Annotated in this window: 35 protein-coding genes and 1 pseudogene; 25 read left to right on the forward strand and 11 right to left on the reverse strand. The window is 71.3% G+C overall.

Annotated elements, in window-relative coordinates; translation table 11 throughout:
• The 6 genes from infB to PV343_RS35745 form a co-directional block, all read left to right on the forward strand.
• Positions 1–2,194, forward strand: a 2,194-nt coding sequence (gene infB, locus PV343_RS35720; protein WP_319151196.1) for a translation initiation factor IF-2, incomplete at its 5' end; no start/stop codon positions are given.
• Positions 2,195–2,390: 196 nt separating this feature from the next.
• Complete coding sequence (locus PV343_RS35725) at positions 2,391–2,684, forward strand: DUF503 domain-containing protein (protein WP_020942564.1); 294 nt, start codon at positions 2,391–2,393, stop codon at positions 2,682–2,684.
• A 49-nt stretch (positions 2,685–2,733) separates the two neighbouring features.
• Complete coding sequence (gene rbfA, locus PV343_RS35730) at positions 2,734–3,204, forward strand: 30S ribosome-binding factor RbfA (protein ID WP_319151197.1); 471 nt, start codon at positions 2,734–2,736, stop codon at positions 3,202–3,204.
• Positions 3,201–4,106, forward strand: a complete 906-nt coding sequence (truB, locus tag PV343_RS35735) for a tRNA pseudouridine(55) synthase TruB (protein WP_319151198.1) — start codon at positions 3,201–3,203, stop codon at positions 4,104–4,106. Before rbfA ends, truB begins: the two co-directional genes overlap by 4 nt.
• Positions 4,107–4,378: 272 nt before the next feature.
• Positions 4,379–8,044: a trypsin-like peptidase domain-containing protein gene (locus tag PV343_RS35740; protein WP_319151199.1), complete on the forward strand. Its 3,666-nt coding sequence runs from the start codon at positions 4,379–4,381 to the stop codon at positions 8,042–8,044.
• Between the two features lie 140 nt (positions 8,045–8,184).
• On the forward strand, positions 8,185–9,132 hold the full coding sequence (locus tag PV343_RS35745) for a bifunctional riboflavin kinase/FAD synthetase (RefSeq protein WP_319151200.1): 948 nt from the start codon (positions 8,185–8,187) through the stop codon (positions 9,130–9,132).
• Between the two features lie 71 nt (positions 9,133–9,203).
• Here PV343_RS35745 and PV343_RS35750 read toward each other — a convergent pair whose 3' ends face one another.
• The 4 genes and pseudogenes from PV343_RS35750 to eccE form a co-directional block, all read right to left on the reverse strand.
• The gene (locus tag PV343_RS35750; protein WP_415923535.1) at positions 9,204–12,035 is read right to left on the reverse strand and encodes an AAA family ATPase; all 2,832 of its coding nucleotides are present in this window, start codon (positions 12,033–12,035) and stop codon (positions 9,204–9,206) included.
• A 705-nt stretch (positions 12,036–12,740) separates the two neighbouring features.
• Positions 12,741–12,821 (reverse strand): annotated as a pseudogene (locus tag PV343_RS40500) (SCO5717 family growth-regulating ATPase); the annotation flags it as partial.
• A 331-nt stretch (positions 12,822–13,152) separates the two neighbouring features.
• Complete coding sequence (locus tag PV343_RS35755; RefSeq protein WP_319151202.1) at positions 13,153–13,917, reverse strand: hypothetical protein; 765 nt, start codon at positions 13,915–13,917, stop codon at positions 13,153–13,155.
• Entirely contained in the window at positions 13,917–15,104 is a 1,188-nt protein-coding gene (eccE, locus tag PV343_RS35760; RefSeq protein WP_388240961.1) for a type VII secretion protein EccE, read from the reverse strand. The genes PV343_RS35755 and eccE overlap by 1 nt, the downstream gene beginning before the upstream one ends.
• A 389-nt stretch (positions 15,105–15,493) precedes the next feature.
• Here eccE and eccB point away from each other — a divergent pair, with 389 nt between their 5' ends.
• Positions 15,494–17,017: a type VII secretion protein EccB gene (gene eccB / locus PV343_RS35765; RefSeq protein ID WP_319151204.1), complete on the forward strand. Its 1,524-nt coding sequence runs from the start codon at positions 15,494–15,496 to the stop codon at positions 17,015–17,017.
• A gap of 24 nt (positions 17,018–17,041) precedes the next feature.
• Entirely contained in the window at positions 17,042–18,334 is a 1,293-nt protein-coding gene (gene mycP, locus PV343_RS35770; RefSeq protein ID WP_319151205.1) for a type VII secretion-associated serine protease mycosin, read from the forward strand.
• Between the two features lie 130 nt (positions 18,335–18,464).
• On the opposite strand, the gene PV343_RS35775 is transcribed toward mycP, so the two are convergent.
• From PV343_RS35775 to PV343_RS35785, 3 genes are all read right to left on the reverse strand, one after another.
• Entirely contained in the window at positions 18,465–19,007 is a 543-nt protein-coding gene (locus PV343_RS35775) for a hypothetical protein (RefSeq protein WP_319151206.1), read from the reverse strand.
• Positions 19,008–19,031: 24 nt separating this feature from the next.
• Positions 19,032–21,302 (reverse strand): hypothetical protein, encoded by a 2,271-nt coding sequence (locus tag PV343_RS35780; RefSeq protein WP_319151226.1) that lies wholly within the window; start codon positions 21,300–21,302, stop codon positions 19,032–19,034.
• 70 nt (positions 21,303–21,372) lie between these two features.
• Complete coding sequence (locus tag PV343_RS35785) at positions 21,373–21,879, reverse strand: hypothetical protein (protein ID WP_319151207.1); 507 nt, start codon at positions 21,877–21,879, stop codon at positions 21,373–21,375.
• A gap of 641 nt (positions 21,880–22,520) precedes the next feature.
• Between PV343_RS35785 and PV343_RS35790 the strand changes: the two genes are divergently transcribed.
• The 8 genes from PV343_RS35790 to PV343_RS35825 all read left to right on the forward strand — a co-directional run bounded on the left by PV343_RS35790 (position 22,521) and on the right by PV343_RS35825 (position 32,357).
• Positions 22,521–22,967 carry a hypothetical protein gene (locus PV343_RS35790; protein ID WP_319151208.1) on the forward strand — a complete coding sequence of 149 codons (447 nt, stop codon included), beginning with the start codon at positions 22,521–22,523 and terminating at the stop codon, positions 22,965–22,967.
• Between the two features lie 2 nt (positions 22,968–22,969).
• Positions 22,970–24,754: a hypothetical protein gene (locus PV343_RS35795; RefSeq protein ID WP_319151227.1), complete on the forward strand. Its 1,785-nt coding sequence runs from the start codon at positions 22,970–22,972 to the stop codon at positions 24,752–24,754.
• A gap of 78 nt (positions 24,755–24,832) precedes the next feature.
• Positions 24,833–26,089, forward strand: coding sequence for a S8 family serine peptidase (locus tag PV343_RS35800; RefSeq protein WP_415923536.1), 1,257 nt, complete (start codon positions 24,833–24,835; stop codon positions 26,087–26,089).
• 131 nt (positions 26,090–26,220) lie between these two features.
• Positions 26,221–26,562, forward strand: coding sequence for a WXG100 family type VII secretion target (locus PV343_RS35805; RefSeq protein ID WP_319151210.1), 342 nt, complete (start codon positions 26,221–26,223; stop codon positions 26,560–26,562).
• A gap of 76 nt (positions 26,563–26,638) precedes the next feature.
• Entirely contained in the window at positions 26,639–26,938 is a 300-nt protein-coding gene (locus tag PV343_RS35810; protein ID WP_319151211.1) for a WXG100 family type VII secretion target, read from the forward strand.
• Positions 26,939–27,119: 181 nt separating this feature from the next.
• On the forward strand, positions 27,120–28,028 hold the full coding sequence (locus PV343_RS35815) for a serine/threonine protein kinase (protein WP_388240975.1): 909 nt from the start codon (positions 27,120–27,122) through the stop codon (positions 28,026–28,028).
• 12 nt (positions 28,029–28,040) lie between these two features.
• Complete coding sequence (locus tag PV343_RS35820; protein ID WP_319151213.1) at positions 28,041–30,233, forward strand: protein kinase domain-containing protein; 2,193 nt, start codon at positions 28,041–28,043, stop codon at positions 30,231–30,233.
• A 15-nt stretch (positions 30,234–30,248) separates the two neighbouring features.
• Complete coding sequence (locus PV343_RS35825; RefSeq protein ID WP_319151214.1) at positions 30,249–32,357, forward strand: protein kinase domain-containing protein; 2,109 nt, start codon at positions 30,249–30,251, stop codon at positions 32,355–32,357.
• A 92-nt stretch (positions 32,358–32,449) separates the two neighbouring features.
• On the opposite strand, the gene eccCa is transcribed toward PV343_RS35825, so the two are convergent.
• Entirely contained in the window at positions 32,450–36,415 is a 3,966-nt protein-coding gene (gene eccCa / locus PV343_RS35830; protein WP_319151215.1) for a type VII secretion protein EccCa, read from the reverse strand.
• Positions 36,416–36,763: 348 nt separating this feature from the next.
• Between eccCa and eccD the strand changes: the two genes are divergently transcribed.
• Positions 36,764–38,272 (forward strand): type VII secretion integral membrane protein EccD, encoded by a 1,509-nt coding sequence (eccD, locus tag PV343_RS35835; protein ID WP_319151228.1) that lies wholly within the window; start codon positions 36,764–36,766, stop codon positions 38,270–38,272.
• An 84-nt stretch (positions 38,273–38,356) separates the two neighbouring features.
• Here the strand turns inward: eccD and PV343_RS35840 are convergent, their stop codons facing one another.
• Positions 38,357–38,635 (reverse strand): DUF397 domain-containing protein, encoded by a 279-nt coding sequence (locus PV343_RS35840; RefSeq protein WP_319151216.1) that lies wholly within the window; start codon positions 38,633–38,635, stop codon positions 38,357–38,359.
• Positions 38,636–38,969: 334 nt separating this feature from the next.
• Between PV343_RS35840 and rpsO the strand changes: the two genes are divergently transcribed.
• From rpsO to PV343_RS35865, 5 genes are all read left to right on the forward strand, one after another.
• Positions 38,970–39,257 (forward strand): 30S ribosomal protein S15, encoded by a 288-nt coding sequence (gene rpsO / locus PV343_RS35845; RefSeq protein ID WP_005479656.1) that lies wholly within the window; start codon positions 38,970–38,972, stop codon positions 39,255–39,257.
• A 312-nt stretch (positions 39,258–39,569) separates the two neighbouring features.
• Positions 39,570–41,792, forward strand: coding sequence for a polyribonucleotide nucleotidyltransferase (locus PV343_RS35850; protein WP_319151217.1), 2,223 nt, complete (start codon positions 39,570–39,572; stop codon positions 41,790–41,792).
• On the forward strand, positions 41,789–43,168 hold the full coding sequence (locus PV343_RS35855; RefSeq protein ID WP_319151218.1) for a M16 family metallopeptidase: 1,380 nt from the start codon (positions 41,789–41,791) through the stop codon (positions 43,166–43,168). Before PV343_RS35850 ends, PV343_RS35855 begins: the two co-directional genes overlap by 4 nt.
• A gap of 48 nt (positions 43,169–43,216) precedes the next feature.
• A complete protein-coding gene (dapB, locus tag PV343_RS35860; protein ID WP_319151219.1) occupies positions 43,217–43,969 on the forward strand; it encodes a 4-hydroxy-tetrahydrodipicolinate reductase in 753 nt (250 codons plus the stop codon).
• A gap of 25 nt (positions 43,970–43,994) precedes the next feature.
• Positions 43,995–44,447: a hypothetical protein gene (locus tag PV343_RS35865; RefSeq protein WP_319151220.1), complete on the forward strand. Its 453-nt coding sequence runs from the start codon at positions 43,995–43,997 to the stop codon at positions 44,445–44,447.
• Between the two features lie 140 nt (positions 44,448–44,587).
• Here the strand turns inward: PV343_RS35865 and PV343_RS35870 are convergent, their stop codons facing one another.
• Together PV343_RS35870 and PV343_RS35875 are read right to left on the reverse strand one after the other, a co-directional pair.
• Complete coding sequence (locus tag PV343_RS35870; RefSeq protein WP_319151221.1) at positions 44,588–45,142, reverse strand: hypothetical protein; 555 nt, start codon at positions 45,140–45,142, stop codon at positions 44,588–44,590.
• 90 nt (positions 45,143–45,232) lie between these two features.
• Positions 45,233–45,469 (reverse strand): hypothetical protein, encoded by a 237-nt coding sequence (locus tag PV343_RS35875; RefSeq protein ID WP_319151222.1) that lies wholly within the window; start codon positions 45,467–45,469, stop codon positions 45,233–45,235.
• A 155-nt stretch (positions 45,470–45,624) separates the two neighbouring features.
• Here PV343_RS35875 and thyX point away from each other — a divergent pair, with 155 nt between their 5' ends.
• The 3 genes from thyX to PV343_RS35890 all read left to right on the forward strand — a co-directional run bounded on the left by thyX (position 45,625) and on the right by PV343_RS35890 (position 49,318).
• Positions 45,625–46,368 (forward strand): FAD-dependent thymidylate synthase, encoded by a 744-nt coding sequence (thyX, locus tag PV343_RS35880; protein ID WP_319151223.1) that lies wholly within the window; start codon positions 45,625–45,627, stop codon positions 46,366–46,368.
• Between the two features lie 209 nt (positions 46,369–46,577).
• Positions 46,578–47,477, forward strand: coding sequence for a 4-hydroxy-tetrahydrodipicolinate synthase (gene dapA, locus PV343_RS35885; RefSeq protein WP_319151224.1), 900 nt, complete (start codon positions 46,578–46,580; stop codon positions 47,475–47,477).
• A gap of 155 nt (positions 47,478–47,632) precedes the next feature.
• Positions 47,633–49,318 carry a ribonuclease J gene (locus PV343_RS35890; protein WP_319151225.1) on the forward strand — a complete coding sequence of 562 codons (1,686 nt, stop codon included), beginning with the start codon at positions 47,633–47,635 and terminating at the stop codon, positions 49,316–49,318.
• Positions 49,319–49,626 lie beyond the last annotated feature (308 nt).

Genomic DNA, 49,626 nt, shown 5'->3' on the forward strand with positions numbered 1-49,626 from the left:
TCCCGCTGCCGGCCCGCGTCCCGGCCCCGGTGGCGGCGGTCGCGGTCCCGGCGGTGCCGGTCGTCCCGGTGGCGGCGGCGGTCGTCCCGGTGGCGGCGGCTTCGCCGGTCGTCCCGGTGGTGGCGGTGGCGGCGGCTTCGCCGGTCGTCCCGGCGGTCCCGGTGGCGGTGGCGGCGGCTTCGCCGGCCGTCCGGGTGGTCCCGGCGGTGGCGGCGGTGGCCGTCCCGGCTTCGGCGGCCGTCCCGGTGGTCCCGGTGGCCGCGGTGGCACGCAGGGCGCCTTCGGCCGTCCCGGTGGTCCCGCGCGTCGTGGCCGCAAGTCGAAGCGGCAGAGGCGCCAGGAGTACGAGGCCATGCAGGCCCCGAGCGTCGGCGGCGTGATGCTGCCGCGCGGCAACGGCGAGACCATCCGTCTCTCCCGCGGCGCGTCGCTCACGGACTTCGCGGAGAAGATCAACGCCAACCCGGCGTCGCTCGTCGCGGTCATGATGAACCTCGGCGAGATGGTCACGGCCACGCAGTCGGTCTCCGACGAGACCCTGCAGCTCCTCGCCGGCGAGATGAACTACACGGTTCAGATCGTCAGTCCCGAGGAGGAGGACCGCGAGCTGCTCGAGTCCTTCGACATCGAGTTCGGCGAGGACGAGGGCGACGAGGAGGACCTGGTGGTCCGCCCGCCGGTCGTCACCGTCATGGGTCACGTCGACCACGGTAAGACCCGACTGCTCGACGCCATCCGCAAGACGAACGTCATCGCGGGCGAGGCCGGCGGCATCACCCAGCACATCGGTGCCTACCAGGTCTCCACCGAGGTCAACGACGAAGAGCGCAAGATCACCTTCATCGACACCCCGGGTCACGAGGCGTTCACCGCCATGCGTGCCCGTGGTGCGAAGTCGACCGACATCGCGATCCTGGTCGTCGCGGCCAACGACGGCGTCATGCCGCAGACGGTCGAGGCGCTGAACCACGCCAAGGCGGCCGACGTGCCGATCGTGGTCGCGGTCAACAAGATCGACGTCGAGGGTGCCGACCCGACCAAGGTGCGCGGTCAGCTGACCGAGTACGGCCTGGTGGCCGAGGAGTACGGCGGCGACACGATGTTCGTCGACATCTCCGCCAAGCAGGGTCTGCACATCGACTCGCTGCTGGAGGCCGTGGTCCTCACGGCCGACGCCTCGCTCGACCTGCGGGCCAACCCGGCCCAGGACGCTCAGGGCATCTCGATCGAGTCCCGTCTCGACCGCGGCCGCGGTGCCGTGGCGACGGTCCTCGTCCAGCGAGGCACCCTGCGGGTCGGCGACACGATGGTGGTGGGCGACGCCTACGGCCGCGTGCGCGCCATGCTCGACGACAACGGCAACAACGTCGCCGAGGCCGGCCCGTCGACGCCGGTCCAGGTCCTGGGCCTGACCAACGTCCCGGGTGCGGGTGACAACTTCCTGGTGGTGGACGAGGACCGTACGGCCCGTCAGATCGCCGAGAAGCGTGCCGCCCGTGAGCGCAACGCCGCCTTCGCCAAGCGCACGCGCCGCGTGTCGCTGGAGGACCTGGACAAGGTCCTGAAGGCCGGCGAGGTCCAGCAGCTGAACCTGATCATCAAGGGTGACGCGTCCGGTTCGGTCGAGGCCCTCGAGTCCTCGCTGCTCCAGCTGGACGTCGGCGAAGAGGTCGACATCCGCGTCCTGCACCGCGGCGTCGGTGCGGTCACGGAGTCCGACATCGACCTGGCGATGGGCTCCGACGCCATCGTGATCGGCTTCAACGTCCGCGCGGCCGGCCGCGCGGCGCAGATGGCCGAGCGCGAAGGTGTGGACGTCCGGTACTACTCGGTCATCTACCAGGCGATCGAGGAGATCGAGGCGGCCCTCAAGGGCATGCTCAAGCCGGAGTACGAGGAGGTCGAGCTCGGCACGGCGGAGATCCGCGAGGTCTTCAAGTCGTCCAAGCTGGGCAACATCGCCGGTGTGCTCATCCGGTCCGGCGAGGTCAAGCGCAACACCAAGGCGCGCCTCATCCGCGACGGCAAGGTGGTCGCGGAGAACCTCAACATCGAGGGCCTGCGTCGCTTCAAGGACGACGTCACCGAGATCCGCGAAGGCTACGAGGGTGGTATCAACCTCGGCAACTTCAACGACATCAAGGTCGACGACGTCATCGCGACGTACGAGATGCGGGAGAAGCCGCGGGTGTAGCACCCACGGTGGCTGAAGCTGGCCGACGGGACTCCGGTCCCGTCGGCCAGCGTGCCGTTCCCGGGCCCGCCACGGCGGGTCCGGGCGCGGTAAAACCCCGTCGAGCCCGAGGCGGGAACGGGGTACCGTTCTTGATGTCCCCGGCCACACGGACCCGGGGCCATCGATCCCGGACCGGCGGGTGAACCGGTGACACATGTACGTGGGGACTCTGTCCTTCGACCTGCTCCTCGGCGACGTCCACTCGCTGAAGGAGAAGCGCTCCGTCGTCCGCCCGATCGTCGCCGAACTCCAGCGGAAGTACACCGTGAGCGCGGCGGAGGTGGACCATGTGGACCTCCACCGGCGGGCGATCATCGGCCTCGCCGTGGTCTCCGGCGACGCGACGCACCTCACCGACGTACTGGACCGGTGCGAGCGGCTGGTCGCCGGCCGCCCCGAAGTGGAACTGCTGTCCGTACGACGGCGCATCCACGGCGACGACGACTAGACCCAGAACACCTGAGAACGTAGAAGAAGAAAGAACGGGAGACGGACCAGTGGCCGACAACGCGCGGGCGAAAAGGCTGGCGGACCTCATCCGGGAGGTGGTGGCCCAGAAGCTGCAGCGCGGGATCAAGGACCCGCGGCTCGGCTCGCACGTCACCATCACGGACACCCGGGTCACGGGCGACCTGCGAGAGGCGACCGTCTTCTACACGGTCTACGGGGACGACGAGGAGCGGAAGGAAGCGGCCGCCGGCCTGGAGAGCGCCAAGGGCATCCTGCGCTCCGAGGTGGGCCGCGCCGCGGGCGTGAAGTTCACCCCGACCCTCACCTTCGTCGCGGACGCGCTCCCGGACACCGCCAAGACCATCGAGGACCTCCTCGACAAGGCGCGGCAGTCCGACGAGAAGGTCCGCGAGGCCTCCGCGGGCGCCGCGTACGCGGGTGGCGCCGACCCGTACCGCAAGCCGGCCGACGAAGAGGCCGCCGACACGACCGACACGGACGGCGACGCCGCGGAATGACGCAGAAGCACACCACGCCCGACGGCCTCGTCATCGTCGACAAGCCGTCGGGCTTCACTTCGCACGACGTGGTCGCCAAGATGCGCGGTATCGCACGCACGCGCCGCGTCGGCCACGCCGGCACCCTCGATCCGATGGCGACGGGCGTCCTCGTCCTCGGCGTCGAGCGCGCCACCAAGCTCCTCGGGCACCTCGCCCTCACGGAGAAGGAGTACCTGGGCACCATCCGCCTGGGCCAGAACACCGTCACCGACGACGCCGAGGGGGAAATCACCTCTTCCACCGACGCCTCCAAGGTGACCCGCGACGCCATCGACGCCGGCGTCGCCAAGCTGTCCGGCGACATCATGCAGGTGCCGTCCAAGGTCAGCGCCATCAAGATCGACGGCGTGCGGTCCTACAAGCGGGCCCGCGAGGGTGAGGACTTCGAGATCCCCGCCCGTCCGGTGACCGTCTCCTCCTTCGCCGTGTACGACGTCCGGGACGCCGTGGCCGAGGACGGGACCGCCGTGCTCGACCTGGTGGTCTCGGTGGTCTGCTCCTCCGGCACCTACATCCGGGCCCTCGCCCGTGACCTCGGCGCCGACCTGGGCGTGGGCGGCCATCTGACCGCGCTGCGCCGCACCCGCGTCGGGCCGTACAAGCTGGACGCCGCGAAGACGCTCGAACAGCTCCAGCAGGAGCTGACCGTGATGCCCGTCGCCGAGGCCGCCTCGGCCGCGTTCCCGCGCTGGGACGTCGACGCCAAGCGCTCCCGGCTGCTCCTCAACGGCGTGCGCCTGGAGATGCCCGAGGAGTACACGGGCGCCGGCCCCGTCGCCGTGTTCGGCCCCGAGAGCCGCCTCCTCGCCCTGGTCGAGGAGCACAAGGGCAAGGCGAAGAGCCTGGCCGTCTTCGGCTGACCCTGAGCACCCCGCCACGGGCACTGCCCGTGGAGCGGCGGCCACGGGGTACTGCCACTCGCCGCCGCTCCACGGTCCCCCCTCGGTTCCCCCACCCCTAGGGTTATCCAGCCGCTCCCGCGTATTCACCCGACCGGGCAGGCGCTCGGAGTGAAGCGGGGGAGCGGAAGGGGGCGCTTTCCCCTTGCGACCTGTCCCGCTGATCATCACGTGCCTACCGTCGAAGGTGAGGACACGTGGACAGGGGCGTGGCAGGGGCGGGGAGGTAGGCCATGGCGGGACCGAGCGGTGAGGCGAGCCGTACCGGTGCCCCCGGCGCGCCGGCCGACCGTACGGAAGCGCGCGCCTCCGGCGACTACGCGGACGCGGCAGGCGCAGCCGCCGACCGGGAGCACGCTGCGGGTGGCGTCGCCGACCGTGCGCACGAGGCGGCCGCCGGCGCCGACCGCGCGGGAGTGACCGCGCTCCCGGGCCGCGCCGAAAGCACCGGTCCCGCCGTCGCGCCGGCTCGCACGGACGTCCTCGTCCGGATCCACGACCTGGCCGGCCGGCCACGCGGCATCGGCTTCCTCGCCGACCACGACGGCACACTCCTCACCAGCCACGAGGCCGTCGACGGGCTCGCCCGGCTGGTGCTGCACGCGGGACCCGGCCGCACCTGCGTGGTCGGCGCCGACGCCGTCACCGCGCTGCCCGAGCAGGACCTGGCCCTGATCCGCACCGAGGGCCTGGACGTCGAGCCACTGCCCCTGACCACCCGTGAACACGTCGAGGCCGGCACCTACGTCCGCATCGCCGCGGGCTGCTGGCGCGAGGCGCGGGTGCTGGCCGCCACCCAGGTGACGTACACCGCGACCGACCGCTTCCACCTCATCGAGGACGCCCTGGAACTGGCCGTCGGCACGGCCGGCCAGGACGCCCTCCGGCTCGGCGGAGGGGCCGCCGGGGGACCGGTGCTGAACGCGGAGACCGGCACGGTGCTCGGTGTCCTCGGCACCGCCCTGCACTCCGCCCGCCGCGACTACGGTTTCGCGGTCCCGCTGCGGCCCGCCGAGGGCCCCCTGGCCGAGCTGCTCGTCCGCAACGCGGCCACCGTGCCCGCCTACGGCGCGGACCTCAACCTGGCCGGCGTCCTCGAACTGACCGCCACCTCGGTGGGCCAGGACGGCCCCACGGACAGCCACGCCCTCCACGCCGGCGGCACCGGCCCCGCACAGCCGGTACGCCCGGTCGAACGGGCCGACGTGGCAGGGGAGTTGTCCGCCTTCACGGTCGGCGACCGCCGCGTGCTCGGCCTCGTCGGCGCCCCCGGCAGCGGCCGTACGACGGAACTCGCGGCCCTCGCCGGCCGCCGCGGCCGGACCGAGCCGCCCCAGCCCACCCTGTGGCTGCGCGGCGCCGACCTGAAGGACACCGACGACTCGGTGGCCGACGCCGCCCGCCGCGCCCTGCGCCGCGCCGCCCGCATCGTCGCCGCCTCGCGCGGCACGCACCCCACCGACCTGGGCGACCTCACCCCCACGCGCCTGGCCCGCCTCGCCCGGCAGGCAGGCCGCCCGCTGCTGCTCCTGCTCGACGGCCCCGAGGAGATGCCGTCGGCCCTCGCCCAGCGGCTGCCCGCGTGGACCGGGGGGACGGCCGACTGGCTGCGGGCGACCGGGGCACGCCTTGTGGTGGCCTGCCGGGAGGAGCACTGGGAGCGGGCCGGCGCCGAGTTCCCGGCGGACCTGCTGCACGGGTCGCGGCACGGCGGGCACGCACTGCCGCCGTGCGTCCCGCTGTCCGGCCTCAGCGAGGACGAGGCCCGCCTGGCCCGCGCCCGCCACGGCATCCCCGACGGCGCGCTCACCGGCCGCGACGCCCGCCACCCGCTCACCCTGCGCCTGTTCTCCGAGGTCCGCGCCGCACTCCCCGACGCGGCCCCCGCCCGGCCCGTCGACCGGCACGAGGTCTTCGCCGCCCACCTCGACCTCGTGTGCCTGCGCGTCGCGGTCCGCCTCGCCGCCGGCAACGGCCTGCGCGGCACGGCAGTACGGCGGCTCGCGGCCCGGGTCGCCGGGCAGGTGCACGAGGCCGCGCGGCGCAGCCTCGGCCCCGGCCAGGGCCACCTGGACCGCGCCTCCTTCGAGGAGCTGTTCCCCTGGGGACCCGCCCCGGCCCGGCTCGGCGGCGGCTCCGGCTGGGCCTCCGCCGTCCTCACCGAAGGACTCCTGGTCCCCGCCGGCCCCGGCTACCGCTTCGCCCACGAGGAACTGGCCGACTGGATCCAGGGCACGCACCTCGACCTCGACGAGGCCCTGGACGCCCTGATCCACCGCCCCCACCCGCCGGGCGGCACCGAGCCGCTCCCCGTCCCGCACCACCGGGCAGGCCCGGTCGTCCAGTCCCTGCTCCTCCTCGGCCGCCAGCAGGGACCCGGCGAACTCGGCGCCCGCCTGTGCGACCTGGCCGACGCCCTGGACCGGGACCCCGCCTCCTGGTGGGCCGCCCGGCTGCTGGGCCGCACCCTGCTCCAGGTCCCGGACGCGACGCCGTACACGGACGTCCTCCGCCTGCTCGCCGACCACATCGTCGACCGCCGTCGCGAACAGCGGCTCGTACCGGCCGAGTTCGGCCCCACCTTCTGGACCGAGCTGCCCCTCCCGGACGCGGAACGCTGCGCGCTGCTGCGCCGCCTGGTGCTGGCCGACGTCGCACCGTCCGGCCCCGGCGACCGCGAGGAGCACGCCGGCGAGCGCTACCTCGACGCCGCCGCCCGGCTGCTCGCCGCAGACCCCATCGCCGTACAGCCCCATCTGATCGCGTGGTTCGACGACGAGCGGCCACTGCCCGCGACCCCGTACGCCACCGTCGCCACCGCCGCGCAGGCGCTGCTGCACACCCACCGGCACGACGCCCTGGACGAACTGACCGAACAGCTCGTGCGCAGCCCGCACCCCAGAGCCGACGAGCTGCTCGCCGTCCTCGCCGAGGACGAGCCCTCCGCCGTCTGCCGTGCCGTCGACCGCTGGGCGCACCACGAGCACCCCGCCCGGCGGGCCGCGGCCCTGGCCTCCGGGCTGCGCGTGGCCGCCCACGCCCACGCGCCCGCCGACCGCGAGCTGCTGCGCTACGCCGCCCTCGCCCTGCTCGCCCGCCCCGTCGACCGCCCCCTGCACGGCGGCGCGCTCACCCTCCTGGTCCGCGACCCGCAGACCCGCGCCCGGTACCTCGCCGAAGCCCTGCGCCACTTCGCCGACGGCGACCCGCGGATCCCGCCCGACGCCCTGATCCCCGTCCTGACCACCCACGCCGGACCCGTCCTGGAGGCCTTCGGGGCCCGCCTGGCCGGCGGTCCGGACACCGGGGAGACGCTGCACGCCCTCGCCGGCGTCACCAACCCGGCGCTCACCGGCCGGATCGCCGCGCTGATCCAGGAGACGGCGGCACCGCGGCCCGAGGCCGCCGGTCACCTGGCCGCCTACGTCGACCGCCGCCTCGACACCGGCCCGACCGCCCGCGCCACCCTGCTGCCCCTGGTCACCGCCCTGGTCGACAGCGGCTCCGACCGGGTCAGGGCGGCCCTCGCCGGCGTCCTCGCCACCCCCGGCGCCCCGGCCTCCCGCGCCCTGCGCGACGAGTTGCTCGACGTCCTGCTCACCCACGAGCGTGACCCGGACGTCCTGGACGCCGTCCTGCACGCGGCGGCCCCTCACGGCGACGGCCGCGACGCGGAGCTGCGCGCCCTGGTCCACCGCACGGGCCTGCTCCTCGGCCGCACCCCCGAGGGCGCCACCCGTTTCGACTGGAGCCTGGTCGTCCTGGCCCGGCACGTCCCCGGCTTCGCCGCCCTGATGGCCCGCTGGCTGGGCGAGACCCCGCAGGACTGGGCCGCGGTGGTGGGCCCCAGCGCCCACCGCATGATCGAGAACCTGGCGGGGGTGCGGGTGCCGGCCTGACCGGCCGGCCGCGCGGGTGTGAACGTGCGCCCGGTCACAGCCTCCATGCCGATGCGGGCCGAAGGCACCCGGCATGGCACCCTTAGACCTGCACACGAGGTCAACGGTAGACACGGACACGGGTTCGAGGAGCGGTCACAGTGCAGCGCTGGCGTGGCTTGGAGGACATCCCCCAGGACTGGGGGCGCAGCGTCGTCACCATCGGTTCCTACGACGGCGTCCACCGCGGCCACCAGCTGATCATCAAGCACGCGGTGGACCGCGCGCGTGAGCTGGGCGTCCCGGCCGTCGTCGTCACCTTCGACCCGCACCCCAGCGAGGTCGTCCGCCCCGGCAGCCACCCGCCGCTGCTCGCCCCGCACCACCGCCGTGCCGAGCTGATGGCGGACCTGGGCGTCGACGCGGTCCTCGTCCTCCCCTTCACCACCGAGTTCTCGAAGCTGTCGCCCGCCGACTTCGTGGTCAAGGTCCTGGTCGACAAGCTGCACGCCAAGGCGGCCGTCGAGGGCCCGAACTTCCGCTTCGGCCACAAAGCCGCGGGCGACGTCGAGTTCCTCGCCGAACAGGGCAAGATCTACGACTTCGAGGTCGAGGTCGTCGACCTGTACGTCTCCGGCGAGGCCGGCGGCGGACAGCCCTTCTCCTCCACGCTGACCCGGCGCCTGGTCACCGAGGGCGACGTGGCCGGCGCCCGGGAGATCCTGGGCCGCCCGCACCGCGTGGAGGGCGTGGTCGTCCGCGGCGCCCAGCGCGGCCGCGAACTGGGCTTCCCGACGGCCAACGTCGAGACGCTCCCGCACACCGCGATCCCCGCCGACGGCGTCTACGCGGGCTACCTGCACGCGCAGGGCGAGATCATGCCGGCCGCCATCTCGGTGGGCACCAACCCGCAGTTCGACGGCACCGAGCGCACGGTGGAGGCGTACGCCATCGACCGCGTCGGCCTCGACCTGTACGGCCTGCACGTCGCCGTCGACTTCCTCGCCTACGTCCGCGGCCAGGCCAAGTTCGAGTCGCTGGAAGCCCTGCTGGAGCAGATGGCCGAGGACGTGAAGCGCTGCCGAGAGATCGTCGCGGCGGAGGCGTAGCCCCCCGCGGTACCCGTGACATACGAGGGCGGCCGGTGCACTGAGCACCGGCCGCCCTCGGTCGTGTCGCCCTACTGCTGCGGGGGCGCCTGCGGCGGCTGCCCCTGCGGGACCTGTTGGCCCTGGTGGGGCTGAGCCTGCGGCTGCGGCTGCGGCTGCGGCTGCGGCTGCGGGGCCTGGGCGGCCTGCTCCGGCTGGGTCTGGGGCTGGGGCTGCCCGGGCTGGGGGTAGCCGGGCTGCGGCGGGTACGGCTGGCCGGGGGCGCCCTGCGCGTAGGGCTGCGGTGCCGGCTGCTGCCCCGGATACGGCTGCCCCGGCTGTCCCTGCTGCGGCGGGTAGGGCTGCTGCGCCTGCTGGGGCGGGTACGGCTGCCCGGCCTGGCCCTCCTGCGGCGGGTACGGCTGCTGCCCCGGTGCGGGGAACGGCTGACCCGGCGCGGGCGCGGGCGGGTACGGCTGGCCCGGCGCCTGCGGGTACGGCTGACCAGGGGCCTGCGGGTACGGCTGACCGGGGACCTGCCCGTACAACTGGCCCGGCGCCGGCTGTCCCGGCATCGGCTGGCCGGGCATCTGGTGGCCCGGCATCGGCGGGGCGGCCACCGGCGGCGGGTTGCCGTCGTTGGTCCACAGCCCGTGCGCCTGCTGGTGCCGTACGAAGTCCTCGGCCACCATCGCGGCGAGGTTGAAGTACGCCTCCCGCACCTTCGGCCGCATCATGTCGAGGTCGACTTCGGCACCGGCGGCCAGGTGCTCGTCGAACGGCACCACGATCACCCCGCGGCAGCGCGTCTCGAAGTGGGACACGATGTCGTCGACCTTGATCATCTTGCCGGTCTCGCGGACCCCGGAGATGACGGTGATCGACCGCGAGACGAGATCGGCGTAACCGTGTGCCGACAGCCAGTCCAGCGTCGTGCTGGCGCTGCTCGCACCGTCGACGGACGGGGTGGAGACGATGATGAGCTGGTCGGCGAGGTCGAGTACCCCGCGCATCGCGCTGTAGAGCAGACCGGTGCCGGAGTCGGTGAGGATGACCGGGTACTGCCTGCCGAGCACGTCGATGGCGCGCCGGTAGTCCTCGTCGTTGAACGTGGTCGAGACGGCCGGGTCGACGTCGTTGGCGATGATCTCCAGACCGGAGGACGCCTGGGACGTGAACCGGCGGATGTCCATGTACGAGTTGAGGTACGGGATCGCCTGGACCAGGTCGCGGATGGTCGCCCCGGTCTCCCGGCGCACCCGGCGGCCGAGCGTGCCGGCGTCCGGGTTGGCGTCGATGGCGAGGATCTTGTCCTGCCGCTCGGAGGCGAGCGTGGAGCCCAGGGCGGTGGTGGTCGTCGTCTTGCCGACACCGCCCTTGAGGCTGATGACCGCTATCCGGTAGCAGGACAGCACCGGCGTGCGGATCAGCTCCAGCTTCCGCTGCCGCTCGGCCTCCTCCTTCTTGCCGCCCAGCTTGAAGCGGGACGACGCGGCGGCGGGCCGGCCGCTCTTGGCCTTCTGCTTACGGTTGTTGAGCAGCCGGTCCGAGGACAGCTCAACGGCCGCCGTGTAACCCAGCGGCGCGGCACCCGGGTTGGTCGGCTGCCGCTGGTCGTGCTGGACGGGCTGCGGCCAGGCGGCACCGGCTCGCGGGTCGACTGCCTGCGGCGGCGCGGGCTGCTGCGGCACCTGCCCCGGCTCGCCACCCTGCGGGGACACGCCCTCCTGCTGGGGGAAGCCGTAACCGCCCTGCTGGGCCGGGGGGTTGGGAGTGCTGGGCTGCTGCGGGAAGCCGTATCCGCCGGGCGGGGTAGGTCCGGTGGGTCCGCCGGGCGCGGCGGACTGCTGCTCGGGCTGGGGGAAGCCGTAGCCGCCCGGCGGGGTGGCCCCGTTCGGGACCGGCTGCTGCCCCTGCTGCGGGAAGCCGTAGCCACCGGGGGGAGTGGGTCCGGGCTGCTGCGCGGCGGCCGACGGCTGTCCGGGCATCGGGCCGGGGACGCCCGGCTGGTTCCAGGCGGCGGGCGCGGGCTGCGGAGCCTGCGGCTGGAACGGCTGCTGCGGCCCGGGCACACCCTCGGGCCCCTGCGCGGCGGCGGGCTGCGGCTGACCGGGGACCGGCCCCGGCTGCTGCGGCGCGGGCTGCGCGGGCCACTGGGCCGCCGGGGCGGGAGCGGCGGGCTGGTACGACGGCGGCAGCGGCGGCAGCCCGCCCTGCGGCGAGGAGGGCGGCGGCGCCCAGGCGGGCGGAGCACCTTGCGGCTGCGGCTGCGGCTGCGGCTCGGGCGCGGGCGGCGCGACGTGCGGGGCACCCTGACCGGCAGCGGCGCTGTCGGCTCCGGTGTGCTCGGGCGTGCTGTTCCGCGTGACGGCGTCCGTGGACTGCGGTGCGAGGGGCGGCGCGGCGTCGGGGGACACGGCGTCAGAGGAGGGCTCCGCAGGAGACTTGGCGTCGGCTTCGGCCTCGGCGGACGCCGCGTCGGTGGGCTCGGCGGTGGCGGTGGCCGTGCCGGCCGCCTGGGGCGAAGCGACGCCGGCGCCCTCGGCGCCCTCGGCGCCGTCAGCGTTGCCGGCGTTGCCACCCTCCCCGACCCCGGTCGCGTCCCCGGCCGGGCGGCCCTCTTCGGCCTCGTCCTCGGCCTTGATGTCGACCTGGGCCGCGTCGGTGGCCGTGCTGTCGTCGTCACCGGTGTCCTCGGCGTCGGTCACAGCCGCACCAGGCTCGCCGTCCCCGGCGTCACCCGCGGAGGACGCCTCGGCCGGAGCCTCACCAGCGGATACGGCGCTGCCGTCGCCCCCTGCGCCGGCCTCGCCGCCAGAACCCCCAGCGGGACTCTCGTCGGCACCGTCGGCCTTCTCACCGGCCGCCGCGCGCTCGGCGATCTCGGCCATCTCACGCTTCAGGGCGGCGGCGGAGAACCGCATGGTCGCTCCGCTCTCGAGGTCCCCGTTGTCCGGCTCAGGGGCCGGTGCGGGGGCCGCGGCAGCGGCCGGAGCCTCCGGCGGCGACGGCTGCCGGGACTGCTGGGGCTCGAACCCTTCGGGCAGCCTAGGCATCGGAACCGGATTCCCGGTCGGCGGCACGGGCGGAGCGTACGGAGCACCGGCGGCAGGAGCGGGAGCGGCGTAGGGAGCACCGGTGGGCGGAGGGTAGGAGGCACCAGTCCCGGGCGCGGGCGGTGCGGGAGGAGCCGGCGGGGCGTACGGAGGATAGGGAGCCGCCGGAGCCGCCGTACCGGCGGCAGGCGTCGCATGCGGCGGCGGAGGAGTCGGCTGCGCGACGGGCGCCCCAGGAACGAACGGGGGAAGCGGCGAGCCACCGCCGCCGGCCGGACCGCCGGCCGTACCCGAACCGGGAACGAACGGGGGAAGCGGCGAGCCACCGCCGCCGGCCGGACCGCCGGCCGTACCCGAACCATGCGCCCCACCGACACCACCGGCACCGCTGGCACCTTCAGCCCCCACAGGACCACCGGCACCCGCAACGCCCCCCGCAGCCGCAACGCCGCCGGACCCGGCCGGCCCCGCACCGCCGGAGGCGCCGCCCCCTCCGGCCCCCGTGGACGCGTTCTGCGCGTTCTGCGTGTACCAGGCGGGCGGGGCGTAGTCGATGGTGAACTCGCCCGTGGTCTCGATGGCCGACTCCGCGTCGGGCTGGTCATCGTCGGGTGTGGCCCAGCCCCCGCGGATCCCGTCCCGATCGCTGCTCACAGTTCCTCCTGGTGTGGTCGAGCACCCTCATGCCGTGCCGGGGCGACCATGTCGTGTCGTTCAAGTCGTCCGTGGTCCTTCGAGGCGGTCCGGACCACCGGCCCTCCCCCTGGGACGACGACGCCTGGTCCACGGGTTCGGCATCGCGCCCGCACCCAGCCTAATCACCAGGAGGCACACCTCGGCAGGCCCGCCCGCCCCTGGGCTCGCGCGGACGGGCACGAGCCGCGGCCGAACCACGGGCAAACCGAGGGGAATCCACCTACGAGCGGCACCCGGACGCCACATGGGCGACACAAGAGGGCCGAACAAAAGGGACGGCAGGGGCGGTTCAGTCCATCCGGCGCGGTGTGCCCAACAATCCGATCTCGGCGTCGGTGGGTTGGGTCATCACGTACTGCCGGTCACGGTCGGTGCACCACAGGGTGACACCGTCGGGCAGGCCCGGCAGCGAGTCGACCTCGGTACGCGAAAGCCCCATCGTGCGCCCGAGTTCGGCGGCCTCGTCGGGCGAGACCCGCTGGATGCCGGTGAGCCGGGCCTGCCGCAGCAAGCGGGGCGCGACGGGACTGAGATACGGCAGGAGCGTCAGCACGGACTGCCAGGGACCCGACACCACCCGGCCGCGCGGCGGCCGCATGCCGCAGTCCCGCACCACCAGGACGGGCGTACCCGCCGAGGCGCCCTGCGGGGGCACGCGCCCCACCTCGTACACGGCGAGGCCGTTCTGCCCGCCGCCCATGGCGTGCACCATCTGCATCCACGCCTGCGGCCGACCGGTCTCCACGGCGACCCGCGCCCCGGTGGCCGCCGTACGCAGCGCCAGCACCTGGGCCGTCCACAGGCCACCGATGAGCACGACGTCGTACGGCGTGGGCCGGTTGATCCCCAGCACCGCCGGCTGCCCCTCGGCATCCACCCCGGCGACCACACCGTCGTCCCCGATGGGGAGGGCGAGCGTGTCGACCTGTTCCAGGGACAGCACGTGCCGCGGATGCCGGGGTCCGAGCAGGCCGAAACCGGTGCGCAGCCGCTCGCCGAAACCGGGCGTCTCCGAGGTCCGGCCCGACGGGGCGGCGGTGGTCGTCCTGGCCATCAGCGGGCACCTCCGAGCGGCAGGCTGGCGAGAACGCCGGGGAGTTGTTCCCGGTCGAGGCGGGCGAGGCCGGTACGTGCCTGTCGCGCCGCGCGCTCCAGATCACGCCGTGCGTCGGTCAGCTCCTGGTTGCTGCGACCGGTGATGCGGACATGGCCGGTGATCGTCACGTCCCGCTGCGCGCCCTTGGCCAGGGTCAGACTGAAGGTCGTCGCCAGGGCCGGGACCGCGGTCAACTGCGCCACCAACTGGGCCAGCGAACTCCCGGATCCGCCCAGGGAGGGCCAGCGGCGCACCCAGTAGGTGGTGTGCCGGCGGTTGTCGCAGCGCCAGCTCCGACCGGACTCTTCGGTTCGGCGCTGGGGCGCCTCGCCCCGCCCGGTCTGGGCGGCCTGAGCGGTGATCATCGGATTGGCGCACGCGGAGGTGGCGATGGCGGCCGTCAGCTCCTCCTCGGTCAGCACGCTCGCCCTGAACCCGGCACCCGTCAGCCGGCTCGACAGATGCTGGGCGGAGCGTGCCAGACACTTCTGGGCTCCCTGCAGGCCGCCGCCACGCGCGGCCACCGCCTCCGGGCACAGTTCGGGGTCGAGTTTCAGGGCTATCCAGGTGATGCGCACGGAGGGGGAGCCCGTCTGGGCCTGCAGCGGGGCGTAGTTGCTGACCACGACCGACTGCTGGGGCAGATGGAGCGCCGGTGCGGGTTGCGTGTGCACCACGATCTGGGCCGACTCCAGGTGGATCCCGTCCACGTCGAGGACGTCCCGTACCAGAGCCACCGGCAGCGATCTGCGGCTGTGTTCCGCGCGCAGCGCGTCGGCGTCCGACTCGACCTGGAGCACCGCGGTGAGGAAGCCGCCGTCGCCCACCATGCCGATCGGCCGCTGGTCGCGGTCGTCGCCGCGGTTGTAGCTGTACGTGCGCAGGGCCGGGTCGCACTCCACGGCGGGCGCGAGACCGGAGTCGGTTCCCTGCGGCACCACGTTGCCCGCGGCCCGCCGGTTGCGGGCGCGCAGGGCCAGCAGTGTGCCGAGCCATTCCGGCATGGAGCGGCCCCGGCGCCGTACGACGGCGAGGGCCACCAGCACCGCGGCGATCACGACGGCGACGATCAGGGCGACCGTGCCCGCGAGCCAACCGCACACCACGAGTGCACCCGCGATCTCCAGCAGCACCAGTCGCTGCACCGCGAACGAACCGCCGCGTCCCGAGCGGGACTCCGGGTGCGGAGTGAAGGCGCCCTGCTGGGACGGGGGTGAGGGGCGGCCGTCCGGCCGGGAGGAGGACGAGCCTCCGGCCCGCGACCGACCCGCGTCATCCGCTCGTGCCCCCGATTGCGATCGCGACCGGGTCCGCGTTGCGGAAGTCATCACTCCAAACCCCCCGAACTCTCCCGAAAACCCTGGTGCTCCGGTCTCTTCAAGCCCTGAGCAGCCTACCCGTGCCACACGCACACCCGCGTAACAGGCATAGTAGGGGCCGGGTCTGACAGTCGAGGCACCAGAGGCAATCGAGGGCGGGGGACGGATCTTCACAGGTCCCTCACGGCTCCGCAACGGGGAGAGAGCGGACAGAGATGGCATCACGGCGGGACGAACTCAACGCCTACACCTTCGCGAAGCGCCGCACGCTCGCATCATTCCTGCAGCCGTCCCCCTACGGTTCGGAGGAGGGGGCTCCCAAGCCCCTCGGCGCGCTGGTGCCCGGCCTCGTCGTCGGCGTCGTGATCCTCGCGGTGTTCGGCGCGATCGGCATGTTCAGCCCGACGGCGCCCAAGGGCTGGGACGAGCCCGAGGAACACGTCATCGTGGCCAGCAAGTCCACCACTCGCTATGTCGTGTTGAAGACGGGCAAGCAGAAGCAACTGCATCCGGTTCTCAACATGGCCTCGGCGAAGCTGCTCCTGGACCCCAGCAAGGCCAGCGTCATCACCGTCGACGAGAAGGTCCTCGACAGCGGCAAGCCCCCGCACGGCGCCACCATCGGCATCCCGTACGCCCCCGATCGGCTGCCCTCGCCGGACGAGGCCGAGGCCGCCAAGCGCTGGGCGGTCTGCGAACGCCCCGGCGACGGCGGCCGGGCCATCCAGAAGGCGGCCTTCGTCCTCTCGAAGAAGGAATGGGCCAGGACGGACGGGCGTGACAAGCTCACCGGCGGCGATCTGATGTACGTCGTCGCTCCGGACGGCAAGACGCAGTACGTCGTCGACGCCGGGGGCACGGCGTACAAGATCGCCGATCCGAGTGACAAGAATCTGCTCAAGGCCCTCGACACCCAGGGCCGCGCGCCGCAGCGCGTCTCCCAGGACTGGCTCGACACCCTCCACCAGGGGACGCCGGTCGCGATCCCGCGGATCGAGGGGACGCCGGGCGCCGACGCCCACAGCGGCAGCCTGCTGGGGCAGTACGACAAGGTCGGTGAGGTCGTCAAGGCGTGGGACGGGCAGACGATGCGGTACTACGTCGCGCTGCGGGGGAAGGTGGCCCGCATCTCCGAGTTCACCGCCACGCTCCTGCTCAACAGCGGTCAGCTCGTCGACGTGGGCCAGGCCGGTGAGGCGCAGAAGGTCAGCCCCGGAGCGGTCGGCGACAGCACCGAGTTCGACGAAAACAAGACCTGGCCGACGTACAAGCCGAAGATGGTGAACGACGGGTCCAGCACCACCAGCGGCCGGAACACGGTCTGCAACGTGCTGCGTTCGGTCGGCGCCAAGGGCAGGACCACCCTGTCGACCTGGGTGGGCACGGACTTCCCGGCCCAGCTGCCCACCGGCTCGTCCAGCGCGTACGTCACCGCCGGCTCCGGTCTGCTGTACCGCCAGTTCCAGGGCACCGAGACATCGGTCGGCGGTGTCTTCCTGGTCACCGACACGGGTCTGCGGTACGCCCTCCAGTCCAACAGCGACAGCGCCACGGACGACAAGGGGATCGGTACCTCCGCCGAGAAGCGCAAGCAGGAACTCGGCGAGGCGAGGATCGCGCAGACGCACCTCGGCTACGCGAAGGTGAGGCCCACTCCCGTCCCCAAGGAGTGGTCGACGTTCCTGCCGACGGGTCCGCGCCTGTCGGAGGCGGCGGCGCGGCAGCCGCAGGGCTCCTAGCAGCGGGTGGAGGGGACCGAACTCATGCAGAAGGCGAAGGCGTCGGGGGCCCGGCGGGCGGGAGCCGCGGGCCGGGCAGCGGTCGTGGCGGCCGCGGTGGTCCTCACCGCGACGACCACGGTGATCGCCCTCCCCGCCTCCCCGGCCCGGGCCGACGACGGGCAGTGCACGTTTCCGTCGAAGCCGTACGCGGGCCGGCCGTGGGCGCTGCAGCGCGTCAACCTGGACGAACTGTGGGCGGAGTCCACCGGCAAGGGCGTCCAGGTAGCCGTGATCGACACAGGGGTGGACGTCAAGAACCCCCAGCTCACCCAAGCCGTGGCAGTCTCGAAGGGCAGGAATCTGTTGCCCGAGAAGAACGGCAAGGGCGAGAAGATAGACCGGGGGAACAAGTCCGGCACCACGGACACGGTCGGTCACGGGACACGCGTGGCGGGCATCATCGCGGCCCGTCCGGCCAGGGGGACGGGCTTCGCCGGCCTCGCCCCCGGCGCGACGATCATCCCGATCAAGCAGAACGACGCCGAAGGCGACGGCACCGCCGACTCCCTGGCCTCGGCGATCCGCTACGCGGTACAGGCGGGCGCGGGCGTCATCAACATCTCCCAGGACACGGCCAAGGCGCTCGATCCCAGGAACTCGACCCTGAAGGACGCCATCGACTACGCCCTGGAACGGCGTGTCGTGGTCGTCGCGTCGGCCGGCAACGACGGCCTCGGCGGCAACGTCAAGGTGACGTACCCGGCGTCCTACGAAGGTGTGCTGGCAGTGGCGGCGTCAGACCGCAACAACGAACGGGCGCCCTTCTCACAGTCGGGAGACTTCGTGGGCGTGGCTGCTCCCGGCGTCGACATGATCTCCACGGTTCCGGGCAACGGCCACTGCTCCGACAACGGCACGAGCTTCTCGGCGCCCTACGTGGCCGGTGTGGCCGCCCTGTTGAAGGCCAAGTACCCCAAGTGGACGGCGCAGGAGGTCGTGGCCCAGATCGAGCAGACCGCGGAACGCTCGATCCCCGGCCGCGACCGGCTGGTCGGCTGGGGTGTGGTGGACCCGGTGAAGGCGCTGACGGACGCGGATCCGGAGCACCCGGTCGAGTCGCCGAAGCCGGTGGACGGGGTGGCCAGGGGCGAGGCCCCGTCCGTCACACCGCTGCACTTCGGAGAGACGGCGGAGGAGCGCGACACCCGCCTGGCGACGTACGTCGTCGTGGGTGGACTCGTCCTGGTGGCGGGCCTCGGCGGCACGGCCGTGGCGGTACGGGACGCGCGGCGCAGACGCGGGCGGCGGCCCGAGCTCGGATCACGGACGCGCTGACCCGAGGGGGAGTGGTGACCTTCATCGGGAATGTGGTGGGGCGGTTACCGGGCAAGGGCGTCGAGGAGCCACGGCTGCACCGCGCCCGTGACGCCGTGAGCGGCATGCCGGGACCCGGCAGCCGTCAGTCTCACCGGCAGGCGCCGGACCGTTCGACCGCCTTCGTGTAGGACGTGATCAGCTTCTTCATGGCCGCCGCGTCCTCGTGTTCCGAGCGGGTCGCCTGAAGGGCCGTGTAGAGGACCTGGCCCTCGTGCCGGCCACTGCGACAGCCCTCGGTCTTGCCGAACGCCTGGTTCGCCGAATACGCGAAACGTCCGTCGTCCGTCTGCTGATCCACCTTCTCCAGGGTCAGCCCGCGCGCGAACTCGAGCACCGACATGTCGTTCCACCACTGCTGAGCCGCGTAGACGACGCGCTTTCCGTCGACCGCGACAGTGCACCGGCTCGCCCGGGACCCCTCGGTCGTCGACGTCGTCGAGACCTCCTTCCCGGCGGGCAGGAACTCGGTCAGTTCCGCGGCGTCCACGGCGGTGCCGCACAGGGACCGTGGTGTGGCGTACTCGCGCTTCTGCCCGCTCTCGGAGCAACCCGGGAGGGCGACGAGGAAGGCGGCCGTCGCCAGGGCTGTTGCCCAGCGACGGCGGTGACGGGGGACGAAGGTCGAAATCATGGAGTTCTCGCTACCCGGTGGACGTCAGGAAGTGGTCGTGCTGCCGGGCGCCTGGCCGTCCAGAATTGCCCGGGCGTTGATGTAGCCCTGGCGGGACCCCTCTCGCGACCACGTCCCGATGTCGTCCGCGTTCGGCAGGTGGTATTTCTCGGCCGCGGTCTGCGCACCCAGCGCCACGTACTCGTTGTTCTTGGTCAGGCCGGCCTGCCAGCGACTGCCCATCTCGTCGCTGGCGTCCTCGAGGGCGTGTCCTTCGGCGTCCTTGAAAACGCGTTCCAGCACCACGCTGGTGACCGTGCCCGCCGCGCCGCCCGCGGCCGCTCCCACCCACGGGGTCGCCACGAACGACGTGCCGACGCCGACGACCGTGCCGACCCCGCCCGAGATCCAGTTCTTGCGCTGCGAGACGCTGTAGTCGTAGGCGTCGTCCTTCTCGCCGGCCGGCTTGGCGATCTCCTCCTGGCGTCCGAGACCGAGGGTGCCCGACACCTCACCGGACCGCTCGGAGATGTACTTGACCGTCGTCTCCTGGTCCTGGGAGAAGCGCTGATCCGCCGGGAGGTCGGGGTCGAGGTGATAGGCCATGAGCTTCGACATGTAGGCCTCCTGGCCGACCTCGACGGCGGCGTAGCCCGAAGGGTTCTGGCCGACGGCGAACAGGAACTTGCTGACGTCCCGGTGGTGCACCTTCGAGTCGGCGCCCTCGACCGGGTAGAGCTTCTCGATCTCCGCCCAGTCCTTCGAGTCCCTGCTCACGTCGGTGGTCGCCCGGTTGATGTCCGGAAGGTACTCGGACGCCATCTGCCCCATGCTGTCGGACATGTAGTCGTGGTCGGTGAGCCGGTCCGGATCATCGCCCACGGAGGACACGATGGCGTTGAAGAGCTTGGCCTGGCCCTCGGTGTGCGTCGGAGTGTCGAGGGTGGGGATCTCGCCCGCGGGGTGCCCGGTCGTCGCGGCCTCCAGGGCGGATGCCAGGTTGTTCAGGCCGTCGTGGCTCTCGTGACCGCTGAAGTCGTTCGCGATCGCGTGCGGCCAGTGCCGGTCTTCGAAGAGGTACTTGAAGTTGGAGACCGCCTGCTTGTGGTCGTCGTCCTTCGGTAGGAAGTCGTCGTTGAAGAACGCCGTGGCCGCGTCCGGGTTGTTGGACAGCCCCTTCAGATAACCGCTCAGGGGATCGATGCCGGTGTCACCGGACATGCGGTTGAGGTACGGACTGAACCCGAGCGGCTGCCAGGCGGTGTGCTTGCCGTCGCCGGTGAACTTGCGTTCCGTCTCCATCAGGCGCTTGCCGTAATCGGTCATGAAGGAGTCGTCGTAGTCGCCCGCACGCATGAGATTGCTCATGACCTGGAAGCCGATGACACCCCCACGGCGGCCGACCTGCTGGTCACCCAGATCGATGACACCGCGCTTCCACTCCGTCATCGCGGCCGTGTCGCTCCGGCTCGCGGTGGCCAGCGTGAGGCCCAGGTTCCTCTGCAGGTCGTCGAGCTGATCGCGGCGTTCCCGGGTGAGATCGGGTGCCACCATCGAATCAGCCGCGCCGGCCCAGAACTCCAGCGTCTTCTTCGGCCCGAGGCCGGTGGCGAAGCGCTCCGCGAACAGCGGATCGTCGTGGTATTTCTTCAGACCGTCGTTGAGACGGTCGAACTCCTTGACCGTGAGGTCGCCCGGATCCTTCTTCGCCAGTCCGGCCAGCTCGTCGGCCGCGTCCACGGCCGCCTGCGCGGTGTCGCGGTCCTTGTAGGCGGCGTCGGAGAAACCCACGGCGGCCTGGTCGACGAGGGCGTTCAGCACCTGCCGGGCCGACGCGTCGCTCTCGGTGGCCTTGCGCAGGATGTCCTGAACCTCGTTCCGCAACCCGGTGACGTCGCTCTCGGCGTGCTCGGGGACGGTCGTGCCCTTGGCCGCCCGGTCGGGATGGATGTTCATGGTGACCGTGAACGTGCCGTTGCCCGTGTCCATCACGGTCAGGTTCTTCTTCAGACCTCGGTCGATCGCCGCGTCTAGGTCCTTGTGGTACTGCTTCAGCTCGCCGACGGTGTCACTGAGGATGCTGTGGATGGTCTTCGCCTGCGTGTGGGCATCGGCGAACTCACCGGCGGTCTTGCCGATGAACTCCTTGCTGACCGCCGCGTTGACGCCGACCCAGTCGGCCCTGTTGGCGGCTTGACGCAGTCCTTGTTCGGCCTGCTTCCGCAGGTCTTCGAGGTTGGTGACCAGCGTCGACCAGTCGGTGACGGCCTCGTCGACCGCGGAGAAGTTGGCGAAGCGCAGGGTGTCGAGATCCACAGTCACGGTTCCTTGGACGGGGCGGAAGGGGACGGGCGGCGGAAGTGGCCGGCTACGCGTGGCCGGGCCGTCACCCGCCGGGCTTCTCTCCCTTGTCCTGCTTGCCGTAGTCGTTCTTGGCACCGGGTGCGCCGACCCGCTCGTCGAAGCCGGCGTCCAGGGCGTCGATGCTGCTCATCTGCCGCTGGATGTAGTGCTCGTCGCCCGCGTGGACCTTCTTCGTCGTCTGCATGTGGTTCGAGATCTGAGCGCAGGCGTCCATCAGCGACTTGAGCTGCGCATCCCAGCGATCGGAGACATGCTGCAGTCCGCCTCCCAGAGCGAAGCCCTGCTTCGAGAGGCTGCTCGCCGCCGAGTCGCTGCTGGCGACGCTGACACGGGCCCTGTCCCACAGCTGGTTGTAGAGCTCGTGGGCACTTTTGCCGATCTTGACCAGATCGTCGTGGCCGACCTTGAGGTCACCGGTCTGGTTCGGCACCACGTAAGGCCCGTATCCACCGCCATCGGGCACGCTGTTCAGCTGCATGCCCGCCGGTTCGTGCTCTGCCTTGAGCGCTTCCCACTCGTCCCATGCCATGGGTGACCTCTTCCCCCGCGCGCGCGGCCATCAGCCCGTGCGTTCGTTCCCCGCGCCGGACATGCGCTGCCGCCTCGATGGTGTGGCGGTGAATCAAGTTAGCAACCCCGGCCGGGGAAAATTTAGGTCATGTCCGGTGTGAGTGGATTGTCGCCTGTGAAGGTTCGCGGAAGGCGCTTGCCGGCGGAGTGCCGGCGTCGAGGCGGTCGCCGTCAACCGTGTGACCGTCGGTCGACCCGGCTCGAAAGTGGCGTGCGCGCAGGGCGTCTGAGTGGTTGATATTTGCACGATGTTGCTCGGGGGAAGCCGCGGTCCCCGCGTGGAGATCTGATGGAGATCCGGGGCGGCGGGGAGTCACCCCAGCCGCCACCGCGTTCGTGAAGGATGCCCGGCGCACAGGGATCTGGCTGACCGTCATATCACGCTGTTCGCTGCGAACCGGCAAGTCGGGCATACCGTGTCACCTGCGTCGACCTCGTAACCGAGTTAACACACAAGCCTGGTTGGACCGGTTGGGCAGGCTGACTAGAGTGGTAAACGCGTTGTGAGGCGCGGCTCGCTTTGCGATCGTACGGCGAGCGGGTGGTCGGCCCTGGACACGCTCGGGCCGACGGATGTACGGGGAAACGGGGAGGAGCGTCGTGCTTCCGGATGACATGGTGGGGGGCGTGTCGGCGGCCAGGGCGGCGGACCTGGAAGCCAGCGGAGAGGCGCTGGAGGACTTCGTCGGCAAGGTGGACGTCGTCCTGAGCGCGCTCGAGTCGTCAGCCGGCAACCCGACGAAGGTCGGTGCCCAGACGATCAAGCCCACGTCGCTGACCGCGGGGGCGGAGAGCGTCTTTCCTGAGGCGCACGGGCTGTACAAGCAGTACAACCGGGTCCACACGGAGCTCACGTCGCTCTCGAAGACCCTGCATCTCCAGATCGAGGCGATCGCCATCGCGGTGAAGGGCGCGCAACGGGGCTTCGACAATCTCGAGGAGCAGCAGCGCCAGCGCTTCTGGGCGATCCAGCACGAGATCGACAGGATCCAGGGCGCCAAGGGCGACAAGCAGCGCACCGGCACCGGTACCGAGATGAAGGCGTGACGATGACCGACAAGCATGAGGACGACCTCAAGCGGGTCGACTCCCAGAACAACGTCACCGATTTCGTCCGAGGCGTCGAGGAAGGACCGCAGGGCTGGTTCGTCGACGGCATCGTCCGTTCCGCGGTCAACGTCACCCCCTACGGGCGGGCTGTCGCGGCCCGGACGGACTTCGAGAAGCGGGACCTCGATCTCAACGAGATGATCGACCTGGTCGAGCAGACCGACCCCGAGGACCTCGAATCGTCGGGCAAGGCGCTGTGGGACGCCCGTGACGCCATCAAGAAGGCGGCGGACGACCTCAACGGCCACATCGACAAGGTGGAATGGGTCGGACAGGCGGGCCAGGCGTTCCGCACGTGGGGCCGCAACCTGGTCACCAACACGCACCACTTGAGCGAGTTCGCCGGTGCGGCCGGTGACCAGATCACCGCGGCCGCCGTGGGTCTGGCGTCCGTGCGTGGCGCCATGCCGGCTCGTGACAGCCACCCGAGCCGGAAGCGGCCGGAGAAGTTCACCACGGCCGAGAAGGCGGCGAACAAGGAAGACTACGCCGCTGCCGTGAAGGTGGAGAAGGAACGCCAAGAGGCGATCAACCAGATGAACCGGTTGTCGTCCTACTACGCGGTGTCCGAGGAGGTCCTGTCTGCGCTGCCCGCGAAGGGCAAGACCCCGGAATTCGCGTCCATGCCGGACGTGGGGGTGCCTCGGCCGCAACCCGGAGGCGCTTACGAAGCCGGGCGTCCTGTGGCCGCCGCAGGCCCTCATGGAAGCACCGGTTCCACCTCGGTCGGCGCACATCACGCCACTGTGGCGGACGTCGCCACCGGCCATGTCCCGAGTGATGTGCCGTCACACACGAAGCACATCCCCGAGCCGCTGCCGCACACCGACCAGCCTGTCGGTACGAACATCGACAGCACCGGCACCCTGCCGCCGCCCACGACGACCTCGCCTGCACCGGGCCATACTCCGCCGGTCACGGGCACCACGCCCGCCGGCGGCGGGCAGCCCAACATCTTCGAAGGCCCCGTAGGGACTCCGATTCCCAGTCGCGCGTCCGGCCGGGGCCTGAGTGGAGCAGGCGGTTTCCGTACCCCTCCGTCGGCACAGGGGCGCGCGGGGACGTCAGGGCTGACCAATCCGGGCTCGGGACGCGGCACAGGCCAAGGGCCCATGAGCCAGATGGGGCGCGCCGCATCCACCGGTCAGCAGGGTCTCAAAGGCACTGCTTCGGGATCGAAGTCGCTGCCCATGGGACGAGGGGTCACTGGCGGTACACCGCGACCTGGTGGCGCAGCGGCGTCGCGAGCCACCGGTGGGCCGTCCACCGGCGCCGGCCGCTCCAACGGGGTGGTCGGGGGACGGCCGACGGCCACAGGCGGTGCGTCTTCGAAGGGCGGAGCCAGGATCCCGCGCGGCACGGTCATCGGCGGTGAGGAAGCGGCAGGCGCTCGCGGCACGGTCGGTCGGCCCGGTCAGCGTGGTGTTTTCGGTGCCTCCGAGTCCACCGCACGGCCCGGTGCGAACGCGGCCGGCTCCCGTGCCGCAGGGGGGACGCCGGAGGCCGTGACGGGCAGACCGGCAGCGCGAAACTCCATGGCCAGGGCGGAGCGCAACGGTCTGACCCGTGGCGGTTCCGGTCTCGTGCGCGGTCCCGGCGGCAGCGGCAAGCCCGGGGACGAGGAGGAGGCGCAGGGATCCGAGCGCCCCGACTACCTCGTCGAGGACGAAGAGACACACCTGCCCGACAAGCCCCGGCGTGATGTGCCGCCGGTGGTCAACTGAGCGCGAGCGAGGACACGGAAGAAGATGAAGTCAGAGATCAGCCGACGAGCCGAGCACGTTACGCGCAACGCTAGACGAGTGCGCGCCGTAGGCGCGGTCGTCGGCGCTCTGGCGGCCGCGGCCGTGGGCTTCGCTCCTGCTGCCACCGCAGATGACGTTCAGTCAAGGCAGTGGTACTTGGGCCCCATGCAGGCCGATCAGATGTGGAAGGTCAGCACGGGCAAGGGCGTGAAGGTCGCCCTCATCGACACCGGGGTGAAGGCGGATACTCCTTCGCTCAAGGGGCAGGTCCTGACGGGTGAGACCCCCAAGGCCGTCTCCTACCACTCGACGAAGGACTATCTCGGTCACGGGACGACCATGGCCGAGCTGATCGCGGGAACGGGTGCAGGTGGCGGACTGAAGGGCCTGGCCCCGGGGGCGAAGATCGTGCCCTACCGGATCGAGCTCAAGGGGCTGAGGGGTGGGGCTGACGAAAAGCAGAAGACCCCCGAACCGGAAGACGCGATCAGGGCGGCGGCCGACACCGACGCGCAGATCATCAGCATGTCGTTCGGTGAGCAGGCGCCAACACCCAAGGAGAGAGCCGCGATCGAGTACGCGGCGTCGAAGGGCAAACTGCTCGTTGCTGCAGTCGGGAATGCGGGTCGGCAGACAGGTGAGGGCGACAACATCGGCTACCCTGCCGCGTTCCCCTATGTCGTCGGCATCGCCTCGGCCGACAAATCCCTCTCCGTGTCCAAGTTCTCCTCCTCCGGCAACTACGTGGACCTCTCGGCCCCCGGCCAGGGATTCCCCGGATGGTGTGACGCCACCTTCCGCTCGTACTGCGACGACGTGAACGGCACGAGCTCGGCGGCCGCCATCGCATCCGGTGCCGCCGCCCTGATCTGGTCCGCCCACCCCGACTGGACGGTCAACCAGGTCACACGCTCCCTGCTCGACACCGCCGGACGTACCTGGGCGAAGAACGACCCGAGCAGGTACGCCGGTTACGGCTTCATCCGCCCCCGTCTGGTGCTCGAGAACCCCAAGTACGACGCGGGCCCGGCCCACGTCGACCCGCTGGCGAAGTACAACGACGGCGATCTGCTGGCGAAGTCCGGAGGCGCTGCCGCGACCTCCTCCTCGTCCGCACCCTCGTCCTCCCCGTCCGCATCAAACCCGTCACAGGCCCGGGGCAAGGGTTCGTCCGGGGCGACTTCGGCGGCAGGATCGAGCGCGGAGTCGTCGAGCGACGGCAACACCCTCTGGATCGCGCTCGGGGCAGCCGCCGCCGTCCTCGTGATCGGCGGTGCGGGCGTGGCCGTCATGCGGGCGCGACGTGCCAGGTGACGTCGTCTCCCCTCGGCAGCCCCGTGGTCTCCGGCCAGGGCGTACCGGAGGGCTTCCCGCCGCACGACACCGCGCCGCGGTGAGCCAAGACAGTTGGACCGAAGAGACACAGACAGAAAGGGCGGGCTGACATGGCCGACAAGCAGAAGCTCGAAGATGCAGCAGTAGTCCACCTGCAGAAGCAGATGGTCGAGAAGTACGAGGGCATCCAGAAGCGCGTACACGGCCTCCAGGGCGTCATCGACGGCCTCGAGGGCCAGTGGCAGGGCATCGGCCGTGCCGCGTTCGACAAGAAGCAGTACGAGATCAACGAGTCGCTGCGCAACATCGGCAACATCCTCGGTGACGTCATCGAGGCGATGACCGCGACGCGCAACATCAAGGACAGCAAGGAAGACGAGGTGCGCGCGGCCGTCAACAAGATCGACGTGCAGGACGGCGCCCCCACGGTCTCCCCCCTCAGCTCCTACTGAGTCGAGCGGCACGCAGGACATCCGCCGGACAGCCGGCGATCACCAGACCCACACCAGCGAGACGAGGTAAAGAGGCATGGCCAACAACGCTGACGGACTGTCCGTCACTTACGACGGACTCGATGTCGCCGCGACCAAGATCGGTAACGAGGCGAGCCAGCTCGAGCAGGACCTGCAGGAGCTCCGCCGGCTGGTGGTGAGCAGCCTCCAGTACTGGGAGGGCCAGGCCCAGGACACCTTCCACGAGAAGCTGAACCGCTGGGACAAGGAGGCGAACGACATCCACCAGTCGCTGACCGGCATCGGCCACGTCGTCGCCCAGTCCGGCGGTACGTACATGGAAGGTGACAAGAAGGCGGCCGGCTACTTCCGGTAGTCCGAGGCTCGCAGCAGCAACTCCAGGGTGGGCGCGCACGGGAGGCGCCCACCCTGCTGTCGTGCCATGACGGTGGTGAGGGGGAGTAAGGGTGGACACGCGCGCGCCAGGCGCCGGACCGAGTGCCGGCGGTATCCGGCGGCTCGGTGCCTACACGGTCGTGACGCGGCTCGACAGCGGCATGCCCGCCCACACGCCCGTCCCCGAGCACCGCTTCATCGCCCGCAGCGCCGACGGTGACCGCACGGTACTGGTCAGCAGCCCCCTGGAGACCACCGACCCGCAGCGCTTCATGGTCGAAGCCGAGACCTCCCGCTACCTGCTGGGACCCTGGGTCCTCCCGGCGGCGGAGCTCGCCGCGCCGGGTGAGCGGGCGTGGCACGCGCGGCCCTACGTGCCCGCGCTTCCGCTGCCGATCGCCCTCGCGGTGAACGGCGGCCCGCTGCCGGAGCGCACGGTGCGCGCCCTCGCCGTGGCGATGGCCGAGAATCTCGCCGTCATGCACGGGCAGAACCTGACCCACGCGGGCCTGTGCCCGGCCGCCGTACTGATCGCCGCCGACGGACCCCGGCTCACCTGCTTCGGGGCGGTGCGGGCCGCCACCCAGGACGGCGTCGCACGGCGGCAGGTGGCGGGTCTCGATCCGGGCAGCCTGCCCCCCGAGCAGGCCACGGGTGGGCAACCACGCCCCCTGGGGGACGTGTACGCGCTGGGCGCGACGCTCGCCTACGCTGCCACGGGTTACACGATGCCGGAAGGCGCCGAACTGCCGCCCGCCCTTCGCCCGGTGGTCGAGCGGTGCCTGTCCCGCGACCCCACACGACGCCCGCAACTGGTGGACATCATCGATGAGTTGACGGGAGGCGCCCAGGCCGGAGCGCCCGCTGGATTCACCGCGCCCACGCGCGCGGACGCGTTGCTCGGCCCCGGCTGGCTGCCCGCCCGGCTCGTCGCCGCCATCGTCCACCAGTCGGCCTCGGTACTGGCCGCCGAGGTGCGGCTGCCGCAGCGGTCGCAGCCCCACGCGTCGTCCGGGCCGCCGGTCGGCGCGCCGCCGTCCCCCGGTTCCGCACACCACCGCACCCACTGACGACAAGAACCCATGCCGACTCCACTCACCCACGACGACCCCGTCGCCCTCGGCCCCTACCGGCTCCTCGCCCGGCTCGGCGGCGGAGGCATGGGCACGGTCTACGCGGCGCGCTCCGCCGGCGGACGCACCGTCGCCCTGAAGACCATGCACGCCGGCATCGCGAGCGACCCGGCCGCCCGCACCCGCTTCCGTCTCGAGGTGGACGCGGCCCGGGTCATCGGTGACCAGTTCGGGGCCCGGGTGATGGACGCCGACCCGCTCGCGGAGACGCCCTGGCTGGCCACCGAGTACGTACTCGGGCCTCCGCTCGACGAGGCCGTCGAGGCCGGCGGGCCCCTGCCGGAGCAGTCCGTGCGCGCCCTGGGCGCCGCCCTCTGCTCGGCACTGGGCCAACTGCACCGGTCGGACGTCGTCCACCGCGACCTGAAGCCCTCCAACATCCTGCTCACCGCCTACGGGCCGAAGGTCATCGACTTCGGCATCGCGCGGGCGATCGGCGACGACCGGCTGACCCGTACGGGTGCCGCCGTGGGCACGCCGGCCTTCATGTCGCCGGAACAGGCCACCGGCCAGGAGCACGACGCGGCCGGTGACGTGTTCGCGCTCGCCGGGGTCCTGGTCTACGCGGCCACCGGGCACGGTCCGTTCGGGCACGGGCAGGCGGCGGACCTGCTGTACCGGGTGCGGTACGCCGAGGCCGACCTCGGCGGTGTACCGGCCGCGCTCCTTCCGCTGCTGTCCCAGTGCCTGGCCAAGGAGCCGGAGAAGCGCCCCACCACGGCGCGCCTCGCGGAACAACTCCACCACGGGCGGGGTGAGTTCGCCGAGCACCTGCCGCACGGGTTGCTCGCCGACATCGGGCGGCGGGCCGCCGACGTCTGGAAGTTGACGCCACAGCGATCGCCCGCCCCCGTGGCCGTGCCGGAGGACCTCGTGGGCCCCGTGCCCACAGGCGGACGCCCGTCGCGCCGTGGGCTTCTCGTGGCCGGGGGAGCACTCGCGGTGGGTGCCGCGGCCGGCGGGGGCGCGTGGTGGTGGCGAGGCCGGACCGCGGCACGAAGCGGCGGCACGACGGCGCGGGGCAGCGTCAACCGGACGAGGAACCTCGATCCCCTGTGGACGTACACGCTCGGCTCCGTCTACACGGACAACTACGGCTCGGTCGTCCCCCAGAGCATCGGGGGAGTGGTCGTCGTCCCCCTGGGGGGACTGACCGACGGCGTCGACCCGGCGACCGGAGCCAGGAAGTGGCAGGGCACCACGGGACAGAGCAGCTGGCAGGTGGCGGTGGCGGGCGGCGGGTTCTACCGGCTCACGGCGGAGCCCTACACCGACGACCAGGTCGGATCGGCCGTCGCCCTCCAGTCCGCGAACCCGCGCAACGGGAAGACGCTCAAGACCCTGGCTCGCTTCCCGGCCACCAACGACATGCTCGAGTCCCACCAACTGCTCAGCGTCGGCGACCGCGCCGCGTACGTCGCCGTGGGCAACGGGAAGGCCGCCGGGACCGGCTACTTCACCCCCCACCAGACGTTCACCCTCCGCGCCGCCGACCTGGACACCGGCAGGACCTTGTGGTCGAAGCCGTTGCCCGCGCGACCCGACGACAGCCAGCGGCTGCACTTCCTGGCGGCGAAGGCCGTAGGCGGCCGCCTGGTGACGCTCCAGGAGGTGAAGGAATGGACCGTGCACATCGTCGTGCGGGACGCCTCGACCGGAGCCGTCGTCTGGGAGCGGCCGTACGACGTCGGCGATCCGGACGACCTGCGGGGCGGGATCGCCGCTGACGGCACCCACCTGTACCTGGGCGGCAGCCGGCTCAGGGCGCTCCGGCTGAACGACGGGAAGGTGGCATGGCAGACCTCCGCGGCACACGCCTACGGCCCGCCCGTGCTCAGGGCGGGTGTGCTGTACGCCGTCGGCGGAGGGGCCGGCCTGACGGCCGTGGACCCGGCCGACGGAAAGGTGCTCTGGACCGAGAAGGGCGGGGAGGTGGACGAGGCGTCCACCGCCTGGCAGCCCGTCCTCGGCACCCGACACGCGTACTACAAGAACGGGAACCTGCTGCGCGCGATCAGCCTGTCGGACCGGACCACCGCCCTCACCTACCGGACGAACGGCAAGCAGTTCTACGCGGACCCGGACGCGAAGCTGGTCCTGGCCGTGGACCCGGATGACCTGACCGCATATCCCCTGAAGTGAAGTGACCGACGCAGCATGAAACCACTCGGTACCGGCGATCCCCTTCGCCTCGGTCCCTACCGTGTCCTCGGCGTCCTCGGCGAAGGTGGTATGGGCAAGGTCTACGTCGGACAGGACGGCACCGGCACCGTCGCAGCCGTCAAGGTGCTCAGGCCCGAACTCGCCCACGACACCAACCTCGCCCAGCGGTTCGTGCGCGAGGCCCAGGCCGCGCGGGCGGTGCGCAGCGGCGGCGTGGCGAACGTGCTCGGCGCCTGGACCGAGGGCGGACGCCCCTGGATCGCCACCGAATTCCTCGCCGGACTCACCCTCGACCAGGTCGTCGACACCCACGGACCCCTGGACGAGCCGGCCCTGCGGGCCCTCGCGGCCGCGCTAGCCGAAACGCTCGCCGACATCCACGCGGCCGGGTTCGTCCACCGCGACCTGAAGCCCCCCAACATCGTGCTCACCTCGACCGGACCGCGCGTCATCGACTTCGGTATCGCGCGGCCCGAGCACGGGCTCACCCTCACCACCACCGGACAGGTGCCCGTCACCCCCGGATACGGCGCACCCGAGCAGGTTCTCGGACAGCGCGTGGCCCCGTCGGCCGACATCTTCTCGCTCGGTGCGGTGCTGGCCTACGCGGCCACGGGAAGACGGGCGTACGAGGGGACGCATGTCGCGGCCGTGCAGTACGCGGTGGTGCATGGCGAACCCCAGCTCGACGGTGTGACTCCCCAGGTGAGGGACCTGATCCTGCCCTGCCTCGCCAAGGATCCCGCGGCGCGCCCGACGCCGGCCCGGATCGTCCGGGCCGTGGCGGCGCCCAAGGGTGCCGACCGCGCATGGCGTCGCGGACCGGTGGCCGACGCCATCAAGGAACGGGAAGCCGAGGCACGCCGGCTGACCGCGCCCGCCACCGTCGAGACGGTGCCCGTCACCCGCAGGCGCCTGCTCACCGGCCTCGCCGCGGGCGGCGCCGTCCTGGCGGGCGGGGGCGGCACGGCGGCGTGGTGGCTCGGTTCCGGGAGCGGCTCGACGAAGAAGAAGAGCGACCCCTTCGACATCCCGCCGGCCGTTCCCGTCCCCCTGCAGAAGCTGGACATCAAGGGCGTCAAGGACCCGTTCGGCAGCGACGTGGAGCCGACCGAGCTCTGGGAGCTGGGCGACGTGGCCGACGCCTACTCCCGGCAACTGCTGCCGATCGGGAACGTCGTCGTCTTCGGCATCGCGACCGGCGGCATCGCGGCCTTCGACGTCAGGAACGCCGCACGGCGCTGGAGCGCACCCCGGCTCAGGACGAAGAGCGGCTACCTGTCCCTGTCCGACCGGTTGGTGATCGGGGCCGACGGCAAGGGCGTCCTGCGGACCTTCGTGCCCTCCACCGGAGAAGCCAAGTGGACCTGCCCGGCGGCGGAGGCGGCCACTCTGCTCGCGGCCGACGCGGACGCGGTCTACTTCGTGACCAAGGACCAGAGGCTGCGCAGCGTGAACCGCTCGAATGCCAGGATCCGCTGGACGAGCACCGTCCCCGCCGACTTCCGCGGCAAACTGCTCAACCCGGCCGTCGTCGGCCAGGGGAAACTGGTCATGTCGACCTCCGACGGCAACGTGCTCGTCGTCCACACCAGTGACGGCCGCAAGGCATGGGCCCGGCTCGACCAGGCGGAGGTCACCGTCCGTCCGGCCGTGTACGACGACACCGTGTACATCAACGGCAGGTCCCTCGACGCCCGCCGGCTCAGCGACGGTGAGAAGGTCTGGAGCACCAGACTCGGCGACTGGGAGACCGACTGGGACAAGTGGGGCCCGCCCAAGGCCTACGACGACGCCGTCTTCGCCAACGCGGGCGACGGGACCAGACGCCTCAACAGGGACGACGGCAAGGTGGCGTGGGACGCGTTCGACAGCGCGGACTACGCGAGTCCGGTGCTGCGCCAGGGCACCGCGCTCTGGTCCTTCCACTCGTACAACACCGCGGGCGGGGGCCTGCGGGAGATCAAGGCTTCGCGGGCGTCCGACGGCGAGAGCGTCCGGAGCCACTCCCTCGGCACACCCGAGTACATGCGTCTGGCCGCCGCCGGGAACCGCGTCTTCGTCATGCACGACAGCGCGGTCACCACCTTCGCGGCGTTCTGAGCGCCGGCCCGGCCCTCCGGACAGGCCGGATGCCGCGGACCGGCGCGGTCCGCGGCATCCGGGACGGTCTCGAAGCCGTGAGGGACGGGCTGCTAGGCCTCCGTGAGCCCGACCTGGACCATCGGCTTCCCCCGCTTGCGCGACACGAAGATGCCCCGCCCCGCCGGCATCGGCCGCGGGCGCACCCCGCCCAGGAGGTCGCCCTCACCCGGGTCACCGGCGAGGACCACGCCCTGAGCACCCAGCTCCTTGATGCGCTGCATGAAGTTCTCGTAGCCGGCCCGCCCGGCGCCGGCCGTGGAGCGCGCGATGATGAAGCGCACGCCGACGTCGCGCGCGAACGGCAGGAGCTCCGTCAGACCGGCCAGCGGGTTGCCGCTCGACGTGGACACGAGATCGTAGTCGTCGATGACCACGTACACCGTGGGACCCTTCCACCAGCTGCGGTCCCGCAGTTGCTGCGGTGTCACGTCGGCCGTCGGCGTGCGGCGCTGCATCAGGTCGGCCAGGGCGTCGACGTGATGCTGCATCTGGTTCGACATGGGGATGTACTCCGCCAGGTGGGACGGCGGGGTCACCCCGAGCAACGAGCGGCGGTTGTCGACGACCAGCAGCTTGCACGTGTTGCCGTCGTACCGCTCGGTGAGCCGCTGGATGAGCAGCCTCAGCAGGTTCGACTTGCCCGACTCGCTCTCCCCGAACACCAGGAAGAACGGGTCCTGCTCGAAGTCCACGAAAACCGGCTCGAGGTTGTCCTCGTCGAGGGCGAAGGAGACGCCCCGGTTCGGGAAGCGGTTCCCCGCGGGCAGCTGGGCCGCCGGGAACTCGCGGGGCAGCAGGCGTACCTCCGGCGCGCCCGGCTCCTGCCAGTGGCGCGTGACCTCGGTCGCGAGGGCGGTCGCCGCCTCCGCGAGGTCGGTGTCGGAGGAGAGGCCGTCGATACGGGGTACCGCCGCCATGAAGTGCTGCTTCTGCGGGGTCTGACCGCGTCCCGGAACACCCGTGGGGACGTTGGCCGCCACCTTGCGGTCGATCTCGGAGTCCATGGGATCACCCAGCCGCAGTTCGAGGCGGTTCATCAGGTGGTCCTTGAGGTTCGCCCGGACCTCCATCGAGCGCGAGGCCGTGATGATCACGTGGATGCCGTAACCGAGACCGCGCGCGGCGATGTCCAGTACCAGCGGCTCCAGGGCCTCGTAGTCCGTGCGGAAGTTGCCCCAGCCGTCGATGACGAGGAACACGTCACCCCAGGGCTGGTCGGTCACCGAGATGTCGCCGCGCGCGCGGCGGGAGCGGAACTCAGCGATGGAGGAGATGCCCGCGGAGCGGAAGTACTCCTCACGGCGGGTCAGTACGCCGTACACCTCCGCCGCCGTACGCCGGACCTTCTCGGGGTCCAGACGGGACGCGACACCGCCCACGTGCGGCAGGCCGGCCACCGCGGCCATACCGCCACCACCGAAGTCCAGTCCGTAGAACTGCACTTCCCGCGGCGTGTGGGTGAGGGCGAAGGACGCGATGACCGAGCGCACCAGCGTCGACTTGCCGGACTGCGGGCCACCGATGATCTGCATGTGGCCGGCGGCGCCGCCGAAGTCGAGCCACAGCGGGTCACGCCGCTGCTCGTAGGGCTTGTCGATGAGGCCGACGGGGACGACGAGCCGGCCCGCGCCCTCGTAGCCCGGCTGGGTCATGCCGCGTCCCGGCACCGGCGCGAGCCCGGGCAGCAGGGCGTCCAGCGACGGCGGGCTGTCCAGCGGGGGCAGCCACACCTGGTGCGCGGCCGGCCCCTGGGCCTCCAGGCGGCGCACGACCACGTCGAGGACGGTGTCGGCGAGCGCGTCGTCCTGCCGTTCACCGGGCACCTCCTGGCGCTGCTTGGGGATCGGCGCGTACTGCACCGGCACCTCGGCCGCGGTGAAGAGGACGGGCCTGCGGTCGACGGGCAGCGGACCGCCGAGAGCCGCGGCCTGCTGCGAGCTCGTGCGGTACACCCCTGACACGTACGCCGCCTTGAAGCGCACCATCTCGTCCGTGCCGAACTTCAGGAAGCCGGAACCCGGGACGTTCGGCAGCTCGTAGGCGTCCGGGACACCGAGAGCGGCACGCGACTCGGCGGCCGAGAACGTCCGCAGACCGATGCGGTAGGACAGATAGGTCTCGAGTCCCCGCAGGCGGCCCTCCTCCAGGCGCTGCGAGGCCAGCAGCAGGTGCACACCCAGCGACCGGCCGATACGGCCGATCTGCACGAACATCTCGATGAAGTCCGGCTTGGCGGTGAGCAGTTCGCTGAACTCGTCGATGACCAGGACCAGGGACGGGATCGGCTGCAGCGGCGCGCCGGCCGCGCGGGCCTTCTCGTAGTCGTGGATGTTCGCGTAGTTGCCCGCGTCGCGGAGCATCTCCTGGCGGCGGTTGAGCTCACCGCGGATCGAGTCGCCCATCCGGTCGACCAGGGTCAGGTCGTCGGCCAGGTTGGTGATCACGGCCGCCACGTGCGGCAACTGGGCCATACCGGCGAAGGTGGCGCCGCCCTTGAAGTCGGCGAGGACGAAGTTCAGCGTCTCGGAGGAGTGGGTCACGGCGAGGCCGAGGACGAGCGTGCGCAGCAGCTCCGACTTGCCGGAACCCGTCGCGCCGACGCACAGACCGTGCGGGCCCATGCCCTCCTGGGCGGCCTCCTTCAGGTCCAGCATCACCGGGCGGCCGTCCTCACCGAGGCCGATCGGCACGCGCAGCCGCTCGGACTGCGAGCGCGGTCGCCAGGTCCGCTTCGGGTCGACCGAGGCCGCGTCGCCCAGATTCAGCAGGTCGGTGAACTCCAGGTTGGCGAGCAGTGGTTCGTCGTCGTCCCCACCCGACGCCACGCGCAGCGGCGCCAGTTGGCGGGCGAGTGCCTCCGCCGCCTCGTACGACAGGACGTCCGGCGTGCCCTCGTAAACCATGCCGTGCGCCGACTCCAGGCGCAGTTCGTCGGGCTGCACGACGACGGAGAGGTCACCGCGGCCCACCGTGAGGTCGCCCGGCACGACCTCCAGGACCGTCACGCCCTGCACGCCCTCGGGGTTGGCGAGCAGCGACGTGGGCGGCAGGGAGATGCCGTCGAGAACGACCACCAGATGCGGCTGTTCGGGCACCGGAGGGCCGTCGGGGTGGAAGCGCGGGCGGCCCTGGAGGCGCGAGGCGAGCCGGTCCTCCAGCTCGACGGGGTCGTGGGAGATCAGACGCATGCTGCCGGCGCCGTCGGCGAGGCCCGGCGCCTGCACGTGCGGCAGCCACTTGGCCCACTCCCACTCGGGAGCCGACTCACGCCCGCTGACCACGGCGACGACCAGGTCCTCGGGGGAGTGCAGCGAGGCGATGGAGGCGGTGACCGCGCGCGCCGTGCCGCGCACGGTGCCCGGTTCGCCGCTGATCGTCACGTGGTAGAAGGCCCGCAGGGACACGGCCATCGGCAGGTCGTCGAGCGTGCTGTGGGTGGCCATGAAGCGCTGCATGGCGCCCGCGGTCAGTGGTTCCAGCTCGTCGACGGGTGCGGTCTGCGGCGGGATCAGGGGGGTGGCCAGCGCCTGCGGGCCGAGGCCCACCCGGACCTGCCCGAAGTCCTCGTCGGCGGTGCGTCGTTCCCACACCCGGCTGCCCTCGGCGACCAGCGCCCACAGTTGCTCCGGCGAAGGGTGCAGGTAGTACTGGGCGTCCCGCTGGACCCTCGCGGTGTCCAGGGCCGCGCGCCGCGTCTGCGACAGGTAGCGGAGGTAATCACGGCGCATGTCCGCCATCTGGCCCTGGTTGCCCCGGCGGTAGCGGACGAGCATCGAGATGCCCATGGCGATCGTCGACGCCACCATCACCATGCCCATGATCTTCATGAACGGCTGGGCCTGGGGGTTGAAGAAGAACACCACGGACCCGCCCATGCCGAGCATGGGCAGGAGCTGCATCCAGGCGCCTTCCTGCTGGCCTCGGGGCAGTTCGGGCGGAGCCTGCAGTACGACCTCGTCCGTGGGCACTTCCTTCGGCAGTGCCCGTGGCGGGCGCTTGACGACGATGTGGCTCACTACGCACCAATTCCCTTGCCGGACCGAGATGTTTCGTCCGCCGCCCCGTGTCAGGCGGACGTCGACCGCGCAGCGCGATCCTACTGACAACCCCCGGCTGCGGCGGGCGGTAGGGTGCCGGGGAGACGCGTGAGCAGTTGCGAATCGTTCTGGGAAAACCCGGGCAATACGCGACGGTTCGGCGACGGTTCGAAGCAGGCGCCCGTCCGTGGACTCCGGTTGCGGCCGCTCGGTCGACCGGTGGTGCGTACGGCGCGGCACAACCTACACAGGATCTTTACGGGCGGAAGGGTGCACGGCGGCACCACGGGCCGCCCCACCGCCGACGAGGGGGAACAGCAGGTGAGCATGACGGCCTCCGCGCCTGCCGGCGCGACCGGTGGAGCAGGCACCCAGGCCCCTTCCGGGGCGGGCATGGGATTCGGTTTCTGCCGGGTCACCATCGTGGCGCCCGACAGCCGCATCGACGTGGCCCTGCCCGACGACGTGCCGGTCGCCGACCTGTACCCGGAGATCCTGCGCCTGTCCCAGCAGAACCCCGCCGAGGGCGCCCCCGTCGGCTATCACCTCGTACGGCGCGACGGCACCGTCCTCGACGGCGCCCGGTCCTTCATGGCACAGCGCATCCTCGACGGCGAGCTGCTCACCCTGCGCCCGTTCGCCGAGTCGCTGCCGCCCGCCGTCGTCGACGACGTCTCCGAGGCGGTGGCCTCCGCCGTCACGCGCGACCGCACGCTGTGGAGCGGCGACCTCACGCGCGCCGCCGGTCTCGTCGCGGGCGGCATCCTGCCCGCGCTGCTCGCGTTCGTGGCCTGGAGCTCCCGGATCCACCACGACATGCACAGCCTGCAGGGCATCGTCGCGGCAGTCGCCGGCGTCCTGCTGATCACCATGGCGTGCGTCCGCGCACGTGTGTACGACGACCGGGGCTCCGCCGTCGCACTGGGACTGGGCGCGCTGCCGAACGCCGCCGTGGCCGGATCGGGTCTGCTGCCGCTCTCCGGCGGAGAGGGCATCGGGCGGCTGCAGTTCCTGCTCGCCTGCACGGCCGTCCTCGTCGCCTCCGTCGTGCTCACCCTGATGTCGCCGGGCGGCGACGGACCCTTCGTCGCGTTCGTCTTCGCCTCCGGGATCGGTCTGGTCACCTCCTTCATCGCGATCCTCACCGAGCTGCGCCCCATCGAGACGGCCGCCGTCTGCGCCCCGCTGTCGGTCGTGGCGCTGGCCTTCCTGCCGGGTCTCTCCATGCGCTTCGCCCGGCTGCCCATCGGCTTCGAACCGCCGAACCAGTCCCGCGGCGGCTACGGCGGCGGCGAGCCGGCCCCGCAGGAGCCCGTGGACGCCGAGCGGGTGGCCGCCCAGGCCCGGCGCGGCCACGAACTGCTCGTCGGGCTCGTCGGTGGCTGCGCCCTCGTGGCCGTGGGCGCGTCGATCGTCCTCGGCTTCTCCAGCAACATGTGGGCGCAGCTGCTGGCCCTCGCGACCGGCCTCGCCATGCTGATGCGCGCCCACCTGTTCCGGTACACCGCACAGGTCGGGGCCACCCTGGCCGCGGGCCTCGCCTCGATCGTCTTCCTCGGCCTCGGGCTCGCCCTGAACCCGCCGCGGAGCTACCTGATCGACGCCTTCCAGGGCGACACCGCCGCCCTCGACATCCGCAGCGTCTGGCTCGCCGCGGCGGTCGGCGCGGCCACCGCCCTGGTCACCGCGATCGGGCTGATCACTCCGCGGCGCGGTGTCACCCCGTTCTGGGGGCGCTTCCTGGAGATCGCCGAGAGCTTCGTCCTGCTCACCCTGATCCCGCTGGCCCTGGCCGTGTTCGACGTGTACGCACGGGCCCGGGCGATGACCAGCTGAGGGTTCCCGCGGCACCGCCGTCCGGGTGTGCGACGTGAGAAGGGGCGGCACGCGTGCGTGCCGCCCCTTCTCACGTCGCGTCCGCTACGCCTCCGCGGCCCCCGCTCCCAGATCGAACTCCCCGTCCCGAGCCCCCAGCACGAACGCCCGCCACTCCGCCTCCGTGTAGCGCAGCACCGTGTCCGGGTCGAGGGAGGACCGCATCGCGACCGCCCCGGCCGGCAGGTGGGCGATCTCGACGCGCTCCTCGTCCTGCTCCGTGCCCGGCGCGCAGTGCCACTCGACGTCCGAGATGTCCAGCGCGTACAGCTCGTCCCGCTCCCGGTCCTTGCGCGCCTTGGTCTCCGCTTCCGTCTCCGCCATCCCGAGGAGTCCCCTTCCCGGCCGTTCCCGGCTGTCCCGGATGTTCCCGCCGCGATCGCGTGATCCGGCGGTCGCGATGTACGCGGTACGTACGATCGGCGCGGCTCACCCTAGTGGCCGCCCACCGCCGGCCACGGCCGTTCCGGAACGCCGGTGAAGACGGCCGTATACGCCTGGTACCCTGGTCGACGGCCGTTTGTGTACGCACTTCCGGAGACCCCCGAGGACTCTGGAGGCCGCGCCCAGCGGATCCCCGCCTCCCGAGTCGTGGAAGCTCCCCCGAGAAGTGGACCGGGGGCACTCGATGGCACTTATCAGACTACGAGGAGTACGCGTGTCGCTCGACGCCGCTACGAAGAAGCAGATCATCACCGAGTTCGGTACCAAGGAGGGCGACACCGGCTCCCCCGAGGTCCAGGTCGCCATGCTCTCGCGTCGCATCTCCGACCTGACGGAGCACCTCAAGACCCACAAGCACGACCACCACTCCCGTCGTGGTCTGCTGATCCTGGTCGGTCAGCGCCGTCGCCTCCTGCAGTACCTGGCGAAGAAGGACATCCAGCGCTTCCGTGCGCTGGTCGACCGCCTGGGCATCCGCCGCGGTGCGGCGGGCGCCAAGTAACACGCCGTGAAGGGAGCGGTTCCCGGTAGGACTGGGGACCGCTCCCTTTGCCGTACGTGGGGAAACGTGCGGAGTGTCACCGACGCTTTGTAGTGTGGTAGCACAACGCATTACGGACGACACAGCACGACAACGAAAGGGAGAAGCGCGCCAAGCCGCCGCCGGTCCTCGGTAGTGGCCCCCGGGGGAAACGAGCCCCGGGTGCTTCGATCGAAGACCGGCCCGCACCGCACGGAGCGCTTCTCCGCCACCGTCCCCCTGCCACACGGGCAGCCGAGGGACGAAAGACGACAAGTAACGGAGAAAACGCTAGTGGAGAACGAGACCCACTACGCCGAGGCCGTCATCGACAACGGCGCCTTCGGCACTCGCACCATCCGCTTCGAGACGGGCCGCCTGGCCAAGCAGGCCGCCGGCTCCGCCGTGGCGTACCTGGACGACGACACCATGGTGCTGTCGGCCACCACCGCCTCCAAGAACCCCAAGGACCAGCTCGACTTCTTCCCCCTGACGGTGGACGTCGAGGAGCGGATGTACGCCGCCGGCAAGATCCCCGGCAGCTTCTTCCGCCGTGAGGGCCGCCCCTCCGAGGACGCCATCCTCACCTGCCGCCTGATCGACCGCCCGCTGCGCCCGTCCTTCAAGAAGGGCCTGCGCAACGAGATCCAGGTCGTCGCCACGATCATGGCGCTCAACCCCGACCACCTGTACGACGTCGTGGCGATCAATGCCGCGTCCGCGTCGACGCAGCTGGCCGGCCTGCCCTTCTCCGGCCCGATCGGCGGCGTCCGCGTCGCGCTGATCCGCGGCCAGTGGGTCGCCTTCCCGACGCACACCGAGCTCGAGGACGCCGTCTTCGACATGGTGGTCGCCGGTCGCGTCCTGGAGGACGGCGACGTCGCGATCATGATGGTCGAGGCCGAGGCCACCGACAAGACCATCAAGCTGGTCGAGGACGGCTCCGAGGCGCCGACCGAGGAGGTCGTCGCCGCCGGTCTCGAGGCCGCGAAGCCCTTCATCAAGGTCCTGTGCAAGGCCCAGGCCGACCTCGCGTCGAAGGCCGCCAAGCCGACCGCCGAGTTCCCGATCTTCCTGGACTACCAGGACGACGTCCTCGAGGCCCTGACGGCCGCCGTCAAGCCCGAGCTCGCCCAGGCGCTCACCATCGCCGGCAAGCAGGAGCGCGAGGCCGAGCTGGACCGCGTCAAGGGTCTGGCCGCCGAGAAGCTCCTGCCGGAGTTCGAGGGCCGCGAGAAGGAGATCTCCGCCGCGTACCGCTCGCTGACCAAGACCCTGGTCCGTGAGCGCGTCATCAAGGAGAAGAAGCGCATCGACGGCCGCGGTGTCACCGACATCCGCACCCTGGCCGCCGAGGTCGAGGCCATCCCGCGCGTGCACGGCTCCGCGGTGTTCGAGCGTGGCGAGACCCAGATCCTGGGCGTCACCACCCTCAACATGCTCCGCATGGAGCAGCAGCTGGACACCCTCTCCCCGGTGACCCGCAAGCGCTACATGCACAACTACAACTTCCCGCCGTACTCCACCGGCGAGACCGGCCGCGTCGGCTCCCCGAAGCGCCGCGAGATCGGCCACGGCGCCCTCGCCGAGCGCGCCCTCGTGCCGGTCCTGCCGACGCGCGAGGAGTTCCCCTACGCGATCCGCCAGGTCTCCGAGGCGCTGAGCTCCAACGGCTCGACGTCCATGGGCTCGGTGTGCGCCTCCACCATGTCGCTGCTGAACGCCGGTGTGCCGCTGAAGGCCCCCGTCGCCGGTATCGCCATGGGCCTCATCTCCCAGGAGATCGACGGCGAGACGCACTACGTCACCCTCACCGACATCCTCGGTGCGGAGGACGCCTTCGGCGACATGGACTTCAAGGTCGCCGGCACCAAGGAGTTCGTGACCGCCCTCCAGCTCGACACCAAGCTGGACGGCATCCCCGCCTCCGTCCTGGCCGCGGCCCTCAAGCAGGCCCGTGACGCCCGCCTCCACATCCTCGACGTGATGATGGAAGCGATCGACACGCCGGACGAGATGTCCCCGAACGCCCCGCGGATCATCACCGTCAAGATCCCGGTGGACAAGATCGGTGAGGTCATCGGCCCCAAGGGCAAGATGATCAACCAGATCCAGGAGGACACCGGCGCCGAGATCACCATCGAGGACGACGGCACCATCTACATCGGTGCCGCCGACGGCCCGGCCGCCGAGGCCGCCCGTGCAACGATCAACGGCATCGCCAACCCGACGATGCCCGAGGTCGGCGAGCGCTACCTGGGCACGGTCGTGAAGACGACCACCTTCGGTGCGTTCGTCTCCCTGCTGCCCGGCAAGGACGGTCTGCTGCACATCTCGCAGATCCGCAAGCTCGCCGGCGGCAAGCGCGTGGAGAACGTCGAGGACGTCCTCGGCGTGGGCCAGAAGGTCCAGGTCGAGATCGCCGAGATCGACTCCCGCGGCAAGCTCTCCCTCATCCCCGTGATCGAGGGCGAGGAAGGTTCCGACGAGACGAAGAAGGACGACGCCGAGCAGTGACGTCCCGTAGCTCCAAGGCGACGGCCCGCACCTCCTCGGAGGCGCGGGCCGTCGCCCGTACCCAAACCCTCATCAAGGGAACCAACGGCATCGGCACGGTCCGCAAGACCACCCTCCCGGGCGGCCTGCGCATCGTCACCGAGACCCTGCCCTCGGTGCGCTCCGCGACCTTCGGCATCTGGGCGCACGTGGGCTCCCGCGACGAGACGCCCTCGCTGAACGGTGCCACGCACTACCTGGAGCACCTGCTCTTCAAGGGCACCGGCCGCAGGTCGGCGCTGGACATCTCCGCCGCCCTCGACGCGGTCGGCGGCGAGATGAACGCGTTCACGGCCAAGGAGTACACGTGCTACTACGCGCGCGTGCTCGACACCGACCTGCCGCTCGCCATCGACGTCGTCTGCGACATGCTGACCGGCTCGCTCATCCTCGAAGAGGACGTCAACGTCGAGCGCGGCGCGATCCTCGAAGAGATCGCCATGACCGAGGACGACCCGGGCGACTGCGTGCACGACCTGTTCGCGCACACCATGTTCGGCGACAACGCCCTCGGCCGCCCGGTCCTCGGCACGGTCGACACGGTCAACGCGCTCACCGCCGACCGCATCCGCCGCTTCTACCGCAAGCACTACGACCCGACGCACCTCGTCGTGGCCTGCGCGGGCAACATCGACCACAACAAGGTCGTACGGCAGGTCCGCGCGGCCTTCGAGAAGGCCGGCGCCCTGGGCAACCCGGAGGCGCTGCCCATCGCCCCGCGCGACGGCAGCCGCCGGCTGCGCACGGCCGGCAAGGTCGAACTGCTGGGCCGCAAGACCGAGCAGGCGCACGTCGTCCTCGGCATGCCGGGCCTTGCCCGCACCGACGACCGCCGCTGGGCCATGGGCGTGCTCAACACCGCCCTCGGCGGTGGCATGTCCTCCCGCCTCTTCCAGGAGGTCCGGGAGAAGCGCGGCCTCGCCTACAGCGTGTACTCCTACACCTCGGGATTCGCGGACTGCGGCCTCTTCGGCGTGTACGCGGGCTGCCGCCCGAGCCAGGTCCACGACGTGCTGAGGATCTGCCGGGACGAGCTCGACCACGTCGCCGCCGAGGGGCTGTCCGACGACGAGATCGGCCGTGCGATCGGTCAGCTCCAGGGCTCCACCGTCCTGGGCCTGGAGGACACCGGCGCGCTGATGAACCGTATCGGCAAGAGCGAGCTGTGCTGGGGCGAGCAGATGTCCGTCGACGACATGCTGGCCCGGATAGCCGCGGTCACCCCGGACGAGGTCCGGTCGGTCGCCCGCGACGTCCTGGGACAGCGCCCCTCGCTGTCGGTCATCGGCCCGCTGAAGGACAAGCAGGCCGCGCGGCTGCACGACGCGGTCGCCTAACCCCTCCGGTACCCCCCGGTAACCCCCTCCGGTCTAAGGAAGCAAGAGATGAGCAAGCTGCGCGTGGCGGTCCTCGGTGCCAAGGGCCGGATCGGGTCCGAGGCGGTACGGGCGGTCGAGGCCGCCGAGGACATGGAGCTGGTCGCCGCCCTCGGCCGGGGCGACAAGCTGGAGACGCTGACGGAGACCGGCGCCCAGGTGGTCGTGGAGCTGACCACCCCGGCGTCGGTCATGGACAACCTCGACTTCTGCGTGCGCCACGGCATCCACGCGGTCGTCGGGACGACGGGCTGGACCGACGAGCGCCTCGCGCGGCTGAGGGGCTGGCTCGACGGGTCCCCGGAGACCGGCGTGCTGATCGCGCCGAACTTCTCCATCGGCGCCGTGCTGACCATGAAGTTCGCGCAGATCGCCGCGCCGTACTTCGAGTCGGTCGAGGTCGTCGAGCTGCACCACCCGAACAAGGTGGACGCCCCGTCCGGGACCGCCACGCGCACGGCCCAGCTCATCGCCGAGGCCCGCCGCCGGGCCGGCACGGCCCCGGCGCCGGACGCCACGACCACGGCCCTGGACGGCGCCCGCGGCGCCGACGTGGACGGCGTCCCGGTGCACGCGGTCCGTCTGCGCGGCCTCCTGGCCCACCAGGAGGTGCTGCTCGGCGGCGAGGGCGAGACCCTCACCGTCCGCCACGACTCCCTGCACCACAGCAGTTTCATGCCGGGCATCCTGCTCGGCGCCCGCCGGGTGGTGTCGACTCCGGGCCTGACCTTCGGCCTGGAACACTTCCTGGACCTGAGCTGAGACCCGAGCCGAACCCGAAGACGTCATGCGCGCGAAGATCACCTACCTCGTCACGGCCGCCGTTCTGCTGTTCTACTTCGTCCTGGTCGGCAGCCGTGGCGTGCTGCTCATCCAGTCCGGCACGGTCGTCACCGTCACCTTCGGGGTGGCGGTGCTCATCCTGCCGGTCATCGGGCTGTGGTTCCTGTGGAAGAACACCCAGTTCGTCCGCAGGGCCAACCAGCTCGCCGCCGAGCTCGACGCCGAGGGCGGACTGCCCGTCGACGAGCTGAAGCGCACCCCGGCCGGCCGTATCGACCGCGACTCGGCCGACGAGGTGTTCGCCAGGCGCAGGGCCGAGACGGAGGCGGCACCGGACGACTGGCGCAGCTGGTTCCGGCTCGCCGTCGCCTATCACGACGCCCGGGACACCCCGCGCGCCCGCAAGGCGATGCAGCGGGCCATCGCGCTGCACGACGGCAAATCCGTCCAGGTCTGAGCCGTACGGAGGGCTCCGGGGCACGCACGGCCAAGGTCCCGGGACGCACACACGCCACCAAGGCCCTGGCAGGCACGCACGACGAAGGGGCCGGTCCGCGCCACGGCGGACCGGCCCCTTCGTCGTGCGTGCCGCGAAGGTCAGCCGTGGCGGTACTCCGCCGCCCACGCCTCCACGGTGTCCGCGGCCCGGTCGAAGGCGGCGGGACGGCTCAGGAAGTCCAGGCCGTGCGTGGTCATCAGGGGAGCGGTCTCGTCGGGGGACCGGTCCTTGCGTACGAACGTGAGGGCCTGCCCCTGGACCGTGCGCGGCAGCCCCAGCCAGCGCACCGGCTGCTGCGCCGTGCGCACCGAGACCACCCGCTGCCAGGGCACCGTGCGTGTCATCAGGAAGCCGACGTGGCGCAGCCCGCGCGCGCTCACCCACACACCCATGCGCAGCACGCGCAGCGCGGACGCGATGACGGCCAGCGCCACGACCAGGACCACGACGGCGTCGGGCACCGAGCCGGTCAGCGCGATGAGGACCGCCCCGAACAGGATGAACGAGGAGAGCAGCAGACCAAGGGCCGCGCCGGCCACCCGCCAGGGCCCGGGCCGGTAGGGGCGCCGCCAGCGGTCGCGGTCGTCGTACGGCAGCGGGCTCTCGGAAGCCGCCTCGAAGCTCCGGTCGGCCGTCAGGAAGGGCAGGGGCACGGCTGGTCCTCACTCAATCCTTGCTGGGGCTGTGCCCGGTGAGGCTATCCGGCCGCGTTCCCGCTCACCACCCGTGGGCGGCCGGAAGAGTCAGTGCCCCTGCGACGCCTGGGACTGCGGGGACGGCGTGCCGGACGGTGTGGACAGCGCGGGGGTGCCCAGGACGACCGAGCCGACGAGCCCGGCGACGATGGTGAGTCCCAGCAGCCAGCGACCGGCCGTCTCGCCCACGGAAGCCCGCCGGCGGGGCGGGGGAGCGACATTGCTGCGGAACCTGTCCGCCTCGGCCAGGAAGGCGAAGGGCACGGGCTCACGCCTACGGAACATGGTGGTACGTCTCCTCGGGACCGAATGTGCGGACCTCACCGGTACAGACGCTCGAGTGGCGCAAAAGGTGCCCATGTCCGAAAAAATCCGGGGCGAGGTCACTGTCCGGGACTGTCAGGGGTGCCCCGTACAGTGGGCGCGAACCTGAAGAAGTGATGGGAAGGACCCCCGTGACCACCCCCGAGTCGCTCACCCTGCGCAGTGACGTCACCGTCGAACTCGTGAAGTCCAGCGCTTCGGATGCCGACGTCCTCTTCGCCGCCCGCGTCTCCACGCTCGGTGAGCAGTCCCTGGACGAGCTGAAGAAGGACCCCGAGCGCTCCAGGGGACTGATCAACTACCTGATGCGGGACCGGCACGGCAGCCCGTTCGAGCACAACTCGATGACCTTCTTCATCAGCGCCCCCATCTTCGTGTTCCGCGAGTTCATGCGGCACCGGGTCGGCTGGTCGTACAACGAGGAGTCGGGCCGCTACCGGGAGCTCGAGCCGGTCTTCTACGTCCCCGACACCTCCCGCAAGCTCGTGCAGGAGGGCCGCCCGGGCAAGTACGTCTTCGTCGAGGGCACCCCGGCCCAGCACGAGGCCGTGCGCGGCACCCTGGAGGAGTCCTACGAGCAGGCGTACGCGGCCTACCAGAAGCTCCTCGCCGAGGGCGTGGCCCGGGAGGTCGCCCGCTCGGTCCTGCCGGTGGGCCTCTTCTCCTCGATGTACGCCACGTGCAACGCCCGCTCGCTGATGCACTTCCTCGGCCTGCGCACCCAGCACGAGCTGGCCAAGGTGCCGTCCTTCCCGCAGCGGGAGATCGAGATGGTCGGCGAGAAGATGGAGGCGGAGTGGGCCCGGCTCATGCCGCTCACCTACGCCGCCTTCAACGGCAACGGCCGCGTGGCCCCCTGACGCGGTCCGTTCCCCACGCGGAACGGATGTACGGGTCAGCCTGGCGAAGTGTCCGTATTGCGGCATTTAGAGAAGTTCATCTAGCCTGATCAAACGGACCCGGCACTGCTTGAACCCCCGAGCAGGCAGTGCCGGGCTCCTTATTTGTCCTGACTTTCCCGGCACCCCGAGGGCAGACCACGCATTGAGCACCGAGTAGCGTGTTACCCATGGCTCCGACCTCGACTCCGCAGACCCCCTTCGGGCGGGTCCTCACCGCCATGGTCACGCCCTTCACGGCGGACGGCGCACTCGACCTCGACGGCGCGCAGCGGCTCGCCGCCCACCTGGTGGACGCAGGCAACGACGGCCTGATCGTCAACGGGACCACCGGCGAGTCCCCCACCACCAGCGACGCGGAGAAATCGGACCTGGTACGAGCCGTGGTCGAAGCGGTCGGCGACCGCGCCCACGTCGTGGCCGGAGTCGGCACCAACGACACCCACCACAGCATCCAGCTCGCCCGCGAGGCCGAGCGCGCCGGCGCACACGGCCTGCTGGTCGTCACGCCGTACTACAACAAGCCCCCGCAGGAGGGCCTGTACCGGCACTTCACGGCCGTCGCGGACACCACCGGCCTGCCGGTCATGCTCTACGACATCCCCGGCCGCAGCGGCGTCCCGATCAACACCGAGACGCTCGTCCGCCTCGCCGAGCACCCGCGGATCGTCGCCAACAAGGACGCCAAGGGCGACCTCGGCCGCGCCGGCTGGGCCATCGCCCAGTCCGGCCTCGCCTGGTACTCGGGCGACGACATGCTGAACCTGCCCCTGCTGTCGGTGGGCGCCGTCGGCTTCGTCTCGGTCGTCGGCCACCTCGTCACCCCCGACCTGCGCGCCCTCGTCGACGCGTACACCTCGGGCGACGTCGTCAAGGCCACCGAGATCCACCAGAAGCTGCTCCCGGTCTACACGGGCATGTTCCGCACCCAGGGCGTCATGACCACCAAGGCGGCACTCGCCCTCCAGGGCCTGCCCGCCGGACCGCTGCGCGCCCCCATGGTCGAGTGCTCGGCCGAGGAGATCGCCCAGCTCAAGATCGATCTTGCCGCCGGCGGGGTACAGCTCTGACAACAGACTTCGCACCACCCGGGCTTCACAACTGAACAACAACCGCATACGCAGGCCACCGGTGCCCGCATCCCACAACGACAACTGCTTCTGCACGAACGTCATGCGCGCCACGTGCCCTACCGGTACGTGGCGCGCGTGGTGAGGAGAGTCTTTTGAGTCATCCGCATCCTGAACTCGGCTCGCCCCCGCCGCTGACGGAGGGCGGCCTGCGGGTCACCCCGCTCGGCGGTCTCGGCGAGATCGGCCGCAACATGACGGTCTTCGAATACGGCGGCCGCCTGCTGATCGTCGACTGCGGAGTGCTCTTCCCCGAGGAGGAGCAGCCCGGAATCGACCTGATCCTGCCGGACTTCTCGTCCATCCGGGACCGCCTCGACGACATCGAGGGCATCGTCCTCACGCACGGCCACGAGGACCACATCGGCGGTGTCCCCTTCCTGCTCCGCGAGAAGCCGGACATCCCGCTGATCGGCTCCAAGCTGACCCTGGCCCTCATCGAGGCCAAGCTGCAGGAGCACCGGATCCGGCCGTACACCCTGGAGGTGGCGGAGGGGAACCGCGAGCGCGTCGGCCCCTTCGACTGCGAGTTCGTCGCGGTCAACCACTCCATCCCGGACGCCCTGGCGGTCGCCATCCGCACCCCCGCCGGCATGGTGGTGCACACCGGTGACTTCAAGATGGACCAGCTCCCGCTGGACCACCGCCTCACCGACCTGCACGCGTTCGCCCGGCTGAGCGAGGAGGGCATCGACCTCCTGCTCGCCGACTCCACGAACGCCGAGGTGCCGGGCTTCGTCCCGCCCGAGCGGGACATCTCCAACGTCCTGCGCCAGGTCTTCGCCGGCGCCCAAAAGCGGATCATCGTGGCGAGCTTCGCCAGTCACGTCCACCGCATCCAGCAGATCCTGGACGCGGCGCACGAGTACGGCCGCAGGGTCGCCTTCGTCGGCCGCTCCATGGTCCGCAACATGGGCATCGCCCGGGACCTCGGCTACCTGAAGGTCCGGCCGGGCCTCGTGGTGGACGTCAAGACGCTGGACGACCTGCCCGACCACGAGGTGGTGCTGGTCTGCACGGGTTCCCAGGGCGAGCCGATGGCGGCCCTGTCCCGCATGGCCAACCGCGACCACCAGATCCGCATCGTCGACGGCGACACGGTCATCCTGGCCTCGTCCCTCATCCCGGGCAACGAGAACGCGGTCTACCGCGTGATCAACGGCCTGACCCGCTGGGGCGCCAACGTCGTCCACAAGGGCAACGCCAAGGTGCACGTCTCCGGCCACGCGTCCGCGGGCGAGCTGCTGTACTTCTACAACATCTGCCGCCCGAAGAACCTGATGCCGGTCCACGGCGAATGGCGTCACCTGCGCGCCAACGCCGAGCTGGGTGCCCTGACGGGCGTCCCGCACGATCGGATCGTCATCGCCGAGGACGGCGTCGTGGTCGACCTGATCGAGGGCAAGGCCAAGATCTCGGGCAAGGTCCAGGCGGGATACGTCTACGTCGACGGCCTGTCCGTCGGCGACGTAGGCGAGCCGGCCCTGAAGGACCGCAAGATCCTCGGCGACGAGGGCATCATCTCGGTCTTCGTGGTCGTGGACTCCTCCACCGGCAAGATCACCGGTGGTCCGCACGTCCAGGCCCGCGGCTCCGGTATCGAGGACTCGGCCTTCGCGGCCGTCCTGCCGAAGATCACCGAGGTCCTGGAGCGGTCCGCGCAGGACGGCGTCGTGGAGCCCCACCAGCTCCAGCAACTCATCCGCCGCACCCTCGGCAAGTGGGTCTCCGACACCTACCGCCGCAGGCCGATGATCCTCCCGGTCGTCGTGGAGGTCTGACCCCTCGTCAGCTTGAACTGGGAGCGGGGCGCCTCGATTTGCATCGGGGCGCCCCGCTCCAGTACGTTTACGTCTCCGCCCGAGCGGGAACCCCAGTGCTTCAGCCCTGGACCACGGTTCCCCGGACGGGGTGGGAAATCCGGCTCAGAACTTCTGATAAAGTCGGAACTGCCGGAAAGGGAAACGCGAGAGCGAAGACCTGGAAAGCGCCGAGGAAATCGGATCGAGAAAAGATCTGATAGAGTCGGAAACGCAAGACCGAAGGGAAGCGCCCGGAGGAAAGCCCGAGAGGGTGAGTACAAAGGAAG

Origin of the sequence: Streptomyces sp. WI03-4A, assembly GCF_033792105.1 — a bacterium.
Taxonomy (GTDB): Bacteria; Actinomycetota; Actinomycetes; order Streptomycetales; family Streptomycetaceae; genus Streptomyces; species Streptomyces collinus_A.

Coding starts and splice junctions, on each gene's coding strand:
- PV343_RS35725 (WP_020942564.1), top strand. CDS start 2,391: ATGTACGTGGGGACTCTGTCCTTCGACCTGCTCCTCGGCGACGTCCAC.
- truB (WP_319151198.1), top strand. CDS start 3,201: ATGACGCAGAAGCACACCACGCCCGACGGCCTCGTCATCGTCGACAAG.
- PV343_RS35740 (WP_319151199.1), top strand. CDS start 4,379: ATGGCGGGACCGAGCGGTGAGGCGAGCCGTACCGGTGCCCCCGGCGCG.
- PV343_RS35750 (WP_415923535.1), bottom strand. CDS start 12,035: ATGCGGTTCTCCGCCGCCGCCCTGAAGCGTGAGATGGCCGAGATCGCC.
- PV343_RS35755 (WP_319151202.1), bottom strand. CDS start 13,917: ATGGCCAGGACGACCACCGCCGCCCCGTCGGGCCGGACCTCGGAGACG.
- eccB (WP_319151204.1), top strand. CDS start 15,494: ATGGCATCACGGCGGGACGAACTCAACGCCTACACCTTCGCGAAGCGC.
- mycP (WP_319151205.1), top strand. CDS start 17,042: ATGCAGAAGGCGAAGGCGTCGGGGGCCCGGCGGGCGGGAGCCGCGGGC.
- PV343_RS35775 (WP_319151206.1), bottom strand. CDS start 19,007: ATGATTTCGACCTTCGTCCCCCGTCACCGCCGTCGCTGGGCAACAGCC.
- PV343_RS35785 (WP_319151207.1), bottom strand. CDS start 21,879: ATGGCATGGGACGAGTGGGAAGCGCTCAAGGCAGAGCACGAACCGGCG.
- PV343_RS35795 (WP_319151227.1), top strand. CDS start 22,970: ATGACCGACAAGCATGAGGACGACCTCAAGCGGGTCGACTCCCAGAAC.
- PV343_RS35805 (WP_319151210.1), top strand. CDS start 26,221: ATGGCCGACAAGCAGAAGCTCGAAGATGCAGCAGTAGTCCACCTGCAG.
- PV343_RS35810 (WP_319151211.1), top strand. CDS start 26,639: ATGGCCAACAACGCTGACGGACTGTCCGTCACTTACGACGGACTCGAT.
- PV343_RS35815 (WP_388240975.1), top strand. CDS start 27,120: ATGCCCGCCCACACGCCCGTCCCCGAGCACCGCTTCATCGCCCGCAGC.
- PV343_RS35820 (WP_319151213.1), top strand. CDS start 28,041: ATGCCGACTCCACTCACCCACGACGACCCCGTCGCCCTCGGCCCCTAC.
- PV343_RS35825 (WP_319151214.1), top strand. CDS start 30,249: ATGAAACCACTCGGTACCGGCGATCCCCTTCGCCTCGGTCCCTACCGT.
- eccD (WP_319151228.1), top strand. CDS start 36,764: ATGACGGCCTCCGCGCCTGCCGGCGCGACCGGTGGAGCAGGCACCCAG.
- PV343_RS35840 (WP_319151216.1), bottom strand. CDS start 38,635: ATGGCGGAGACGGAAGCGGAGACCAAGGCGCGCAAGGACCGGGAGCGG.
- dapB (WP_319151219.1), top strand. CDS start 43,217: ATGAGCAAGCTGCGCGTGGCGGTCCTCGGTGCCAAGGGCCGGATCGGG.
- PV343_RS35865 (WP_319151220.1), top strand. CDS start 43,995: ATGCGCGCGAAGATCACCTACCTCGTCACGGCCGCCGTTCTGCTGTTC.
- PV343_RS35875 (WP_319151222.1), bottom strand. CDS start 45,469: ATGTTCCGTAGGCGTGAGCCCGTGCCCTTCGCCTTCCTGGCCGAGGCG.
- thyX (WP_319151223.1), top strand. CDS start 45,625: ATGGGAAGGACCCCCGTGACCACCCCCGAGTCGCTCACCCTGCGCAGT.
- dapA (WP_319151224.1), top strand. CDS start 46,578: ATGGCTCCGACCTCGACTCCGCAGACCCCCTTCGGGCGGGTCCTCACC.